The organism is Legionella sp. km535, from assembly GCF_003990085.1.
Taxonomy (GTDB): domain Bacteria; phylum Pseudomonadota; class Gammaproteobacteria; order Legionellales; family Legionellaceae; genus Legionella; species Legionella moravica.
Map to the genome: position 1 here is coordinate 115,344 of NZ_RZGU01000006.1, position 49,558 is coordinate 164,901.

Sequence of the window (49,558 nt, forward strand, 5' to 3'; positions counted from 1 at the left end):
AATAAAATGGTACCGTTCTACACTCGCGAGGAAATCAACAAGGGCGCGATTAAGGACACCGCAAAAGTGTTGCTTTGGATTCAAAGTCCTATCGACCGATTATTCCTGGAAATTCAAGGTTCAGGGATAGTAGAGCTTGAAGACGGATCACGAGTTTTTGTTGGCTATGATGGGCAAAATGGCGCTCCTTATACTGCCATTGCTGGTGTTTTAATTAAAAAAGGCATCATGACAAAACATAATGCGTCGATGCAGGCAATCAAACGCTATTTGGAAGCCCATCCCAAAGAGATGGATAAGATCCTCAATAAAAATAAATCCTTTGTATTTTTTCGTAAGTTATCTTTGGACGGTGCCTTAGGCTCTCAGGGTGTTGCACTGACCCCGGGATATTCGCTTGCTATCGATAGAGAATGGATACCTATGGGAGCTCCTCTTTGGCTCAGTACTACAAGGCCTGACAGCAAGGATCCTAATGTGAATAAGCCCATGCAGCGATTAATGATTGCTCAGGATACCGGGGGCGCTATTCGTGGTAAGGTTCGAGGTGATGTATTTTGGGGGGGCGGTGAGAAAGCGACTTTAATTGCCGGTCACATGAAAAATGAAGGTCATTATTGGTTGCTCTTGCCACGTCATGCAGTTTCTCGAATAGAAAAACTGGCCTGAGTATTCCATACTTTTTACCCTCTTCCAAATTGAAACCGCGCCAAAGGCGCGGCCTTGAAAATTTATGGGGAATGATACTCAGACCCGTTTATTGTGATTTAGTCTCTTCATTGTTTTCCGTCTCAGCGGCAGGAGTAGCTGTTGGCTCATCATTAATCACTGGAGCAGTATTGCCTTTTAAAGCTTCTGCCAGTGTAATAAATTTATAACCATTACTTCGATACATTTCTATTATGTCTGCCAGGCACAAACTATTCAGCAAGTTCGCATGAATAAGTAGAATATGTTTTATCGGTTGGCCTTCTACTTTTTTTGCTTTCTTGTCCGCTCTTAACGTTTGGCTCCAGATAAAAGCCAGATATCGTTTTTTGAACGAATTGAGGCTTTGTGGTCTTTTTCTGTAAGGTATTCTATAGAATTGTGCATTAAATTCATAATCCTTGCTGTCTACAGTCACCGGAGCTATGGTGTATTGATGCTCAGCCAGCCACTCCTGAACTTTTTGTTTCTTTTCACCGGCTCCTTCAGCAAGGTAGGGGTAACGGAAGTATTTAGGCTCTGTCATAACCTGTGCAAGCTTGGTGTCTGCTCGTTCAATGTCTGCTATATATTTTTCTGCAGACATACCATTTAAACTTTTATGAGTATAGGTATGATTGCCTATGGTTAAGCCTTGATTACGAAACGTTTCTAATAATTCCCATTCATTTTTGGCCACAGCGCCGCCTATGGCAAAACCTGTAGCGGGTACCTGATTTTCCACCAATGTATTAACAATGGCCATAAATCGTTCTTGTGTTCTTTTTAAGTTTGCAGGGGTACTGGTGCCAGAGCCTACGAAGGGCAAATCATCAATTGTTATCGCAATTTCATGTTCTTCAGCAAAACATGAAGTATTGAGCAAAATAAAAAATGAAGCTATCCCTAGCCAGCGCATGTACATGGTTCCCCCCACTCGGAATTTCATATTCCATTGTTATTTTTTTAAGTTATTTTAACTATAGCTCAGGTTTTTGATTTGATCCTCTAATTAGAAAAAATAGTGTCTATTCAATGAACTTTAAGTAAAATGAGCACCGGTTCCTGATTAGGGAAATGAAACGAAGCAGGGGTTCTAAAATAAAGGAGTAAGATATGACTCAGGAAAAATACGAGCAAGAACTGTCGGATAGTAATTTACAGGGCAACAATCAATTAGGCGCTGATGTGTATGAAAGTGCCCGAAAACTGAATGTTCAGCTTGCTACCAGGGGGCCGGCTATTCTTTATGCGCTGGGTAAAGCAACTGATCATTTAACCAATAATAATATTGTGACCGCTGTAGGTGGAATGGTTGTTGGAGCTATAGGATTTTTTAGCAATCGATACTATAGAAATAAAGGGGATGATTCAGCTTATTCCTATATGGGACAGATAGTGGGAGGAGTACAGTTTACTGTCGGTTTCTTGCTACTGGCCGCAGAGGCATACGAAACCTACGCCAGCAGTGGTGATGCGAGTCCCTTTTTGGATGTTATTAAAATGTCCGGGGTCGCTTTGTCTTTAACTGAGGGTGCTTTGGTTCTGGTTAATTCTTATCTTTATGGGGATAGTGTCCCTAAAACTGCAGTGAACAAGCCAAAGTTGGGTTAGAGCATATTCAATAAATAAAAATTTCCAGGACTAACTGAATAAGGGATTGATCATGGCATATGTTTTACCCAAACCAGCATCGAATGTGTTTTTAGGTTCCGCGGTGCTTTATCTTATATTGGTATCATTCATTGGGTTTCCTCTTAATACGTTATTAAAACCGATTCCTATCGCGTGTTTAATCGTTGCTGTGTTACAACGTGACATGGTGTCATGGACCAAAATGGTGTTAATCGCTGCACTTGGGTTCTCGATGGCGGGTGATATTATATTGACCGTTCCTGTTGCAGTGCAGTTAGAGTTGGGTATTGGTTGTTTTTTATTGGCACATTGCTGTTATATCGCTCTGTTTTTAAAGTCTTTTAAATTCAATGCAGTGCATTTGGCGTACTTTGTTCCAGTTTTGTTGATTATGGGGATTATCGCCTGTTTGATGATTCCCTACCTGGGGGCCTTGTTAATTCCAGTGATGATTTATTTTTGTGTGTTAATGTGCATGGCTTTTAGTGCTTTTCAAGTCCAGAGCGATTGTTTAATCATAGGAAGCGGGGCATTATTTTTTTTGATGTCCGATTTAAGTCTTGCCCTTAATTTGTTTCTTTATCCGCAGGCAGATACACGGATATTTGTGATGTTTACCTATTACGTTGCTCAATTTTTGTTGACCTGGGGGATTGTAAGCAGTTACAGGCGAATATAGAGTTGCTTCAGTTGCCCCTCTTGCGTCAATCAAGCTACACTTGTTGTACCAGGGATAATAGGAATCGGATGGAATCATGGGAAAATTGAAAGGTGGTCAGCTTGTTGTGAAGTGTTTGGAAGCACAGGGCGTTGAATTTGTATTTGGTATTCCCGGGGCGAAAATTGATACCGTTTTTGATGCGCTTGAAGATTCTTCCATTCAATTGGTTTTGTGCCGACACGAGCAAAATGCAGCTTTTATGGCGCAGGCATATGGCCGTTTGACCGGAAAACCCGGAGTGGTTCTTGTTACTTCCGGCCCCGGTGTTTCTAACCTGGCTACTGGATTATTGACTGCTACTACTGAAGGCGATCCTATAGTTGCTATTGGAGGTAATGTTCCGCGCAGCATGGCTTTAAAAGAATCCCATCAAAATACGAATAACGTTGCGTTAATGGCTCCCGTCACTAAAACCAGCGTTGAGGTTTTAGTGCCACAAATGATTCCTGAGGTTTTTGCTAATGCATTTCGTTGTGCTACTGCACCCAAAAGAGGCGCCTGTTTTATCAGTTTACCCCAGGATGTATTAACCGAAATGGTTAATGTACCAGTAATTAAACCCTTGGCGGATATTCGTTATGGCATTGCGCATCAGCAGTCTTTACAAGCCGTAGCCGATACAGTAAATGCAGCACTATTCCCGGTTTTATTATTAGGACAAGAGGCAAGCCGACCAGAAAATACCCGAGCTATCCGTGCTTTATTAGAGAAGACCCATCTACCCACAGTGGGAACTTTTCAGGCTGCTGGTGTGGTTTCAAGGAGTTTGGTTTCCTGTTTTGCTGGAAGGGTCGGTCTGTTTTGCAATCAACCCGGTGATCAACTCTTGAATAAGGCTGATGTTGTCATTACTGTTGGGTTAAATATGGCAGAGTATGACCCTGAAACCTGGAATGTGGGAAAACAAAGAACCATCATTCATATTGATTATTTACCAGCAAAAATTCATGAAACCTATCAGCCGAAATATGAATTACTGGGTGATGTTGATGCGAATATTGCTGCTTTAACTGAGTTACTCAATGCATCTATGGTTCCTCAGAATGACAAACATGTGAAACCTTACCATGATATGCATCAAAAAATTATTCAAAGCGGTGAGCATTTATCTAAAGGGAATTTATTGCATCCCTTGCATTTTATTCACGAATTAAGAAATGCAATTGATGATGATGCCTATGTTGTTTGTGATATTGGTTCTGTTTACATATGGATGGCTCGTTACTTTTTGTCTTATGAACCGCATCATTTATTGTTTAGTAATGGCCAACAAACCCTGGGAGTGGGCTTGCCTTGGGCAATGGCTGTGAATTTCGTTCATCCGGATAAACAAATCGTTTCATTGTCTGGTGATGGGGGATTTTTATTTTCAGCTATGGAATTGGAAAATGCAGTACGGCACAAACAAAATTTTGTTCATTTTATCTGGCGTGATAATTGTTACAATATGGTGAAAGAACAGGAATTGATGAAATACAAACGTGGATCTGGTGTTGATTTTGGTACTGTAGATATAATTAATTTTGCCAAGGCGTTTGGAGCAACCGGTTATGAGTTAAAACATCCTTCTGATTTTAAATCATTGCTCCACGAAGCACTGGCACAAAAAGGACCGGTAATCGTCGATATTCCAATAGATTACTCGGATAATCCCAAGTTATTTGAAGCAGTAAGTAGTGGTGCTGGAAATTAGGTAGATTTTTAAAGAGACGTTATAAAAACAGGCTATGACCGCGGGATCCATGATGGCGGCATTGAAGTATAAGATCTCGCCGTCTTCGCCGCGGGATTTCGGCTGGGATTTATTCAACTAGAGCAACCGCTTGATGATGAGACATAGTTGATCCAATTTTTTAGCGCTGGTATCCTGGATTAACTATGTCTTGGTAAGAGGATGGTTATTTCTGTTTTTCAATCGCTTGCGTTGCACTGTGTAACTCTTCTGCACCAAGGGTTAATTGGCTAAACGCTTCGGATTCGATTAATGCGAGTTCAAAATTTTTAATCATGCATACTTTAATTGTTGCTGATTTAAATTTAAACCGAAATACATGGCCTCCTTTCATTTCGTCAGGATTTAAAAAATGCATGTGATGTCCCGGTATGTTTAATGTTGAGAAATATTCAGGAAAGCGAAATCCAGCAAAGATGCCTTTGATATGGTGGTATTTGAAATTGACTTGAATAGCGGGTAATGTATCCACTAATGGTTGATAAGGTTTGGGTTGACACGCCTCTGACCGGCAATCGATTTCATCCAACATGCACTCAAAGCGATAGGCATATATATAATTCAGAGAGGGGATCTTTTTATCAAATTCCTCGGAAAAATGATCGAAGCTTTCAATGTTGTTTAACTCAAAATGATCCGTTTCTTCAAAATCAACGACCCAGGCAAAGGGAGTTTTTTGATGTGGATCTACTGGTCGTGCTATCCCGTCTTCGACTATTCGATAAAATTGACCATCAAACCCGATTAATTCACCGTGCACTGCATCAAAAGTTCCAATTCCAAAATTTCCTTTTTCGGTCAATGACTTAAGAGTGCAGTCCCCATCATAAACTTTATCAATGAAGCCGCATAATGCACCAGTTTGAAACAGTTTATTATTGGAACACGCCATCGCCGATATCCTTTCAGAGCATATGAGGTCATTTCGTAATTATAGCCCACTAGAGTAAAACTTGATTTTAATAAAAATTAAAGAGAATTTTGTTAATTTGATCGTTACACTATCGCGACTAGAGGTCACCGCGAATTGATAGTGATATGTTTTTACTAAACTGCATCAAATCGAATTACTTGCTCTTAAGCGTCGCTTTGCTATTAACTGCCTTATATAACGGGGCGTTTTATCATCATATTAACGAAGTTTATCCTGCATTTGCGGGTAATTCAGGTTTTCTTATTTCAACATTTTTTTTAATTTTTGCAGCTAATACACTGATATTCAGTTTCCTGTGTATTCGAAGATTGACCAAGCCTGTTTTAGTTGTTTTTGTGCTGTTTGCGGCAATTGCTGCATATTATATGGATACTTTTGACGTCATCATTGACAGGATCATGATACAGAACATAGTCATGACTGATGCCAAAGAAGCTAGTGATTTGATTACCCTTAAGCTGGGTTTGTATGTGTCCTTTTTGGGGCTTGTTCCTGTCTTGTTGATTTATCGATACAAGAGAACAGCAATACCATGGCGTAGAGCCATTGGGGAGCGCCTGGTCTTTATTTTTTTGTTGCTTCTTGTGGCAATCAGTCAATTGATTCTGTTTTCTAAATATTATGCTTCCTTCTCTCGCGAGCATAAAATCGTACGTTATTATATAAATCCATTAAGTCTCATTAATGCGATGTGGGGTTATGCCTCCTCAAAACTTCAGGACCAAGCTCCCAAAATCATTACTTCTTTGGGCAGTGATGCGCATGTTGTCAGATCAGGTAATGAGCGGCGTTTAATTATTCTTGTGGTCGGTGAGACTGCTCGTTGGGATCATTTTTCGTTAAATGGTTACAGTAAACAGACTAACCCATTACTGTCTCAAGAACAGAGTGTGAGTTTTAAACGAGTCACTTCCTGCGGCACCAGCACCGGAGTGGCGGTACCCTGTATGTTTTCCCCCTTTGAGCGAGCAGCTTATTCTGAAAAAAAATTCAATGCTTCTGAAAATTTGCTGGATGTGCTCGCTCACGCAGGAGTTACTGTTTTGTGGCGTGAGAATAATTCAGATTCTAAAGGTGTTGCAGTACGACCTCACCATGTTGTGTATCAGGACTATAAAGATCCCTCCAGAAATACTGTGTGTGATACGGAGTGCCGGGATGAAGGCATGTTGATTGGTTTACAAGAATTTATTGATCAGCATACGACAGGTGATATTGCCATTATCTTACATCAAATGGGCAGTCATGGCCCAGCGTACTACAAGCGTTATCCTTCGAGATTTGAGCAATTCAAACCTGCTTGCAAAAAGAACCTGTTGGAACAGTGCAGTCTTGAAGAAATCGCCAACGCTTATGATAATACGATCTTGTATACCGATTATTTTTTGTCCAAAGCGATTGGTCTGCTCAAAGAAAACACAAAGCATTTTGAAACGGCTCTGTTCTATATCAGCGATCATGGTGAATCTTTGGGGGAGTTTGGTGTCTACTTGCACGGCATGCCGTATCTTATTGCTCCTGAAGCACAAACCCATGTCGGTGCTATTCTCTGGCTGTCAGATAATTTTTCTCAAGGCAGAATGAAGGAACTGAAAGCCTATGCTGATCATGCATTTTCTCAGGATAATTTATTTCACACCATTTTGGGTATGTTTCAGATACGCACCAAAGAATACAAGGCTGAATTGGATATTTTGAACGTCAGTGATCTAAAGGAGTTTTATTGGGAGAGTAAGTTATAAAATATTGATTAAAGACATGCTTGTTGAATGTGTGCCCCTTGATAGCGGGATGTTGAATTCGGAACTCCCAATAGTTCACAGCGCTGTATCACTTATTTTTTGTGGCATCAAGATCCCTTGAATATAACACGTCTTGAATATTAAGTAATTATTAACAACCCTCTTGGTCTGTGGCTTTTGAACCCTTCTTTCTTAAGAATTGCTTAAGTATTCTATGTTATCCTTGCGCGGTAAAATTAACCTTACAGGAGCCCAATGAGATGGCTGAGATTATAAAACCGATATTAACTGGTAGACCTTTTGATTCAACAGCACATCGTTTTATTACAATGTTTCGACCTATTCAAGAGACCCCAACCAAACACTCCGACTTTGTTGCTTTTGTTGCAACTCCAGTTCTCGATTTTTTTGTATTAGATACAATTTTTGCTCTTGATGCATCCATTCGTATACTGAATGCTACAGCTTCTTTATTAAAAGCGGTTTATAACTGGACTTTGCATCAACAAGAAAGCAGTAAGTTAATTGATAGAGCTACTGACAAGGAACTCGACGATTTGAGCAGAAATATCGATGGGATTATCAGCGCATTTGTCGCACAGATTTTTAATATGATTTTTAGTTTAGCAAGCCTTATAACTCGACCGATTGCCAGCATCATTGAAGCCTTGGATGGAGATGTAATCGAAGAGAGCGAATTGGCACACCGTTTTTAGAAACAGTTAAAATGTTCCCTGCAATGTCTTGGTTTGCAGGGACATTTTGTTATCCTTTAAAATAAATTTAAACTTTATGTTTTGTTCACCCATTTTGAAATAATTGGGTTTCAGCTTGTTGTCATTTAACCTGTCGCCGATATCGCGTAATTTGTCTCCTAAGAGTTTCTCGTTTAATTATAATGTCAAAGCACTCGCTTTATGTATAAAGTCGTTACAGATCCAATTTCCTCGGCTTGTGCTGATTTTTCGCTAATTTCTAACTTCGTTCAACGAGTCAAATGGTATTTGAGGGAATAAATTTGTTGCACTATTTAATAGAAGGTTTTACTCTGATTTTTATATGAATTTTATTGATTGCCCAAGTATCCCTTTAAACTGAGATATTATCTCGATTAAATACACGGAACGTTATGTGGATTGTACGGATTGCACTGACACGACCTTACACTTTTATTGTACTTGCTCTGTTATTACTTATAATTGGGCCTTTGTCCATGATGCGGACCCCCACAGATATTTTTCCTGACATCAACATCCCTGTAATCAGTGTTATCTGGAGTTATGCAGAGTTGCCTCCAGATGATATGGGTAATCGTATTACCAGCGTATTCGAACGGTCATTACCTACTACAGTTAACGATATTGAGCACATTGAATCTGAATCGTTGATAGGGGTCGGCGTAGTTAAGATTTTCTTTCAACCGGGGGTGAATATCGAGTTGGCCCTGAGCCAGGTGACCTCCATAGCACAAACGATATTGCGCTCCTTGCCTCCGGGAACTCTGCCTCCTTTGATTTTGAATTATAAGGCGTCAACGGTCCCGGTGTTGCAATTGGTTTTATCCAGTGACACCATACCGGAACAAGAATTGAATGATTTGGGTAATAATTTCATTCGTCCTCAATTAGCTCCTGTGGCAGGGGCTTCTTTGCCCTATCCTTATGGAGGAAAGGTACGCCAGGTACAAGTGGATTTGGATCTGCAAGCCATGCAGACTTATGGGGTGTCGCCATCTGAAGTTAATGCGGCTATTGAAGCGCAAAATCTGATTATTCCATCGGGAACGCAAAAAATTGGTGATTATGAATACATTGTCAAGCTCAATAACAGTCCTCTCAAGGTAAACGATTTAAATGAAATGCCTGTTAAATCGACCCCTGGCCGTGTGGTGTATCTTCGTGATGTTGCCCATGTTCGGGACGGTTTTGCCCCGCAAACCAACATAGTAAGGGTTGATGGCAAACGTGCCGTTATGATGTCCGTTCAAAAAACAGGAGATGCTTCTACTTTAGGAATTATCAAGCAGATAAAAGCCTTATTGCCCAAGATTAAAGAGATTATGCCTGCAGGTTTAAATCTTGGTCAGTTTGCAGATCAATCGATATTTGTTACCGCCGCAATCCAGGGGGTTATTACAGAAGGAATTATTGCCGCATCTTTGACCGCTCTGATGATCCTGATTTTTCTTGGAAGCGTTCGCAGTACCTTAATCATCAGCATATCCATCCCTCTGTCTATTATTGGTTCTTTGACCATTCTTTCCGCATTGGGCGAAACGATTAACATTATGACTTTGGGTGGTCTGGCACTGGCGGTGGGTATTTTGGTTGATGATGCTACCGTTGCTATCGAAAACATAAACTGGAATTTGGAACAAGGTAAAGAAGTAGAAGAGGCTATTTTAGATGGGGCGCACCAAATTGCCATTCCCGCATTAGTATCTACTCTCTGCATTAGTATTGTGTTTGTGCCCATGTTCTATTTAGGGGGAGTCGCTCAATATTTATTTGTGCCTTTGGCCGAAGCGGTTATTTTTGCGATGTTGATATCTTATCTTTTATCACGAACGCTCATACCTACATTGGCAAAATATTTATTACACAAGCATGATGCTAAAAAGAAAGAACAAGCTCAAAATTTTTTCGCGCGATTTCATTATCGATTTGAAAAGAAATTTGAGATTTTTCGTGAACATTACAGTAACTTATTGAGTAAGGCATTAAACAATGCCACTTTTTTTGTAGGGTCGTTTTTAGCATTTATCATTGCCTCGGTTGTTCTTTTATGGCCTTGGTTGGGTAGTAATTTCTTTCCTAACGTGGATGCTGGTCAGCTTAAGCTTCATATACGTGCTCCGACTGGAACTCGCGTTGAGGTGACGGCTCGTTATGTTGATAACATCGATAAGGTAATTCGAACTGTTATTCCTCCTCAGGAGCTGGATACTATCGTGGATAATATAGGTTTGCCTGTGAGTGGAATTAATTTATCCTACAGTAACTCCGCTCCTGTTGGTCCTGAGGATGCGGATATTTTGATTTCTTTAAAAGCACAACATAAGTCGATTTTTGATTATCAGCGTCAATTAAGAACAGTGCTTAATGAACAATTCCCTGATGTATCCTTTGCTTTTTTACCTGCTGATATAGTGAATCAGACCATTAATTTCGGGCTTCCATCCCCCATCGATATTCAAATCATTGGCTTGAAGCAAGATGAAAATCGAGTGTACGCAAAAAAGCTGATGCAACGATTAAAAAAAGTTCCTGGACTTGTGGATATAAGGGAACATCAGGCGATGAATTATCCTGAATTATTTGTTGATATTGACAGAAGTAAGGCAAAGGAACTGGGAATAACGCAACGAAATATTGCTATGAACTTGTTGATCACCTTAGCGGGCAGTTTTCAAACGACGCCTACATTTTGGTTAAGTCCTCAAAATAATGTGTCTTATCCTATAGTAGTCCAGGCACCGCAGTATGTGATGAATTCATTGCAAGCTTTACGAAATATTATGATTGATGGAAACCCGGTCAGTGTGAACTCCCCAACGCAACACCAGATTCTGGGGGCATTGGGTACCATTACACGAAAATGGACCTCTGTCGTTGAATCTCATTACAATGTCTCGCCGGTCATTGATATTTTTGCAGCCACGCAGGATAGAGATTTAGGTTCTATCACAACGGACATTAACCGTATTCTTGCCGAGATGAGCAATGAAGTGCCATTAGGTTCAACTATATCAGTACGAGGCCAGATTGATACTCAGCAACATGCGTTTGAAGGATTGTATTGGGGAATCGTTTTTTCAATTGTGTTAATTTATTTTCTGATCGTGATTAACTTTCAATCATGGATTGATCCCTTCATCATTATAACCGCTTTGCCTGCTGCAATTGCAGGTATAGCCTGGTTGTTATTTATTACCTGCACTACTTTGAGCGTTCCGGCGTTAACAGGAGCCATTATGTGTATGGGCGTTGCCACATCAAACAGTATTTTGATTATCAGTTTTGCCCGTCAACATCTATTAGAAACACATGATCCTTTAAAGGCTGCTTTGGAAGCAGGTCGGAATCGTATTCGTCCTGTTTTGATGACCGCTTCAGCAATGATCATCGGAATGATGCCCATGGCTCTGGGATTAGGAGATGGTGGAGAGCAAAATGCGCCATTAGGTCGGGCGGTCATCGGAGGGCTGTCTTTTGCAACAGTGGCAACGCTCTTTTTTGTACCCACGGTCTTTTATATGATTCATAATCATCAATTGAAAGTGAAGCAAAGGAAAAATAATGCTAAAAGGAATTAAAGTTCAATCACCCATTAATAAAAGAAATCCACTCTTTGTGTTTTTGGTTTTATTTTTAATTCTCTTTTTTACCGTTATTGTTTACCGAGTGTATTCGGCGGTTATTTTACGCCAACAAACCCGGGCCGATGAGGTGAATTATGTAAAAGTCCTCACCGCTACTCCTCTGAGCGGGACGGAGCAGATTATTTTACCGGGTAATGTTCAGGCCTGGCATGATGCTACAATTTACGCACGAACTAACGGGTACATTAAAAATTGGTACGTTGATATCGGCAGTCATGTTAAAAAAGGGGATTTACTGGCGGTGATTGAAACACCTGAGCTGGATGCTCAACTTCGTCAAGCAGAAGCGGATTTGAATACGGCGATAGCGAATAATAAAATTGCCCAATCTACAGCGAAACGCTGGATGAATCTGGTAAAATCCAATTCAGTATCCAAGCAGGAACGTGATGAAAAAGTAAGTGATGCTGCATCGAAGTATGCCCTTGAAGTGGCAGCACGTGCGAATGTAGATCGACTCAAAGATCTGGTCAGTTTTGAAAGAGTTATTGCCCCTTTTGATGGTGTTATTACTTCCAGAACTACGGACATAGGTTCACTTATCAATGCAGGTAGCAGTGATACGGGCTTACCTTTATTTCAAATTGCTCAAACCAATCCATTAAGAGTGTATGTAAAAATTCCACAGAATTACTCCTCGCGAATTACCCCTGATATGAAGGTCACTATGACTTTTGCTGAGCACCCTGGGCAAACGTTTCCTGCACAGTTAATTAAAACGGCACAGGCTATTGATCCTTCAACTCGAACTTTACTGGCTCAATTTAAAGCGGAAAATAACAATGAAGAACTGCTTGCCGGCAGTTATACAGAAGTTACTTTTACATTCACCATTCCTAAAAATACATTCCGTCTACCAGTAAACACCCTCTTGTTTCAAGCGCAAGGATTACAAATTGCTGTTGTTGATAAAAAAAATCAGGTCGAATTAAAACCGATCACCATCAGTCGTGATTTTGGAGACGTGGTGGAGATTGATGAAGGAATTAAGGCGGGAGAACGCATCATAATCAATCCTTCTGATTCCATTATCAATGGTGAGCAAGTTAAGGTTATTTCATGAGCAAGATCATTGTTTTGGGAATCGTCATCTTTAGCCTGGCCGGTTGCTCTTTTGCACCAAAAAATGAGCGTCCATTTATGCCAGTTCCTGCTCATTTCAAAGAAACAGGAACATGGGTTCCGGCCAAAACAGTGATGCCTTCTCCCAAGATTATGCCTTGGTGGGAGGTATATAATGATCCTGTCTTGAATCAATTAGAACGTTCAATTGACGTTTCGAATCAGGAGTTGAAAAAGATTTATTTTCGCTATCAAGAGGCTGTTGCACTAGGGCAAGTAGCTCGATCGGGATTGTTTCCCAGCATCAATGGAACCATTAATGCTAACAGACAACAGACTTCCATCACTATGGCGGATCCATCGGTAGTTCCTTTGTATAATAATTACATCATCGGTTCTCAGGTTAATTACGAACTCGATGTATGGGGGCGTATACGTAATGCAGTTGCTGCACAGAACAATACAATAAATGCAACAGAAGCTGAATTGGCAGCTGTTTCTTTAAGTTTACATGCTGAACTGGCCAGTGATTATTTTTCTCTAAGAGGTTGTGATGAATCACAACGGATTTTAGATGCTACTGTTGCAGCGTATCAAAAAGCACTGTATTTAAATAAAAAGCGATATGACGGTGGCGCCTCTCCAATCGAGGATGTCGATAATGCAGAAACTCAACTTGAAAATGCAAAGACCGCTGCTGCAGACATGCGTTTGAAACGAGCCCAGTTTGAACATGCCATAGCCATACTCATTGGTCGATTTCCAGCTGATTTTTCATTGGCTCCGGCTCAACTATCCCGCAAAATTGTTCAAGTCACTCCTGATCTTCCTTCCACTTTATTGGAACGAAGACCGGATATTGCTGCCGCTGAATTTCGCGTCTACGCTGCTAATGCCAAAATTGGTGTTGCACGAGCGGCATTTTTCCCTGTGCTGGATCTGACCGGGATCATTGGTTTTCAAAGTCAGAGCTTATCCAATCTTATTTCAAAGCCCAGTTTGATCTGGTCTTTAGGGCCAGTCAGCACGCTGGCTTTGGCTCAACCTCTTGTGGCCCAATCACTTTTTGAGGGAGGTAAGCTAGTAGGGTTGTTACAACATGCCAAGGCCAGTTATTTTGAAACGGTAGCCGATTATAGACAAACTGTATTAACGGCATTTCAGGAAGTAGAAGACAATCTGGTTGCCGTTAAACAGCTGGATCAGGAAATTCGGAGCCAAAAAGCGGCTGCTCAGGCAGCGAAACGTGCATTAGTACAAGCAAACAATCGCTATTATGGCGGAATTACGACGTTTCTGGATGTAGTGGTAGTGGAAAATACTGCCTTACAAACTGAACTCGCTGCCGTTAACGTGCTGACCCGGCGCCATATTGCCAGTGTTCAATTGATCAAGGCATTAGGCGGCGGGTGGGTGCATTTGAATAAAGCGAATTAGAAGCTGTCTCTTCTCCATTGTTGAGGCCGCTCTTCTGTATTATTGGTCTCATCGATGGTGTGTTCTGAAGTAGACGCAGAGGCTATTGCAAAAAATGTCGGGCTTTTGGGGATTGCAGAAGGAGGTAAGTGAGGTTTTGGGATCGACTCTTTGAGTTCATCTTGCCCCGCCTCTATTTGCTCAAATTCAAGCATCACCTGTTCCCAGCGGAGTAGCGCATCGGCAGGAACTATTCGTATATCGGGATTAAATTTAGTTAAGTCATCAAAAATCCTGGTTATTTTATCTTTTAGTGATGGATTGAGTGGTGTCTTTTCGAATAAATGAGTCCATGTTCGGGTTAAATGAAACTTATAGAGGTCAGCAAAATTTGTAGAGGGGGTAGTAACTAAATCGAATAAATATCCCCATATTTGCGCAATGGTAAGCCCTAGTGCAAAGGAGTCTGCTTTAATTGATCGGAAGTTCTCACGCAGGATTTCGGGAGCAAGGTATTCCAAAGAGCCGTGAACATCATCATCCTCTTTGGGCTGATCCATATGTTCTGCGAAAGAGAAATCAATTATGGTTGCATTCATCGTTTTAAGATTGATAATAATGTTTTCAGGTTTCAAGTCAGTGTGAATAATGTCCAAATCATGGATTTGCTTTTTAACCGCTTTTATAATCGCATAAGTTAAATGTAACTTGTGCTTGACGATCAGTGTTATCGTTCCTGCATCTAAGGCTTCTAACAGATCAAACAGATCCATCTCTCCAGCATTTTTCATTACCAGGTACCCCTGTTGGCTGTCCAAAACAGGCGTTTTGCAGCGCAGAACCGGATTCATTTTGGTATAAGATCCTTCTTGTAAAATCAGTTCAGGAGTAAAGAGTTGTGTAATGGGTATGATTTTACATATTCTGGCTTTCTCGTTTTTTCTTCTTTTAAATGAATAATGATCTTCTGGAGCCAGTACACCTAAACATTTATAAAGATAACTAAATCCTCCTTTGATAGGGCTCATGTTTTTCAGAACCTCAATACGAGACTCTGCATGATTGTTTTCTCGATGACGAAGCAATAATGAGTGGGTTAGATAGATTGAAACGGGTTTTTCGTTTAGTGTTACCTCATAGTAGCCACGAGGGAAGAATGGCGAATCAGATGGTTTTATTAAATTAGCAAGCAACTGTTCTGAAACGGGATCAGAATCTGTGGCGTTTAATAAAGTAGGATTAATCGTATAAGCGGGCATTAACAACTCCTTTTGTTTTATAAATCAAGGGGGGAATTCTTTTTAGCGCCCCCGCATCCTGGATTGGATCCTTTCGGCTCTCTCTTGTTTTTTGCGTTATAATGCTCAATTGTCTACAGACCCTGATAAAATCACTTTGTACATGACTAAAAACCTGTCTTGCCCGCACAGGCGGGCAACCATTCATCAAAATAAGCCGATGCCAAAGAGCCAGTGGGGATTATTGTTTTCCACATTTAAACCCACTTTCAACTCGCTGACACACTCCATATCACCTTCTTTCGGTGTTCGAGATGATATGATTTTTAGTGTATGACAATGAGTTATCTCAACTTACCGCAGTGCCAATTGCCTAATGGTTGCCCGCTTGCGCGGGCAAGACAGGTTTTTTGTCATGTACAGAGATAAAATCAATTTTTTTTAGTTATTTTTTGGTGTCCTTTCAGGGTGAACAAGTTAACAACGCATCGTGAACCGTGCTATCTTTCTGCTCTTTAAAAAATAACAAATCAGGATTTTTTTCAAGTGGTAGTGATGGAATAAACGTATTTATAGCTCCAAAATATTGTTCAGGGACATCCGACTCCATTGAATGATCTGATTGTTCAAAAATGATTAGTTTGGAGTTGGGTATTCCTTCAGCCATTTGTTTTGAATAGACTGGAGAGGTAATCCAATCTTCTTCACCTACCAAAACAAGCGTTGGGCATTGGACTGTGGACAATTGATCTTGAAAATCAAATCTCCAAACCTGAGTACGAAATCCTTGATTAAGCGCATCAAAACTATAAGGATATAATGGGGCAGGGCGATCTACTGGTTCATTGTGTCTTATTTTCCAGGAATAAAAAGGCTTCATGACCGAAAAATAATGGTCAACTTCTTCCTGATTTTTAAAAGATCCACTCCATAAGGTCTCGCATACCTTAATTTGTTCTTCTGTGCCTTTTTCTAATACAATTGATTTACCTGTTTCCAGAAAAGCATGGCTTGGTGCACCCGCTGCTAAAATTAAACGGCTTACTTGATCAGGGTAGCGTATGGTAAAACCAAGGGCATGCATTGCTCCACAGGATTTACCTAATACTATGACTTGATCCAGGTTTAATTCCCGAATGATGTGGTGGATGTCGTCAATATTATTATCCATGGTGTAGGTCGAGGGATCACCCTTGGCACTTAAACCACATCCGCGAGGATCGTAGTAAATGATATTGGCTTTCTCTTGCAGGCAATCGTAATCACTGTAGTTTGAGTGATTGGCTCCAGGACCGCCTGGAATCATCAATAAATACGGTTTTGTTTTTAGTGATTCTTCGCTTTCATAGGTAATGTGGGTGTAAATCGTTGTTTCAGGGACTGTACCTCGACTGGGTACCTTAATGTGGGCTATTTTTTTCACAGCAAACTCCTTGTTAAAACCTTTTTCCAATTGCCTGATGCTCAAGCGTTTGAATTGAGTAAGCCATGAGGACTAATTTCAATGTAATGATTCTTCAAACAACTTCAGCTCATTTTTTGACATTCTTAAACCTGCTAACCTCGATTAGAGCAGTTCGTTAGTTGCCATAGGTGAGGCATAGGCAAAATGATTTTACAGATTTAAGAAGTGTTTTATAACGTGATTCTGAAAATCTATCAAGCCATTATCATGGGCGAACTTCATATATAGTTGTCGTATATGGGAAGCAATTCCAATTGGTGAGTTGACTTTTGATGTTGATACTAATCTCGGGCATTTGCTCCAATAATCCGGGCGGAGCGGTGTTGAGAATACATCATTTATTCACGCCACCCGGGTATTTCAGTTTTTGTCATCCCATTCTATCTGCTTATCCTGAGATAATCGGAACTGATGCTTCTTGTGCAAGGTCTTGTTCTATTGTCTCAGGTTGTACCTTTTGTTGTAATCGATCAAAAAAGCCTATTCTCAGATTTTGGTTGTAATTGGTGTATGCCAGGTTAATGTAACCGGCGAGAAGATCGAGTCTAATGGTCAATTTTTTCATGATGTCGTTTTGACTTTGGCTTAATTTGTAGCGTAATGAATCAATATGAAGAGCACACCTCGCTTTGTATGAATCAAATAGCACTTTGGAACAGGGTCCCTCCTGGAGTAATTGTTCAAGTGCTGTTGTTTCTGTTGCAAGTGCAAGATATACGAAAGTGAGTAAATCTGCGACATCAGGGTTTTGTGATTCAGCAACAGTATTGATTTTTCTTTTTAGCCCGGTTAAATGTTCATGAATGGCGATTAGACTTTTAGGGGCTTGTTTTGGTATTTCCTTTGCTGTTTCTTCTGGTACACTACTTGATGCTGCGCTTGCTGGTCCATGCGATGAGCGGCGAGATATCATCTGATTAAATTCCTTCAAAGCATCAGTAACGACCATGCGATCACTGGGTTTTAAAGCAGACATTTTGGTAAGCGTTGTTCTGATTTGAGTCTTTTCTGCTTCAGTCAGACCCGGAAGGGTACCATTATGGAATAATCTGGAATAAGTGAAATAACCCGAATGTAATTTAAAAAACGCGTTTACCTCGCGCTCATTGCCAGGGGCGCAATAATGTCCTACATAATCACCCCAGATTAATGCCAAAACACGAGCAAGTGAATACACATCGCTGGCAGTTGATGCTTCCTGACAATCAAATATCTCAGGAGCAGTATACGCTGCTGTGCCGCAGTCCATGCCATCATAAACGCCTATTGGTTTGGCATAACCGTAATCAATAAAATATGCTCTCGGTGGGTGAGTCATTGAGATGATAATATTTTCCGGTTTAATGTCTCTATGAACCCAACCCGGTTTTAACACTTGATCGACATATGCCTCTAGAACGGCATAACTGTAGCCAAATCGTTGCTCTAAAGTCAGGATGGTCTTTTTACTGGCATCACCCTCAATAGAATAGTACAATTCCTTGCCGGGTACTTGGCGCATGGTTGTGTAGGCGTAGGGTGATTTCATAACCAACGGTTTTCCGCTCAGGTGTGGAAGAGTTTCCAGTACGATGGCTTCTTGTTCGATGAATGCAGACGCCCGATTTGACGATTTAGACATGAGAATAAAATCTTGAATTTTGACCAGGCGCTTTTTGCCGGGCTGTTTGATTTTTAGTTCTGTTTGATGATTAATATCAACGGCCAGGGTCGCATAAGAGGGATAAATTTGTGTCGACCGACTTTTTACAAGGGCCGTGTTGTCCAAAATCTCATAGCGATATCCCGTTCTTCTGATTCCCGAACTCTCTTTTTTGCGGTCTCTTTGTATGATGTGGTGGGTTAGATTAAGAGAATAATTTAGTCCCAGATCGTGTTCTGTCTCTCTTTCCCATACCTGTTTTTGGGGAAAACGCTGAAGCAAAGCAATAAAAACATCCATTTGTTCGGGCGACAATAGAGTTGGATTCACAGTCAAAATTGGCATAATAGCTTACCATCTGGTTAAAATGGCTTATATCATAACACAAAATTGTCGCTTATGACTCAAAAGTGGCCACTTGGTTTTTTTATGAGTCTTTTTTGGTGAAGGTTGTTGAAGTTGTGATTGAGGTATGCTCTTTATTAGACGGTATCTCTTTGGACATTATGTTGTAATCATCGTTCTACTTTAACGAAGGGGCAGTGGCTTGCTGAGATAAACCACCTGGGTTTCATCACGTCCATTTTCTGAAAATCTATCCAGCCACTATCATGGGCGAACTTCATGTATTGTAGTGATGTATGGGAAGCAGTTCCAATTGGTGAGTTGACCTTTGATGTTGATACTAATCTCGGACATTTGCTCCAATAAGCCAGGAGGGGCTGTATTCAAAAAGCATAACTTGTTGATGCCATCCATCGTAATAAACAAGTTTTTGCCATTTGGGCTTGCTGCAAGATTGAGAGGCCAATAGTAGATATTATTTTTGTATTCTAATGGTAGTGGTTGGCCTCTGATGACAAGCGTTGCAGCGAGCGCATTAAGATGCAGGCACATAAAAATAAGAAATAGAGTCTTTTTCATCATCATAGATCCAAATAATGGAGACATCTGTTCAGGAACCTGGTTAAAATCTGTCTGATTTTCGTTATTCTTATCATTTATGATAGACCATTATCAGCCATTATATTTTCGTGATCTATGAGCTCAGGAAGGTAATGGGGCTTCAAAATCAATTAATCTGTTCTTAAACGAGTTCCACAAATATAAAAAAACAACAAATATCAGTGAAATAAATGCATTGAAATCGATCCAAAACAACTCTTTTTGACATTAATGCAAATTTACTGTCTATAATTTAATCATGCATTGATTAAACTGAAAGGCATTATGGTCAGAAAAAAATTGATGATTCAGGAAAAAGCGGTGATCGCCACTATGAATCGAGACAATCCTGTTGGAGAAGCACTTACTGCCAATGATCCCATACCCGCTGCGCCAATGCCCGATAATGAACGCAAAAATATGGTTGAACGGTTAGAACGGAGTATTCATGAATTAATGGATGATGCTGAAGGCTCATATCAAGATAACTGCCGTATTTTGGGAACTTCAGATGTAGATCCTGATTATGTGATGCGTCTTAGTACTAATGAATTCTTTTTTTATACGAAAGAACCTCTGACTTTAACTGAATTCGAAGCTTTGCAAAATAAAATAAGTGACAAAGCAAAAACACTTTCACCAGGTGTACAGTTGATACTGGCTTCTTTTGCTGTCAAAACAGATGACGGCAAAGTGATGAACGTCACCCCTCATATTACTTGTGGCAATACACCAAATGTTCAGTTAATTGTCAAAAGTAATACTTCAACTCTGGATGTTCGGTATAAAATTCCGGATGGACGTGGTGACACAAATACACTTCCGGTACTGGATAAAAATCAACCCAATGTTACTATGCCTCAAATTATGATTAATGGTGTGGCAACGGAATTCAGTTTTAATAATATAGTACGCTGCAAAACTCCAGGTGGTTCCCCATTTCTAACAGCAGTTGATGTTTGTCTGGATCATCTTCGTGGAGTTGCGAGGAGCAATTACTTTGATTTGGTAAAGAAAAATCCTGAACTTACAAAGCAGCCTGTCTCACACGTTGTTGTGTCTAATTGTGTTCGCATTAATGCCAAACAAAGTATTGGGCCCAACATGATGCATGTTGATCCGCGTTGTTCACCAGTAGAATGTAAAAAAAATGTGTCACAGCAAGCAGGCTCATTTCGGTTGCTTCCCTTTGGAAATGATTCTTGCAAAGTGTTTGATGTAGCACGCACACCCCTTGAATACCTTCTGGATTTTGTAAAGAACCGCTATGCCTACAAAACTACAGATCCCTCAAGCGGACGAGATCATCAATCCTATACAGTCTCTCTGGATAAGGTTAAGTTTCAAAAATCTAATACCAGTATGGAGTATGAAAACTTTAAATCCAAATATAAGGCTTATAAGGGAGATCATTTAAAAACACAAATTTTAGAAGATCTGAAAATTCGAATTCAGGAGGCATCTACGAAAGAAGAATTAAACGATTTAAAAAAGGAGTTAAAAACATCCTTTGAGGCCGATGTGCTCAATACAGCCCAAGGTTGGTTTACTCAAAATTTTGGACTAAAAACATCCTCAATAAAAGCTTTAGAAAGCATGATTGAGCAACAAGAAACATATTTGGATGCTAGTGATGCCAAGCCATCAACGTAAACTGGCGACACATAAATGTATAGGCTATGCTGGGGTCTGTTGACCATTGATCTGGGTAAAGCTCGGGAAGTAGGAACAAACAGATGAAATGTCAACAGACCCTGGTATTATGATGAGAATTATTGAATGAGTTTAACAAGATTGGAGGGGTTATGAGGCCAGAGATATTAAAAAAAATTACTGGAACTACACAGCACACTAAAGTGAATCTGGCAAATTTAGACATTAATGATGATGAAATTTTAGAAGTACTCAATACTCTAAAACAGCTCAATCCTGATGTTTCTGTAGTTGATTTGGATAATAATAATCTTGGCGACAAAGGTGCTCAAATTTTGTATGAGCAGTTGCGCCAATTCAATAATATCAAGGAGATCGGCGTTCAATTTAATGAGATTGGCAAGGAAGGTGCTCTTGAGTTATTTCGGTTAAAACAGATATTCTCTTCACTTGATATTTTGTTCCACGGAAATAAAATTACAGATGTGGGTGAAATGGATGACATTGAACGATTAGCTATGAACGAATCTCCACGGCCATAATCGGTTGTATACGGATGTGTTGGGTTATTTGAGGCTTTATTCAGTATCATTGGGACTAAGTCACTAGATTTGATTTCCAGTGGCAAGCTTAATAAGAGAATATCAATTAACTATGCCCCATCTTATTTTTAGAATACGTACTCCCGAACATAAGACGCCCCTTATCATTAGCCAACAGAGCGGGGAAATTCCTCCCATACAGAATAGCCCCGTGCATTGCGTTGTAATAATTTTTCTACTTCATCAGGAGGGAGCGGTTTGCTAAAATAAAAGCCTTGGGATTCATCACAACCATGTACTTTTAAAAATTCAAATTCTTCTTTGGTTTCTACTCCTTCAGCTATGGTTTTTATGTTTAATGTACGCGCCATTTGAAGAATGGCTTTGCAAATAGCCGCTTTTCTTTTATTTTTATTAACGTCCTTAATAAATGAGATGTCCAGTTTAAGATTGGATATATTGAATTTATTTAAATAAGTAAATGAGGAGTAGCCAGTACCAAAATCATCAATGGACACCCAAACCCCCATCTCGGTAAGGATTTTATTAAATCGAAGCATCACATCAGTTTGTTGCATTAGTACGGTTTCAGTAATTTCAAAAATAAGACTGCCTTCTGGCAGTTCCAATTGCTTCAGTATTTTTTTGGTAAATTCTAATAATCGATCACTTAATTGATGCACTGAAATATTAATATCCATACTTTGCAAACCGTATTTTTGCCACTCTTTAAATTGCTTACTGGCTGTTTCTAAAACCCACTCCCCCATTGTAACGATTAGATCAGATCGTTCCGCTATGGGAATAAACTCTTCCGGGTTAATAATTTCCCCTTTATCATTTTTCCAGCGAATTAACGCTTCCATTCCATTAATTGCCAGAGTTTGGGTATCGACGATGGGTTGATAGTACAGAATAAATTGATTATTGTGGATTCCATGGTGCATTTCTGCTTCCATTTCACCTTTTTTCTTCTCTAAATCTCTTAATTCTTGAAGGGCAAATTGAATGTTGTTTCTGCCCATATTTTTGGCTTGATACATGGCAAAATCAGCTTGCTCAACTAACATGTTAACCTCTTGACCATCAAAGGGATAAAGACTGATGCCAATACTAGCTGTAAGATAAAATTCTTTTTTATCTATGCTAAATGGTTTTGTAATCGCCTTTTTAATGTGTTCTGTGGTAGCTGTAACCTCATGTTTCGTTTGAATGAATGGGATGATAATATAAAATTCATTTGCGCCAAATCGTGCTACAAGGTCAATATTATTGCGCGTTACTTTTAGAAGCCGCTTGCCTACTTCTTTTATCAATAGATTGGCTTTTAAATGGCCTATGGTGTTATTGATGCGTTTAAAATTGTCCAGGTCAAGATCAATCACCGCAACAATCGTGTTTGTTTTTTCCGCATGTTCAATGGCATTATTTAAGAAAATTTTAGCTAAGACTCCGTTTGGAAGATTCGTTAGTGAATCATGTCGAGCAATATATACATTCGCTCGATTTGATTTCTCCAGTTTGTTGCGGATCTGTTCTTGTTCAATGGTTCTGTCGTTCAGTTTATGTGCCATTTCATTAAACGAATTAATCAGTTGGCCCATTTCATCATTTCGATGAGCATTGATTTTAAAGTCCAAATCACCTTCTCCAATACTCTTGATTCCTTCGTTAAGCATTAAAAGAGGGGTATAGATTTTTCTCTTTAATGACAATAAAACTAAAAAGCAGAGCACAACCAGAGTTAATACGGAGCACATTACAATCAAATCAACCAGTTCCAAGGTTTTTTTGATGTTCTTTTGGTTGATTTCATTTAATCGATAAGCATCTGCCATGATTGATTCACTAAGTCTCAATAGTTGAGATTTAAATTTATTGAGCACTATCTGGCTGTTAGCATTACCTGTTACTTCTTTTGTATTGTTCTGTACGAAAATAAATAACTCAGTCAGGATTTTATTTTTAGCTACATTATCTTCACGCATACTCGCAAGAATCTCTTGTTCTTCTTGTGTGTCAAATGCATCTGACTGGAGCAGTTTGGCTGTTATCTCGTACATGAGCTGCCACAGGATGATATTTTCGGTCTGATGGCTATTAATGTAATTACTGATAATTTTTTCCCGTTGGCTGATCACCTTGACGATTTCGTTTGCTAGACTCCCTTTTATTATCATTCGATCCAGGTTGTTTTTTTGAACAATTATTAAACTAATCAGGCTAGTAGATATCAATACCGACACTAAAAAAAATAGATGTAACATCGTTTTGATTTTCATTCTTTTACCTGGTATTTTGGGTACGGTATAAAAGTATGGTTTTTTATCATCTTGAATATAGTGGGCTTATTAGTCGCTCCACTTGGATTGATTGTAATGGTTCCACTGACACCTTGATAATTGCTGATTTGGTGCAAATAGTTTGCCATGCAATCCCGGTCATTATTACAGGCCAGATAACTGTCGACTGAAAGTAGTACATCATCATAAACATTAGTAACTAACTCGTTAGGTTCCGCACCAAATTTTCGAATATAGCGCCTTTTAAAATCTTTCATTATTGGAGTTTTTTCATTCAGTTCTGAAGAGGAGAACATCACTCCTTCGGCCGCATCACCAGCATAATTGATTACGGTTGGATCCTCTGTTTCGTAGTTTCCTAAAATGGGGGCCTTGATTTTGGCTTGTCTCACTTCTTTAATAAACATCGCTAGAGGCAGTCCAAAGTGAGCGGTGATAATGATGTCTGGTTTTAATAATTTAATTTGGCTGATTATCGACTTAAATTGCTTGCCATCAGGGGCATTAGGAAAACTTCCAACTACATCACCTCCGCAATGGTTAAAATCATAAGTAAAATATTTATCATAATCATGTCCAAATGGAGTATCCAGGAACATTGTAACTGCTCGTTTGGCTCCTAACTGGTTGCATGCGAACTGGGAAAGTCGTTGGGCTTCATCCTTGACCTCAACATTTGTAGAAAAAGCGTATTTTAGGTTTAAAGCCTCGTCAGGATTGGCGGCTGTATTGAACGTAATGATTTTATTCCCTTCGGTTATGGGCAGAATAGGCAGATGCCCAAAGAGGCAAAATGATGCGGCAATAATCGGGACATTGTCATGGGAGAACTTTTGAACCGCAGGAATAGATTCTTTGGCAAAGCACCCGTTTTGATAATCAAAATCGAGATTCACTTGTCCTTTGTATTTGGCATCGATGAATTCTTTTGCCAGTTCCATGCCTCGTATCATCATTTTGCGATTTTCAGCCAAATCACCATTTGAAGCTGGCAACAGGGCACCTATTTTAATTGTTATAACTGAGGGTTGCCTGGCATAGTAGCTCCATATCCATAGAACTCCCGCACAAGCGGCAGAACATATTAAAATGACAGCCATCTTTCTTGATGCTGGCATATTTTGTCTCCAAAAAATGCATCCTATCCGACACATTATCGCTGTATTTGGCCATCACCAATAGTACTTAACTTTGAAACAGCAGTTCATGATGGGTATTATTTTCTAAGTATAGTAAATGGTTTCAATATTTACTGAATTACCTGAATTAAATCATGAGATTTATTTATGGCAGTCACAATAAAGGAGCTCCTTACACAGCTTAAGGTGCTTTGAATAAATAAGTACTATACTGACTAAGTAAGGAGCAGATTAACTGAAGGATCTAAAATGCCATGCGAAAAATGTGACTCATTGCGTAGTTTTGAACTATCTGGACAATACAAGTTGATCATTGCTTCGCCCAGAGGACATAGTTCAACCAAGCTTCTCAATCAGTTGGCAGACAATAATTATAATATCCATAAAGATGATAATGTAATTACTTTATTTTTTTATGCCAAAGAGGCCTTTCAACTGGGCCAAATTATCAACAGCTGTTTTTCTCAAGTGGAGCTAGACGATTCGAAAGCATTGCTAATACCTGCTTTAGAGGCAAATTTCGGAGCAGAAATCATCTTGAACCACAGTTATTCGCTGGCAAAATTGGTTGGTTTATTTGTGTCGCAGTGGTTAGTCGATCTTATAAAAAATGGTTCTTTGACCACCTTCTGTCAGCCTATTGTTCAAAAAGACACATTGGAGCCCTATGGATTCGAATGTTTATTGAGAGGAAGCATCGACAACAGAATCATTCCTCACTCAGCCTGTATTTCGCACTTTATGCGATATTGTTTCTGATCATTCAGGAATCCACGGACCATTTAGAGATTATAAATACTGGGACTTTACTAGGTTCCGTGAACAACATTTAATTATTGCATAAAAAACCGTCATTGCGAGTGTTAGCGAAGCAATCCAGATCGATACTTCGCTAACACGCTGTAATGGATTGCTTCACTTCATTCGCAATGACAACTTATTTGCAATATATTAAAAATTTGTTCACAGAGCCTAATACAATGGAAGCCTGGATCTAACGGCTTAATGGATTCAGAAGATGTTGATAGGCTCTTGATTAGGACATTGGCAAATGAAATTCGCAATGGATTTCAAGAGACTTGACAAAATTGATGTCGTGACTGACCAGAATCATGGAGCCTTGATACTGTTTTAAGGCGTTGATGAGTAATTCCTTAGATGCCAGATCAAGATGGTTATCCGGTTCATCAAGAAGAAGCAGGGAAGGGGAGTTGCGGCCGCTGAATAATACAGCAAGGGCCAGTTTTAGAGTTTCTCCTCCACTCAGGGTTGATACAGGTTGCAGTGCTGATTCTCTTCGTAAGCGTAATTGTGCCAGTAGCGTTCTGTATTCTGCTTCACTTAAACCAGGAGATAAACGTGAAAAATTATTCAATACACTGTCTTCCTGATCGAGAAAGGTAAAGTGCTGATCGAGAAATGCTGTATCTTTGGGGCGCATGACCGAGCCTGATTTGGACTGGACAGTACCCTGTATGATTTTTAATAAAGTAGATTTTCCAGATCCGTTATCGCCAGATAACCATAAATGTTCGCCGCAAGCCAGTTGAAAACTAATGGGTTTGTTATAGCCATGAGGCAAAATAAGCTCATCCAGAATTAGATGTTGTTTGCTGTGTGACTCAACTGGGGAGACTCTGAACGCTTGAGGTTTTAGCTCAATTAACTCCTGTTTTGCAGCGGCATAGGCTTTACTCGCATCGTTAACCCGTTTTTCATTCAAACCCGCAATTCTTGCGCCAGTAGCCTCACTTGTTGCTTTCTTTTTGTCTAAAATCAATTTAGCCTGATTGGTATTATGCCTGTCCTTATGAGCCTTGTTTTGTTTGGCTTGCAGGGTTTCCTGATTTTTTTGTTTTGCCTTTAAACTCTCTACCATAACGTGCTGAGTCTGAGCCACTTTTCTTTCTAATTCCAGCTCCATTTGTTTTTTGGACGCGAGATAATCGTCCCAGCCTCCTTGATAACGGTGCAAGCCTTTAGCATTCAACTCCAGAATGATGTCGCTCTGTTTTAATAAGGTTAAATCATGGCTGATAATTAGGCAGAAAGGGTGTGCTTTTATCCATTGCAATAACCAGTCTCTGCTTGCTCTGTCGAGATGATTGGATGGTTCGTCAAGGATATAAAAATCACAACGCTGCCGTTCCAGATGCAACAGGTTAAGACGAGTGCGCATACCGCCACTTAACGATACATAAGGCTCGTTGATGATAGTTTCAGGCAAGCCATAAGCATTAAGTTGCTTTTCAAGAACGGACTTGATATCCCAATTGTGTTCCAGAATTTCATAATCTTCTTCAGTCAGGTTTCCTTCTTCACAACGCTGCAAGGCACGCAGAATAGAGTCTATATTCAACTTTTCAGCAACTGTGCCTGAAAAAGGATTTAACTCTTGATTCAAATAACCCACGATACCAAAATGAGTTACTTGTGTTGATTGTTGCGCCAGTGTTTTCGCCAAGGTAGATTTGCCGCAGCCGTTTTCACCCACCAGAAAGTGGGTAGCATCCGTTAAGAAAACGTCCAAATCCGTATAGAGCGGATTGGGTTTATGTGCTGGATGAAAACCAAGTCCTTTTGCTTCTATCATTAATTTCGACATTTATGCGGCCTTTAAAGTGTGCACAGGTGATCTAATGCTATAACTGGCTTTAACGTATTCAATAAATTTAACCTGAAACATGATAAATAATACAGTTATCGTTTGGCTGGCGTGGAATCGGGAATTCCTTGCGTTTCATTCTAAAGCTGATATCGAACTTAAAGGCCATCTAATCACAAGCCAAATAGGAGTAGTATCTCGGTAAGAACCAGCCTAGTTTTTGGAGCAAAGCCTGTATTGTTTGGGATGGAAATTGATTGGTGTCAATTGAGAACATTAATTCGTGCTGATCCGTTTCCGGGAGAAAGAGGAGCTTGATTTGGGGATCCTTAATACCAAAATGGTGCATTATGGCTTCAAGCAATTTTATTGAGGCAGAGGGCAGGATCTGTTCCGGCACGTTGCTGAGGTGAATGTCAGTGCCTTGGGGAATCATAGTGGCATGAGGTTTATCCGTTTTGAAGGGATGCTTCTCTGGTTCAGCAAACGTTCGGTAAAGATGAAAACCCAGGACGTCGCCATAGCTGAGATCAATCGCTTGATTTGGCTTACGTGCCTCAATGCTTATTCCAACTCCTTCGTTAATTAAAAAGCTATCGATGAGCTCAGGAATGGTATAGCAGTGCTTACTACTGAGGTCCTCAGAGATGTTTTCGCTAAACTCAAGATTATAGTAGGTGAGGCCTGCACGATTGAAGATTATTTCCGGTTCTCCACTAATAAAAATAGCGTGAGGCAGGCATGTTATAAGGCGACTATACCAGGCAGCTTGTCTGTTGTTTTTGTCGATTTCAAAAAGAGCTTTTAGTTCTTGGGTAGCTGAAATAGCAGCAGACTTGCTTTTGAGTGCATCCATAAGTTCAATATTCTTTTAAAAAAATGCATTGTATCAAAATAATACAACAAATAAAATTCACCGTCGCTAAAATTCTTAATCCTGACAATGGCTGATTCAATACACTGAAATGATCTCTAATCTTTTAGGTCTGTGATTACGTTTTTTTCTTGTCCTCTTGATGTTCTATCGTAAAGAGAATGATATTATTGAATAAAATCAAGTGTTTGCAGCAACTGTCTCTTGAGCACCTCTTTGCCTACGTCTCGCAGCTTTGATTGCGGAACGGCAGTGCTAAAATATTGGATCAACCATGTTTAGGCATTAGGAAGCTGCCGTTAAATAAATCTTAGCCGAATTCCCGGGGCGAAGACCGGGGGATCTAATAGTTGAATGCCACCATCATGGATCCCTCGGTCACAGCCGCGGGAATTCGTTTGAGATGCGAGTATATGCTGCATTTCGAATTTCCGCGGCAGTGACCGCGGAATCCGAAGAGTAGAACTGGACTGGATTTTCGAATATTTGTAGACGATTCAGTTTCAAGCAACCAGACTGCTTTTGCTAAATTGCCGCAGAAAAACTGGATGATGAACTGGCAGTATTTTGTTGTGACGCCTGTTCTTGTAACGTAGCATATGCTTTATCACGTGTTGAAAACATTAAGATATCAGGAGCTCGTAAATTTAGACCGGGGTTGTTTTCAATCAGACTCAGGCGAGCATCATGATATCGTTCGGCCATCAGAGAACCCAGTTCTGAATTCACTCTCGTTAATAAAGCGACATCAGTCAGTTCGCTTGGCTGAATTCCTTCTCCAACACCTTCCACAATGAAATTAATCGTAGAACTATGACCCTGTCGCTTCAATTCAGTGTCAAAAGCACGTTGTACCTGTCGCGCCATTCGTCCAGAATAAGGTTGCTCAGCGATGATCATAAAACGATAAATACCCTCTATATCCGAACTCAGCTCTGCATTGATTATCTTTTTCACCATAATTGCGGCGATATCTTTTGCTGCCTGAGCCGTCGTTGCGCGCCAGTGGCCTTCTTGTACACCGCTGTCAAGTATGGCAATTGGTTTTCCTGAGCACATTTTCTCCAAAAGGCAATTAACCATCATTGTTTCAGTAATACCTTCAAGAAAGGTTCTTCGTGCAGCTCCGCTGCCTTTTTCAACAAATTCAGCACTTTTTCCGGCGGCTTCCGCGACGGTCAGCATGACTTCCTCGCTATCCAGGCCTTTGGATAATTCTCTATTGCCGCTAAGGGCCCAAACCGGCCCGCAGTCTATTGACAATCGGTTAAAATATTCAATTCGTGGTATGACTCGCACGGAGGCGGCCCCCATAATCGCTGTGCCACAATAAGAAGTTTTCATAGGAGGCAGGGGAGTAACAACCCCCATTTTGGTCACTAAATCACAGAACATGTCTGTATGCTGCTCAAGCCAGCTCCTGGCTTGTAGCTGGTCTCTTTCTACGCCAAAATTCCTGTCAAAAGCTGTTTGTTGCAGAAATACTATCAAATCAATAATATCCTCAACCTTAAAGCGGGGATCATTACAAAAATATTCAAAAAAAACGTCTGTATCAAAATCGCCATTAGCTCGTGCACGTAAACAAGCTTTATTCAACTGGCTTACTAGCTCGTCACTTGAACAGCCAAACGACTTGGCGGCCGCCAGGTAGTCTATGGCTTTTTTCAATAGTTCCGAACTTAAATAACCAGCTAGTTCCAAACAAGTAAAAAGTGCTGCAGCATGTTCTTTGGGCTCAATCTTGCCAATAACATTTCCTTGGGCATCTCTTAGGGAGATTGTGTTGATGTTGAGATAGTGTAAAGCTCTCGCGAGATTTGGATGCATGATGTAATCCTGTTGTAAAATGCTGGTAAATTGTATTGTATGTATATTTTATTTTCAATAGTGGCTTGCTTTTTCTAAATACAATTTTTTGAAAGAAGGGCAGACACTGGTGAGTAAGTTTCTGCATACCCCAATCAAGATTTAATAATTACCTCGGGAAAACTCCAAGGTAACTTTTACGGTTTGGATCGAATTTATCATTCGTCAAACCAAAATCATTATCATTTACGACGAAGAAATAGTCATCCGTAACAACAAGTCCTTCGAGTTTATCAGCAAAACCAAAACCTGATTTTGTCAGATCCAGCTCAAGTTTTTTCTGAAGCAGTCGAGCATTACCTAATTTGAAACTGAAAATTTTATGGAAACTGTTTGGTCCAGTAAGACTGTTTTGTTCAATGACATAAAATGTTCCGTCTCGTGTGACTGATAAATCCCCAATTTTATCCGCTTCTGGAGCATCTAACGGATAAAGGAATTCACGGGTTACTTGTTCAGTTGCCGGATCAAACTCGACGAGACGAACGAGTTTTTTTTCATTCGAGAGTGGGCTTTGCAATATGGCATAAACTTTGTCGCCATAGCAGGACAGTCCTTCAAACCCACGATTGAGTTTTCTTTGGGCGAAAATTTCAGGCAAGCCTTTGCCTGGCGAATAGCGCTTAAGGAGTATTCCTTCAGTAGTAAATTTTGCAATAGATGGCCTGTATTCCTCTCCGATCCAGACTATTGTAGATGTTTTGCACATCGATTCAGGATCCATTCCATTGGGATCAAACTTTAGAACCGTTCCTTGGGCGTTAACAGGAACTTCATCTCCCTTCTGATTTGGCAGCCCCGTTACGCTAGTTGAGATGTTCTTCAGTACTTTTACTTTTTTCGATTTCAGGTTTACTGAAAACTGAGTCCAATAAGGGTGGAAGGCAGGATTGAGAAAGGGTCTCATAATTTCATTTTTTGAAGAAAGAAACTCTGTTGCGTTCGGTCCACGATCCGTCAGCGACCAGAAGGTAAAATCATTGCCTTGATTGGATTCAAGTACCAAGCCGGAATTGCCCATAAACTGTGGAAGTTCGATGAATGTCGCATTTGGTTGTTCTTTATCAGGAATGGAACAGGAAGCCAGAAGCAACAGAATTAAAAGGAATTTCATCGATCATTCTCCATGAGATAATAAATCAACAGATTTGTAAGTAAATGATGGTATGTTTGATTATGGATATCAATTGCAGTTAATCATACTCAAACAATTGAGGTTACTTATTAGTTTAGAATAAATATTTTAAAGTGAGATCATTGAGTAAGGTCATGTGCAAATGAAGGTTGCCATTGTCTATGAATTTGTTCTTCATTGACCTTGACTTGCTTATTATTGATCACCATGATTGATGTTGATACAATGTCGACCTGTTTACAAAGAGGAATTAAATAATGAGTGCATCACAGTCCGATCTCAAAGACAAACTTATCGAAGATCGCATCCTGGAACTGGTCAGAAAGGGTTTAAGAGATAGTTTCATTTTTGATATTACTGCAAATCCTCCTGTTACGAGCGACCAATGGTTCATAAGAAAAAGCAGCATGCCTTACCATGTGACTCTGGGTATTCAGCAGGATGGAAAGCCTTTATGGGTACGGGTCACTGAGCAAGAGCTGAATAACCTATTGGATGGCAGCTCGAAATGGTTAAAAAATAATCAAGGGATACTTGAACTATCCAAACTTATCTTCCCTCCAGAGGCAAACAATTTAATGTTCCCCGAGAATAAAACTAAACCTGCCTCTGCAGAGCCTTATGATGAAAGTTTTACAGTTGATGAAAAAGACCTACTCAAAGTGATTAGAGAGGAGTACACCAGTTTTCTCATATTTGAATGCGATGCCAATCCTATCATTAACTCTGAACAATGGTTTTTGCGCAAGAGCAAGAATTTGGAGCATATTACTTTGGGTTTGCAAACGAATGGAGAGATTAACATGATTGAACTTACAACGTCACAACTGGACGAACTTTTGGCAGGTACTACATTACCAGAAGTTGGTTACAAACTGGAATTGTCCAAAATGGTTGTTCCTAAAGAGGCAAAAGATTGCATCTATCAATTGCAAAGATCTTGTCCACGCTTTTTTGCATTCGTAGGGGCTAATGACAACAAACACCCGGCATTTCAAAGTTTTGTGCTCAGATAAGCCTATCGACGAAACCGCTTAAATTTTAACTATCATTTTGAAGGGCAGCACCCAACCGGTTTTTTTTCATTTTGAATTTAATCAGAACGCAACTGGCCACCTGGTTGCAAGAAAAAAGCTAGGAATACTGCGCAATTTGCGCAGTATTTTAATTTTTTTATTTCAATTCTTAGAGCGATAGAAATCAAATAAAGAAGTGCATGTATCTATTAATTAAATAGAAACTCCTCTTGGACGAGTTTGGTAAACATCTTCCCAATGTTTGTTCGGTGAAGCCCTTTCGCGGTTAAAGAAGCTTGGGAGGATTTTTTCAGAGTATAATGTTGAGGTTTTTTCTCTCTTATGACCTCTCGGTGAAGGGGGTTCAGAGGTAGAATGAGCCCTAACAATATCTTCAGAGTCGTCTTCACTTTTATAGTTCTTACGGATTTTATTGTAGGTTTTTTCTAAATGTTCTGGCAACGTGACTACAGGTTGAGACTTTTCGTTTGCAATAGATACTAAAACAACCATTTTAGCACTCTCAAAGGTTTTTATTGCTTTATCAGCTCTTTTTATGATGCGCTTACATCGTGTAAGTTTAGCTTGTTTTTCTGCCAGGAGTGTTTTTAACGATTCAGAATCTTTGTCGTTCTCTAGTTTGCTCGTTAATCTGCAAATCGAACGATTTAGAATTTTAACTTGTCTGGCAAAACGCTCTTTTTTGTCTTGAGTTTGCTCTATGTTTTCGTTAAACGTATTGATGTCCCTAAAACGTAATAGCAAAGGAGTGAAGCTCTTTGCATGCTGTTGATCTTGGATGTGGTGGCGTAATGCGGCGGTGTTTTGATTAGGCGTATTAAGTTGACACATGCGGTTGTATTCTCTACGTACTGCCAGAGGTAATCCATGCTCTAGTTGGGGAGTAGCCAGGGCCTGCAGGTTAGTAAAGACAAGTTGAAATCCTTCATAGGAACCGTTTTGAAGCAACTGGCTAGACACACTTACCCAGCGTCTGAATGCACTCAATTGTGCGTCAGGCAATCCTTTATGCTGATTAATATCCTGTTTGACGAAGAAGGACAGGTGGGCATGCACTTCATAATATTCCTTTACTGCCGCATTAGCTTTAGCAGGATTTCCAAAACCAGAAGCAGTTCTAAAATCGTTCATAGGAATGTTCAAAAAAGCCATGCGGAGTTTATTGTCTACCAACTGTGCATAATCTTCCACTATATTCTTTTCAATAATTCCATATGTTTTATGGATTTTTTTGGAACCAGCTATTTCTCGTTGGATATCACGGTTAGCAATGGCCAGATCCAATTTTTTTGATGCCATAGGTTGTTCCCAAAGGTTGGGTTTGGTAGTTAATAACGCAGTGAACGCATTTTTACTCATTAGTTCTCTCACTTAGAATTTAATACAATTCTGGTTTTCATTCATAGGCTTAATGTACTATTTTGGGGCAGAATCATCCAGGGATTATTTGCAAATAATGCATCAAAATGTCCTCAATTGGCTGCAGTATGTCTTATAATAGCTTGTCTACAGAAAGCGGTGTTTTAAATTTAGATCATAAAAATTCCGCCTACTGACGTGCGCTGCTCTATTATAGGACCACCACAGAATATGCACCAGTCTACCGCAATTTAACTCATGGAACCAATTAGTTGGAAATGCTGCCATTGAAGGAAGTACAATTGCTGGGCTACAAGCCCATTGTTGCTCTACCTCCTGTACTTTTTATAAAGTCCTATTCCATTAGGATTTTAATTGGTTGTTATTGTATTTTTAAATTTAATCCTACTATAACGGGATTAATAAATACCTAAATCGATTGTTACTCAGACTCTTGAAAAAGCCTGTCAGCGCCTATCAAAGGAATAATTCGATACAACACCTCTTCCAATACTAGAGGTTCGGCTTCAATAATGAACTTTGCTTTGCTATCCTTCCAAGAGAGCGTCTGGATTAAACTGGCAGCGACAACAGAAGGTTCATCGAGATTATCGATTGGAACTTCGGTGGTACCTCCACGAATACTGGTGCTTATTGGACAACTTATAATCAGTCCTGTTGCCCGATTGTATTCTTTAGAAGACAAGACCAAAGCAGGGCTATATTTACCAATTTCCTTACCTTTTGTTGGTTCAAAATCCAGCCAAATAATGTCGTTTCGTTCAGGTATGTATGATTTAGACATTATTGCCCAATCTCGTTAGGTGCAAGCGTGGCAAGTAAATCTGCATGGGCAGTCTGAGCTGATAAACCTTTTAGCAGATCTGATTCTTTGAAGGGAAAGTTTTTTCTCTTCTTGGATTTGGTAACTGTAAAACCTGTTTCAGTGACTTCAATTTCCACCTCAGTTCCTTCTTTAAGATGGGGTATCTCACGCATGGCACCGCTTATGCGCAGGGCCAAACCGTTACCCCATTTTTGAATTTTTGCATGTAATGTCATATTGGTACCTAATGTATTTACATTGTATCTATATGATAGTATCTACCATGTATCAACATTTATCCAAGCAATTTGAGGCATCAGGCAAGCCAAAATATCTGAGTTTGTCTTTCTAGCTCCCAGTAAACTGGCTATATAGTGGAGCCAAGAAAAGCTATGTTAAAAGTGGCTGAATTATCTGGAGTAACCTTAACTGTTCATGATTTAAGAAGAATCTTTGCTACTACTGCAGAGAGTCTTGATTTAACAGCTTATGCCTTAAAGCGTTTACTCAATCATAAAATGACGCATGATGTAACCGCAGGATACATCATGCGTGATGTGGAACGATTGAGAAAACCTATGCAGCGGATTTCGGATTATTTAAATCGACAGATGGTTGGCGCTATAAAGGTCGTTGAGGGTGTTGATTAAAAGTGAAATGGAACGTGCTACTGAATTTGAGGGGAGTACTGCAAAAATTCTTGGGCTATGTTAACGTATTTTTGTATTGAGATTGTCTTTGATTGTTTGATATATGTACATTCCTTGGTAAAAGGAATGTACATTAAATGAAATTATGAATTAATTTTGAGCTTCACAAGTGATTTTGGTACAATCACGACAATTTTCTGCTGCAAAAGAGTATGCCTTAGTTGCAGAGAGAGGGGTCGTTGACATTTGCTTGTCTGCAGCAATATCAGATGCAATTTCACTGGTGCTTGCATTGGTAGTGCAAATCCATTTGGCATCCATATCTGTTTTACTCACTGCAAAACTGTTTGCAGTCACTAAAATTAAACTTCCGCCAATTAAAGATAAGATTATATTTTTCATGATTTATTCCTTTAAATTAATGTTGATTTACCGATGTGTATCGGTACTTCAGTTTTAAATAAAACATAGAAATAACTATCAGTTATGTTTTGATTTATCCTGAAATCCCTTTACCATTTTTTCAGCTTCTTCTTTAGAATAGCCATAATGCTGTTGTAGCTTGCCGTAAATTTCTTGATGAGCTCCTTCAATTTGTTTAAAATCGTCATCAGTTAATTTACCCCAAGTTTGTTTCATTTTTCCTTTCACTTCTTCCCACTTACCTTCGAAAATATCCTTATTCATTTAAAATCCCCTTAATTAGAAAGTTAATTTCCTTCATAATAAACTGAGAATGACGGTCTCCATTTGGAATATCAATTAAGTATTCCAAATAGTGAAACCTTCATTTTATGAATTAAAGTATCATAAATTAGAATCAGCTAGCTTTTTTATGCTTAAGATAAAATTGGTCAATTGATGTTGCTATATTAGGAGAAGTGAAGTTTGGCCAATGGTCTTTGTCAAATCCAGGAGCATCTTTTAATCGCTCTTTATCCAGATTCAAAATAAAACAATCCTCCTCTTCATTATAAGTGAACATTTTCCAAGGAATTGCAAAGAATTTGTTACCAAATCCTAAAATTCCGCCAAAATTCAGTACAAGGTAACTCACATTACCGTGAGCTTTATCAATTACTACTTCATTGATATTACCTAGACTTTCACCAGTTAAGTTCTTAACATTAACGCCAGTCACTTCACTGGATTTTACTACCTTTCTAAAAGTCATGATAATTCCTTTTAAAATTGATAAATAATTTATTTATCTAATTAATTATAGGCTAAATTATCCAAAAATGTACCAATTTAATAAAATAAATAACAAAGCAATATTTATTCGTTCAGAATTAATTGTCATCTCGCGGTTAAATCTTCGAATCATAGATAAATTCAGCATTTTTTAACAAAACATCTTTACAGCTGAAACAGGCGATACTAATTAGGTAAATCGTAGACCACATCTTAATTTTTTAAAAATAGCATCCGATTTAAAATATAAGTTACTGGCAACAAAATAACGACTATTAATAGTGGAGCAAATGTTACTGAAAATCCCAGCCTTACTATAAGTTCTAATGAAGCCGCACCTGCCAGGTATTGCAATAAGTAGATTAAAGGAAATTCAAAAAAATTTTGAAATGATATGGATTTTTTAAACACAAAAGTATTCATAAAATTAAGAGCAATGATTGAAATACTGTAAGATATTAAATAAGCATATTGATAGTTTATCAATTTATGTAAAATGACGTACATAACGAACATTATCAAGGTACTTATCAAGCCTGACCCAGCAAATCCGAACATTTGTAGCTTTACAGCTTTCTTGATAAAAGGCATTTTGTTTATTCCGTCCAGATTTCCAGTTGCAACAATTATAACTTCCCGGCCTCTATGTTGTTAGTCTTTGGCTGAACCTTCCAAGCTTAAAATATTTTTTGGCATAATATTTTGGGGGCCAGTCTCGCATATGTGTGTATTTTAATTAGTATGCGCTATAGTTAAATATGGCCTCATCAATCGATGCAAAAATTACCTGGACTTGCATTTGCAAGGAATCAAAATGGATACCTTACACTGGCTAACAAAACTTATTAGCTTCAATACCGTTTCAAGCAATTCGAATATGCAATTAATAGAAGCAATTGATGTATGGTTTAAACAAAACGACATTAATACTCAGATTATCCCTGGTCACTCCCACGGATTGAAAGCAAATTTATTGGCAACAATTCCAGCCAGAAATGGTCAGACTCAGGGAGGAATTCTATTGTCTGGCCATACCGATGTAGTACCTGTTGCTGGACAAAAATGGAATACGGACCCATTTGTAGCAACGGAGAAAGATGGCAAAATTTATGGTCGAGGTTCTTGTGACATGAAAGGATTTATTGCCGTATTACTTGCACTTGTACCTGAGTTTAAAAAATTACATTTGTTAAAACCCATTCATTTTTCATTTACTTACGATGAAGAAATTGGTTGTATTGGTGTGGATTATTTACTAGAGCATTTAAAAAAAATAGGAATTCAGCCAGAGGGGTGCATCGTGGGTGAACCATCTAATATGCAGCCGATAACTGGAGAAAAAAACAGACATGTATATCATTGTCAGGTGCAAGGATTAGCTTCTCATGCATCTCTTCCTAATCGGGGTTGTAATGCCATTGAATATGCAAGTGAATTAATCTGGTATATACATAATCTTGCTGATCATCTAAAAGAGGATGGTCCATTTGATAAAGATTTTGATGTGCCATTTACAACAATTACATCGAATATTGTGAGCGGGGGAACTGCAACCAATATTATCCCCGGTCTTTGTGAATTTATATTTGAAGTCAGACTGTTGCCTACATTTCCAGTTGAATATATTCGCAACCAAATTGAACATTATATTCATAAAGAGATGTTACCGAAAATGAGAAAATCATACTTCAAGGCAGAAATTTATTTAGATAAAACTTCAGATGTTCGGGGTTTTCAAGCCTTGGAAAGCTCACAAATCACACAAATAGTGCGCCAGGTTACTGGTATCAAGGATTGTTTAAAAGTTTCTTATTCGTCTGAAGCGGGAATATTCCAAGATGCAGACATTCCTACAATTATCTGTGGTCCGGGTACCATTGAACAAGCACATCGAACAAATGAATTTATAAGCATTGAGCAACTTAAAATGTGTGAAAATATGCTGCGCAAAATGATTTATTTTTTCTGCGTGGATGTAAATTCGATTCATAAGACATGAATAATTGCAACGAGATAAGTAGCTGCTTATCTAATTTTAATTCTGTAAAATCGGCATTCCATGTTTAAATAATTACTGTCTTTATAATGCTGCATGCCACATTTTTCCATAACATGAAAAGAAGCGGTGTTATTTTTGTCAGCAAAAGCAACAATATAATCTGTATCCATATGCTTTTTTGCCCAATCTAGTAAGGCGTTTAATACCTCAGTTGCATAGCCTTTATTCCAATGTTTTTTATGAAAAAGATAGCCTATTTTCATTTCTCCAGTATCAAGCTGACCAAAGTAAGCTTCTCCAACAAATTCGCCAGAGTTCAGTTTAAAAATGACAAAGCAAGGCAGGTTTTTCTCCTCACATGAGGTTAGGCTCGTAGCGATGAACTCGTTGATTTCCTTAACACTTAGGGTTCCTTCTGGAAAAAATTCTTTTACAACCGGATCATTATCCAGATTTTTTAAATGTTCAACATCTTCTTTTCTAATAAATCGTAAACCAAGATGTTTTGTTTTAATAAGATATTTTTGCATTTAATTCTCTTAGGCACAATGAACTCCAGTTTAGCCATTAGCTTGATTACTAGCTTAACTGTTGACAATAACGATTTGATCTTAATTAAATGATCTTAATTAACAAAAGCTGTCTTATATTAACTGGCAGCTTTTTGAATCTCTCGACCGCCTTTTGAAACATCTTGTCCAAACCCTTTAACTGTGCTGCATCCACTGATAAAACCAATCGAGACACTTAAAAAACCAACCAGTATCAAAGTAATCATTTTTGTCATTATTTTCACTCTCTGAATGTTCGATTTTAAGTATAGCTCAAAATTTTATTTTTTAATTATTAAAATAACTGGCGCATTTCCAGTAGACTTTGTTCATTATTTATTTGTATTTAAAAGATCAGTTAGATCATCCGCATGCTCTTCAAATTCTCCTATTACCAATAACTGGATATTTGTTGTGTCTAGTGAAGATTTAATTTCGGGAAAATAGAGAATACCAATCCAACCCATAGCAACATAATGAAGCGCTCTAGCCCATTTCGGTACGTGAGTTCACATAGTCGTCATGACCATTCCAATTATTGCAACTAGCCATAAGATGGATAAAAGCTGCAATCCATACGCGTTCTTTAACTTAAGTAAACAAATGGGCGTTGCTGTTCCTGCGATTAAAACAAAAATAGCTGCATGATCAAAGCGTCTCAATAATAGATATTTTTGCCGACTCCACATACGAGTGTGATAAAGGGCGCTCACACCATACTGCCCAATAAGGCTTATACTATATAAATTACACTGGCATAAATGGCCCAAGCCCCATTGCTGTAGATGATTAGTATAGTGCATGCACAAAGAGTGATAAAAAACAAAGAGTGATAAAAAATGCTGCTAGATGTACATATCCACGTGCAAGAGGTTTCATACTGAATAGTCTACAACTTATTTAAATTCTTAAGCAAAGGTTTGCAGGATGGAAATTACTCAAATTTGGGGAGCATCAGGTGGCCGGTGTCCTTAATGGGATCTTTGTCCTATCTTATTTTCCTGTACAGCAACAAGAAGGGAAATACTATTAATGCTGGAATAACCCCCACGAGAAACCAAAAAATCGGACTGTATTGATATATATTTAAGGAAGGAACTATTTTATCAACTAAACGATATAGACTAAAAAATAAAGGTCTTTGAATTCCAGTTACCTTTATTGATGGCTCAAGAATCTTTGCGGCTCGTCGTCCTGACTCAGCAGCACTTTCCATTTCAAACATATCAGTGTCTGTTTTAGTATAAGCGGTTGCAAAATACATATTTTTTAAATGAGTTTTATTTTCAGGACGCAAATAAAATGTACCCTGATTCGTACTGAATTTAGGCTCATAAGTATCTAGTTTTTTTCCATTATAAACATATGTATCCCAGACGTTGTAATCAATTATTTGCACCACATCTAAATGCAAATATTGATTAAATTCTGATTGTAGTATTTGATACCAAACTTCCTGTTTAATTTCCTCATGAGAACATTCTACAAAAGGCTTTTTAATTAAAAGTCCCGGATGAACTGAGTCACACAAGCCAATTGACCATAAATCAGCTATTCCATTGTAATTTTTTTGCCAAATCGATCCTTGCGGCTCAATGACTAATTGCCAGGGACTATCAGGTATATACATCGCTGTGTTTTGATAAGGAAGATTAATTTTTTTATCAAAATATAATTGGATACTCATCATAAGTTGGAAGGAACGCTTAGCTAACTCACTTATTCCAGGAATTTTTAATGATTCGAGTCCTGTTACACTTTCTACTGGTAGCGAACAGAAATATACATCACCAGATATTTTGGTATTATCAGCCAAAAGAATATGCTTTATCTCATCCTCCTCAACATGAATTGCTGTTATTTCAGAGTTTAGATGAAAAATTACGCCTTTACTCTCAAGGTAGATTTTCCAATGTTCAAACCACGCCTCATTCGTTGGTCCATTCATCACACTAATGGGGCGATTTAATATTTTAAAAGACTCCAGAGTTTTAGCAACAGAGGGTACATTAACTTTTTCAGCATCAGCACCTAGATATGGTCCCATAATATCGATGATGTATTTTTTCATGTCATGACAAAGCGAATTATCCGGATTAATGTAATTAGCCCAGGACAATTTATCAAGAGCATTTAATCGCTTGGTCGAAATCAAAAAACAGTAGAGTATTTTATTTAAAACCTGAACCTTTTGTTTTAATGGAATTTTTTTAAAAACATTTCGCAAATCAAATAAAGTGCCAGGCCGATTGTTCATATGTACTACCGTTTGTTGATCGGCTATCAAATAATTGGAAATATCAACTAGATTATCATGTACTGTTTTGCTTGCATCATGCTGTAAGGGGATTTGCTTCAGAATATGCCGTAAATTAGTATAATTAGGCCCATAAATACGCCAACAATATTCTGTTGGCAACATGGTGCCACATCTGTTTTTCAGACCACTTCTGGCCATGCCACCAATTATGTCATGTCGCTCATAAAGATGAATTTCATAATTTGAATCTATGGAGCTAACAAACTCGTGAGCAACCGTCAATCCACCGATACCACAGCCCATTATAATAATTTTTGGCATAATTCTATAACCTGTCAAACACTGCTAATCAATCAGTAAAGCAAAGTTTTGGTTAGTTGTAAAATGCAACTTATTAATATTTCCCATCAATGTGAGCAAATATTTGACATAAAGAGTTGTTTGAACTATAGTTAAATTGTAGGTACCATGGAAGTATTTATGCAGAAATGGTCCAACAACATAAAGCCACTCTTGAGTGGTTTTATGCTATTTACTGCCACAGGTACTTTAACCCCGAGATTTAGCTCACTCCAAAAAGTGTAAATGGTCATTTTTTACAAATTCTGCATAGGCGCTTTGTGTAACCTTAATTAGCCTCCCATGTTAAGTTGCAACTCAAACTTAGTGGCGTGTTATATGATAAACTCATTTCAAAAATGACCTAGTTGCCTCACTCAAGAAAAGCATAATCTTCAAAATGTACTATAATTTATATGTAGTCTAACTCGACAAGGAAGAAATCATGCTAGGAACAATCATATTAGTTTTATTAATCCTTTTTCTCCTTGGTGGCTTACCACACTGGGGTTATAGTCGAGAATGGGGTTATGGGCCAAGCGGTCTTATCGGGCTTATATTGGTGATTTATCTGGTACTTGTTTTAATTGGCAGGATACCTGTAGGGTTTTAGATACAAGTCTATCAATCAATAAGTTAATGATAACTATGAGCAGCAGATGATTTTTATTAATATTTTGCTGCTTTCAACCCACTTAAAAATATATTCCTTTAAAGTTTTTATAAATCTGTATCCAATTTAGGCTGATTGACACAGGTATTTTAAATTTTACTCTTGCAGTATATGTTGCCATGCCTCGATAATCATAACCATCGCCAATGTATCTAATTCACAGTATCTCAGTAAAATGACAAAGCATTTTTCATATATAGCTTTGCTAAAAGCAAGCAAGATAATGTTAATGAGAAGGAGCTGAAAGCATTAAATAAATTGGCTAAGGTTTATCTTGGATTAACAGATAAAGAAATTATTGATGCACTTCGCGCCGGTAATTTGATTAAGGTGGATACCAAATGAAGAAATCAATTTTAGATGCGGTACAAGGCTCTGCCAGGGGTCTTTATGATGCAGATATTGTCGATGCAACTACAATGCACGAATTTGATGCTTTGTGCCTGCCCCCAATTAAAGTATTTACTTCACAAGAAATAAAAACATTGCGATTAAAAGAGCATGTTAGTCAGGTTGTGTTTGCAAAATATTTAAATACTTCCCCATCAACTATTCGTTATCAGCCTGGTTTGAAATGTTACCAATCAAACCGGTTGCACAATCACATTCGTGGGGATACCTCAGGTCAAGACCCGACTTGATTATTGTTTAAATTAGAAAGAACCACGCAAAGAAGTAGGGTGTTTTAATTGTGATTTTTTGGATTGTGATCCACTATAGTTCCGCAATGGAATTTAAGGGTAAGGATGATGAAGGGGTAGGTTTTGGCAACACCATGATCTTTCAAGAGAAATCATGGTGGCCAGAGGCGGAATCGAACCACCGACACGAGGATTTTCAATCCTCTGCTCTACCGACTGAGCTATCTGGCCCCAATGGGGTGGTATTAAACTCCGATAAGCGTTTGGAGTCAAGCATTGTTTACATTTTTTTTGAAAATAATTTTTCTTGATAGGCTACAGCGATGTGGGCGCCTAATAATGCGTTGCTTTTAATTAGCTCAATATTGGCTTGTAAACTTTTGCCGGCAGTTAATTCAGCAATCCGTTTTAATAGGAATGGGGTGACTGCTTGTCCTTTAATGTGCTTTGCTTCTTGGTGAGCTTGTTGAATAAAAGGGGTCATCTCTTCGTCTGATATTTCGGCCTCTGCAGGAATGGGATTGGCAATAACAATGCCGTTATTCATACTCAAATGACGTTGAAACATCATCAGTTGTGCTACTTCCTCGGCGCTGTCCAAGCGATGAAGAACGGGTATGCCGCTGGATCTGCTGTAAAAGGCTGGGAATTCATTGGTCCCAAAGCCGATAACGGCTACTCCATGCGTTTCGAGCACTTCAAGGGTTTTGGGCAGATCAAGAATGGATTTTGCGCCAGAACAAATTACGGTGACTGGTGTAGAAGATAATTCGATAAGATCAGCAGAGATATCAAAACTGTTTCCTGCCTCCTGATGAACGCCTCCTATACCTCCGGTAACAAATAAGGGTAATCGTGCCAAATGCGCGCAGAACATAGTCGCAGCAACCGTGGTACTGGCGGATATTTTTTTGCTTAGAACATAAGCGATGTCCCTACGGGAGGCTTTCATTACATCTGTAGATTCAGCCAGATGTTCCATGATCTTTTTGGTCAAACCAATGTGAATTTTACCCTGGTAGAGAGCAATAGTTGCTGGAATCGCACCATGATTACGAATAATGTCCTCAACTTCATAAGCTGTATCTAAATTTTCCGGGTGAGGCATGCCATGAGAGATAATCGTCGATTCAAGAGCAACTACTGGTTTGCGATGTTCTATTGCTTCTAAAACTTCTTCATTAATTTCGAGCAGATCATGGAACATAAGAGAATCCTTTATTCTTTAGCTACATAGCCAGAAGGCTTTTCCGAACCTTCACCAAAAAAATACTTTTGCATTTCTTCTTTCAAAAACTCACGGGATTTGGCTTCAATCAGGTTTAAACGGTATTCATTGATTAACATGGTTTGATGTGAGAGCCACATAGTCCATGCTTGCTTTGACACTTCATTAAAAATCCGCTCGCCGAGCACGCCGGGGAATGGTGCTTTTTCTAATCCCTCCGCTTCCTGTTGTAATTTACAACAAAAAATTATTCTACTCATCTTGTGCCTCTTTAGTTCATTAGGAAGGCACATTATGCGTGAATCTTTCATATAGTCCAAGTACTATCCCTTAGCTAAGAATACAGGAGTCAAACAGACTGACTTTTAACCTGAGCTTGCAGGATGTGTTGCGAGAGCAACTGTTCCTGTTCAACCGTTAATTGGGTAAAGGAAACAGCAGTACGGTAGTGCGCTTCATTTTGAAACTGACTATAAACGACTACTGCGTCCACAATAACCGGCACCATTTGGGGTTTGGTGTAGATAACGATTTTTAGATGGGTTTTTTCTTTAATCAACTCACTTGTTTTGAATGCCATGCCACCCAAACTGATGTTCACTTTTTTCATCTGCAGTTTTCCTGTCATCAGGATGTGGCGGGACAGATAATCGATTTTGGCATTGAGCAGGTTTAAATAATGAGCCATGGCGGGTTCTCTTACGGCTAATGTCTGCGTTAATTCCGCCAGTTCATAATCAATATTTTGAAAATATTGAGTGGCTTCCATATATTTTTGTCCGTTTTCACCCAGCAGCTGATTGGATATGGATAAATCGGAACAAAATTCACCGGGTGAAATAATTCGATAATCAAAATAGATGTGATCATCGATGCGAAAATGTTGGCGTCTTTCATGTACTGGCATAATTGCTCCATCAAGTCCACTTTATGTTGCATTAATTTCAATCTATCTAATAACTAGATTCGAACCGTCACCTCATGCGCTCTATCATCAACCACCCCGTGAACTGTTTCTGGCACAGGTACAGGGATTAGTGGTTGCGCCGTTATAAGTTCAAACTCAGCTTCCAAGTCATCTTCAAGAGCTGCTAATGGATTTATCTGTGCCAATCCATCCTCTGCAGGCCCATGCGATGCTAATTGGATGTGAATGGGTGCTGCGGGCAATTGTAAATGGTCGATCACGCGTTGTGCATCCAGAGATAAAGCCTGGCTTTCCCTTACGGCATCAGAATGATTTGTTGCCAGAGCTTCCTTCTGGATGCAGGCGGTAAGAAATCCCGTAAATTGTGGATCAGTGAGTTTATTGTTTGCTATTGCTTCTCGGACAACAGCGTTGAATTCAGATACTCTATCCAGCTTTAATGCAGCCGAAAATGCTTCATTAAGTTGTGCTGGCAATAGTAAGGGATTTATCAGTTTTTGCAGCTGTTGTTGCGCGTCAAAGTAGAATTTCTTTAATACATGCATGCCCAGACCTTTGTCCTTGGCTGTCCTTATCCATTCTTTTAAATTGGCTTCAGTGCTCATTATCGAGTCGAGCTTGTCAGCAGGGTTACGTTCGGCATCATTCATTACAGTTTTATAGGCTGTTATCTCATCAATAATTTGGGCTCTGTTCCCTTTACCATAAGCTTCTTTAATTGAGGCTAAATCCGCATTTGCCAGATAATCGGTATCTGGATCCAAAGCCACGTTGAGTTCCGGATGCAACATTCCTTCCTGAAGCGCATTGAGATGGGCTGTACTGATGGTAAGCACTTTGGGGGAAACAAGGGTCAATGAATCACCGCCACCATGGCGTTTAATGAATTGAATCATCTCTGGTGCAATTTTGGAGTTAAAATTAATCTGTACGCTGCCATTAGCCAAATCGTTAATGGATTCGATATTATTGCTTTGTCGAGTAGTCCAGGGATTTTTATAGGGTCGCCCATCGTCGCTAAAGAGTACAGGATTATGAATCAGTTTTTCCAGGATCAGCGCTTGTCGAACTTCATCCGAACCAACATGGCCTGTTGTTTTGGGTAGTACCTCATCTATATTTTTTATACGACTTTCAATTTTTGTTTTAATGGTGAGGGCATCATTCTCAAGTGCCACAACCTCTTTTAATTCATCAGTCAATTTATCCCGTGTTGGTTTATCCAATGCACCTCTTAATTGTTCTCTTAGAAAATCGGCTTGATTGCGATGCTGCCAGGCAACATGATTAGCATATTGAATTATTTTTCCACCTAATTCTTTTAGATGCATGATGCTTGCAAATTTCGTAGTCATGGATGAATCTTCAATAAGTGTCCGATTGCGTCCCTGTCCATGGCGTGTGTGCTTCATGATGAATTGATCGGGTTGCAGGCTCAAACGGGAATCAAGAATGAATTTGTCGCTGTCCATCACTACCTGATCAAATATGAATAAGCTTCTGCTGTCTCTCAGAGCTTTGTTCTGGCAATATCCTCCTACTGCATCAGTATCACTACACAAATAGAAAAGAGCCAATGAATTGCCAAAATCGTCAACAAATTGATCGGCCTGCATTCCTTCCCCTACGGGTTTAATTGTTGAGTAATGGGTGTAGGTTTGACCGCTGATACCTAGTCCGGCAGTAAAGGTTTTTCCAGATGAAAATTCACTGAGTAAACGAATGTTATCAAAAGGAACAAACAGGGCTGGATGTCCATTATGTGCAATGGTTGTAGACGAGCTAGTGTCCAATCCCATCAGCCGGGAAATATTAAGAGCCATTGCTTCGCGTTGCACTTCTTTTATATTGCCATGTTTTGGCAGTTTTATTATGGCTTCTGTGCTTAATTTGAATTGTGCTCTGTCATCATTATAGCTGTCGACCGTTAAATCCTCCCTTGCATTGAGATGGCCTAACTGGGCTTTGACACTGGCTAGTGAAATCAGGGAAATTTTTTCTGTAACGCCGCCAGCAGCCTCAGCCAGAGTGCAATAAATTGAAGTGGCACCATTGTCCAGTGGAATGTTGATTCGCTCCAGTTGATTAATTTTATTTAAATCCAACAGAATATTCAGTCTTTTTTGTAGAATGGCTTTTTGAGGATTCGCGTTATCCAGAGGTGTTATTTGCTCGTTTAGTGCTTTGATTCGTGAACTGACCTGCTCACTATTTGCTGGGTCAAACACGGTCGCGCCAGGGAAGGTTTGAGTCAAAGCATAAAGCTTTGCTCTGCTGTTTTCGATGCCGTCTGTTAATTCTGCATCGGCTACTATTGGGGTAGTTGTAGGGCGAGCGTAATAGTTGTCTTTGGGTAATGCACTGATATCTCTGGCGTTTCGCCAGTACTGTAAACCAAATTCAGCACGATGCTCACTGACACTGGAAAGCGCTGGAGGTGTGCCCGGAGTCAAGACAGTAGAATAATTAAGAATATTGGTGAATTTTTTCCATTGAATGGCATCTTCTTCCAGAGCGGGGAAATCAAATAAGCCCTGATTGTTGAGGTCGATATGATCCAGTAATGCATCCAGGGCAGCATAAGGAGCGAGCGCATCATCGCTCAGGTTCACATCATGAGGCCGTACGCTTTGTTCCTTAATGTAGCGTTTGATTATTCGTGCTTTTTGTTCTGCGTCCACTGGCTATATCCTTATAGTATCAACTAGACTTATCCTGGACTTACGAAAAAAGCTTAATGTTTTTTGTCTCGAACATGGAGTTTTTCGTAAGTCATGTTATCTACAACTATAGACAATGATTTGATCAATTGGTAAGAAATGGGTGCAAATTTTTATTTTGGAGACGCAATGAAAGAAAAATTACCAGCTAAAGAAAAGGTTGTTTCTTTTTTGACAAACAATGAATTTGATAAGGCTATAAACGTTTTAGAACAATGGAATAATGAGCAGTTAGCAGAATTTCTATCAAGCCATGCTCCATTGTACCCAAAGCTAAAAGAACCTCAGTACAATCAGTTTTGGGAACAACGCAGAAACGATTTGCGTCTACCAGGCTTCCCTGACTTTCGTTTCATGGCTCAACCGGGTATCAAGGATGCAGATTTTGTAATAGGCTATTTCTTGTATTTACTGCGATTAAAATCAAATACTGCTCAGCCTAAGGATGCGCTTACTTTTGTTGGAGTAAAATCTACTGACTATTTATCATTTCATAGTATTCGATCCTATTTACATCAAATCTTTATGAATCTACGAACGGCTACAGAGGATGAGTTGATTAAACTGGCTGAATTTTTATATAACCTTGAATCTTTTGCCAAAAAACATCAATGTCCCGGGTATTTATTGATGGCAAATGGCTATATGCAACTGGCATTGCGTTATCAAAATTTGGAAATGGAAGCACAATGCGGTGCGGCTTACACCTTGTGCTGGAAATATTTGCATTTAGCTGGATTGACGGAGAGTGACTCGAAGGAATCCATTAATAACGCGTATTTTGGTAAAGGTATTGTGTTGAGTAATCCATTTAAATTAGCTTCAATTGCCGACATGAAAAATCATTGCATGCGTGCTGCAGGCGGTTATTTGTCTTCCGAGGAGCGGCTTGGAGCGGAGCGGGCAGGGTTATCCATGTATCAACATACGCCTGTTTTGAGGGAGCCGGATGAGGGCATAAGACCTTCGATATAAATGCAGGGCTGAACTCTTTCGAATCTATAAACGAGTACCCTGCAATCAGGTTATTTTAAAAAAATCCCCGCATTTGCGCACTACTGTCCGGTTTAAGTTTTAGTCTCCAGTAGAAGTGGCACTTCTGGAGACATAGGCTTTTTATCTAAATAGAAGGCATTAACTGGCACCGGTTTTTCTAAATTGCATTTGATCCAAACGAGCATCAAGTAAAGTGGCGTTGTTTGATTGCGGCTATTTTTAAATAAAAATACGAGAAGATATGCAATAATTGCGGTAATTAGTTGGATTTTTACAGCATTTTCAGACTTTCCAAGAAATTTTTTTATTTTTAGTCGCTGCTTTATCCATTTGAAAAATAGCTCAATTTCCCATCTGGATTTGTATAATTGAGCAATCATTTCGGCTGGTTCATCAAGAAGATTAGTCACAAGAATAAGAGGGTCTTTATCCTCACG

General features: G+C 39.1%; 44 protein-coding genes, 1 tRNA gene and 3 pseudogenes (1 of these 48 running past the window's edge). 19 read left to right on the forward strand and 29 right to left on the reverse strand.

The window, feature by feature from the left end:
- On the forward strand, window positions 1-669 hold the 3' portion of the coding sequence (locus ELY21_RS05300; RefSeq protein ID WP_127107536.1) for a murein transglycosylase A. The gene continues 525 nt to the left of window position 1, outside the view; 669 of the gene's 1,194 nt are visible here — the last part of the coding sequence; its start codon lies off the left edge, out of view; its stop codon occupies window positions 667-669.
- A gap of 88 nt (window positions 670-757) precedes the next feature.
- Here the strand turns inward: ELY21_RS05300 and ELY21_RS05305 are convergent, their stop codons facing one another.
- A complete protein-coding gene (locus ELY21_RS05305; RefSeq protein ID WP_127107624.1) occupies window positions 758-1,612 on the reverse strand; it encodes a polysaccharide deacetylase family protein in 855 nt (284 codons plus the stop codon).
- 191 nt (window positions 1,613-1,803) lie between these two features.
- Here ELY21_RS05305 and ELY21_RS05310 point away from each other — a divergent pair, with 191 nt between their 5' ends.
- The 3 genes from ELY21_RS05310 (at window position 1,804) to alsS (ending at window position 4,736) form a co-directional block, all read left to right on the forward strand.
- On the forward strand, window positions 1,804-2,301 hold the full coding sequence (locus ELY21_RS05310; RefSeq protein ID WP_127107538.1) for a hypothetical protein: 498 nt from the start codon (window positions 1,804-1,806) through the stop codon (window positions 2,299-2,301).
- Between the two features lie 52 nt (window positions 2,302-2,353).
- Window positions 2,354-3,001, forward strand: a complete 648-nt coding sequence (locus tag ELY21_RS05315) for a lysoplasmalogenase (RefSeq protein ID WP_127107540.1) — start codon at window positions 2,354-2,356, stop codon at window positions 2,999-3,001.
- Between the two features lie 76 nt (window positions 3,002-3,077).
- A complete protein-coding gene (alsS, locus tag ELY21_RS05320; RefSeq protein WP_127107542.1) occupies window positions 3,078-4,736 on the forward strand; it encodes an acetolactate synthase AlsS in 1,659 nt (552 codons plus the stop codon).
- A gap of 205 nt (window positions 4,737-4,941) precedes the next feature.
- On the opposite strand, the gene budA is transcribed toward alsS, so the two are convergent.
- Entirely contained in the window at window positions 4,942-5,667 is a 726-nt protein-coding gene (budA, locus tag ELY21_RS05325; protein ID WP_127107544.1) for an acetolactate decarboxylase, read from the reverse strand.
- Between the two features lie 146 nt (window positions 5,668-5,813).
- On the opposite strand from budA, the gene ELY21_RS05330 reads away from it, so the two are divergent.
- The 5 genes from ELY21_RS05330 to ELY21_RS05350 all read left to right on the forward strand — a co-directional run bounded on the left by ELY21_RS05330 (window position 5,814) and on the right by ELY21_RS05350 (window position 14,331).
- The gene (locus ELY21_RS05330) at window positions 5,814-7,451 is read left to right on the forward strand and encodes a phosphoethanolamine transferase (RefSeq protein WP_127107546.1); all 1,638 of its coding nucleotides are present in this window, start codon (window positions 5,814-5,816) and stop codon (window positions 7,449-7,451) included.
- A gap of 260 nt (window positions 7,452-7,711) precedes the next feature.
- Window positions 7,712-8,167: a hypothetical protein gene (locus ELY21_RS05335; protein ID WP_127107548.1), complete on the forward strand. Its 456-nt coding sequence runs from the start codon at window positions 7,712-7,714 to the stop codon at window positions 8,165-8,167.
- Window positions 8,168-8,580: 413 nt separating this feature from the next.
- Window positions 8,581-11,766 carry an efflux RND transporter permease subunit gene (locus ELY21_RS05340; protein WP_127107550.1) on the forward strand — a complete coding sequence of 1,062 codons (3,186 nt, stop codon included), beginning with the start codon at window positions 8,581-8,583 and terminating at the stop codon, window positions 11,764-11,766.
- The gene (locus ELY21_RS05345; RefSeq protein ID WP_127107552.1) at window positions 11,750-12,895 is read left to right on the forward strand and encodes an efflux RND transporter periplasmic adaptor subunit; all 1,146 of its coding nucleotides are present in this window, start codon (window positions 11,750-11,752) and stop codon (window positions 12,893-12,895) included. Before ELY21_RS05340 ends, ELY21_RS05345 begins: the two co-directional genes overlap by 17 nt.
- On the forward strand, window positions 12,892-14,331 hold the full coding sequence (locus ELY21_RS05350) for an efflux transporter outer membrane subunit (protein ID WP_127107554.1): 1,440 nt from the start codon (window positions 12,892-12,894) through the stop codon (window positions 14,329-14,331). The genes ELY21_RS05345 and ELY21_RS05350 overlap by 4 nt, the downstream gene beginning before the upstream one ends.
- On the opposite strand, the gene ELY21_RS05355 is transcribed toward ELY21_RS05350, so the two are convergent.
- The 4 genes from ELY21_RS05355 to ELY21_RS05370 all read right to left on the reverse strand — a co-directional run bounded on the left by ELY21_RS05355 (window position 14,328) and on the right by ELY21_RS05370 (window position 19,606).
- A complete protein-coding gene (locus ELY21_RS05355) occupies window positions 14,328-15,569 on the reverse strand; it encodes a protein kinase (protein ID WP_127107556.1) in 1,242 nt (413 codons plus the stop codon). The two genes, ELY21_RS05350 and ELY21_RS05355, sit on opposite strands and share 4 nt — an antisense overlap.
- A 442-nt stretch (window positions 15,570-16,011) precedes the next feature.
- Entirely contained in the window at window positions 16,012-16,971 is a 960-nt protein-coding gene (locus ELY21_RS05360; RefSeq protein WP_127107558.1) for an alpha/beta fold hydrolase, read from the reverse strand.
- Window positions 16,972-17,401: 430 nt separating this feature from the next.
- On the reverse strand, window positions 17,402-19,000 hold the full coding sequence (locus ELY21_RS05365; protein ID WP_127107560.1) for a serine/threonine-protein kinase: 1,599 nt from the start codon (window positions 18,998-19,000) through the stop codon (window positions 17,402-17,404).
- Between the two features lie 264 nt (window positions 19,001-19,264).
- Window positions 19,265-19,606: a hypothetical protein gene (locus ELY21_RS05370; protein ID WP_233588668.1), complete on the reverse strand. Its 342-nt coding sequence runs from the start codon at window positions 19,604-19,606 to the stop codon at window positions 19,265-19,267.
- A gap of 279 nt (window positions 19,607-19,885) precedes the next feature.
- Here ELY21_RS05370 and ELY21_RS05375 point away from each other — a divergent pair, with 279 nt between their 5' ends.
- Complete coding sequence (locus ELY21_RS05375) at window positions 19,886-21,253, forward strand: hypothetical protein (protein ID WP_127107562.1); 1,368 nt, start codon at window positions 19,886-19,888, stop codon at window positions 21,251-21,253.
- Between the two features lie 152 nt (window positions 21,254-21,405).
- Window positions 21,406-21,795 (forward strand): hypothetical protein, encoded by a 390-nt coding sequence (locus ELY21_RS05380; RefSeq protein WP_127107564.1) that lies wholly within the window; start codon window positions 21,406-21,408, stop codon window positions 21,793-21,795.
- A 167-nt stretch (window positions 21,796-21,962) separates the two neighbouring features.
- Here ELY21_RS05380 and ELY21_RS05385 read toward each other — a convergent pair whose 3' ends face one another.
- Together ELY21_RS05385 and ELY21_RS05390 are read right to left on the reverse strand one after the other, a co-directional pair.
- Window positions 21,963-24,077: a bifunctional diguanylate cyclase/phosphodiesterase gene (locus ELY21_RS05385; RefSeq protein ID WP_127107566.1), complete on the reverse strand. Its 2,115-nt coding sequence runs from the start codon at window positions 24,075-24,077 to the stop codon at window positions 21,963-21,965.
- The gene (locus tag ELY21_RS05390; protein ID WP_158618516.1) at window positions 24,074-25,216 is read right to left on the reverse strand and encodes an ABC transporter substrate-binding protein; all 1,143 of its coding nucleotides are present in this window, start codon (window positions 25,214-25,216) and stop codon (window positions 24,074-24,076) included. Before ELY21_RS05390 ends, ELY21_RS05385 begins: the two co-directional genes overlap by 4 nt.
- A gap of 270 nt (window positions 25,217-25,486) precedes the next feature.
- Between ELY21_RS05390 and ELY21_RS05395 the strand changes: the two genes are divergently transcribed.
- Complete coding sequence (locus ELY21_RS05395) at window positions 25,487-25,996, forward strand: hypothetical protein (RefSeq protein WP_127107570.1); 510 nt, start codon at window positions 25,487-25,489, stop codon at window positions 25,994-25,996.
- Window positions 25,997-26,273: 277 nt separating this feature from the next.
- Here the strand turns inward: ELY21_RS05395 and ELY21_RS05400 are convergent, their stop codons facing one another.
- The 4 genes from ELY21_RS05400 to ELY21_RS05415 form a co-directional block, all read right to left on the reverse strand.
- On the reverse strand, window positions 26,274-27,842 hold the full coding sequence (locus ELY21_RS05400; RefSeq protein WP_127107572.1) for an ATP-binding cassette domain-containing protein: 1,569 nt from the start codon (window positions 27,840-27,842) through the stop codon (window positions 26,274-26,276).
- A 169-nt stretch (window positions 27,843-28,011) separates the two neighbouring features.
- Window positions 28,012-28,698, reverse strand: a complete 687-nt coding sequence (locus ELY21_RS05405; protein ID WP_127107574.1) for a hypothetical protein — start codon at window positions 28,696-28,698, stop codon at window positions 28,012-28,014.
- 543 nt (window positions 28,699-29,241) lie between these two features.
- Window positions 29,242-30,546 carry a hypothetical protein gene (locus ELY21_RS05410; protein WP_127107576.1) on the reverse strand — a complete coding sequence of 435 codons (1,305 nt, stop codon included), beginning with the start codon at window positions 30,544-30,546 and terminating at the stop codon, window positions 29,242-29,244.
- A gap of 148 nt (window positions 30,547-30,694) precedes the next feature.
- Entirely contained in the window at window positions 30,695-31,699 is a 1,005-nt protein-coding gene (locus ELY21_RS05415) for an esterase-like activity of phytase family protein (protein WP_127107578.1), read from the reverse strand.
- A gap of 278 nt (window positions 31,700-31,977) precedes the next feature.
- Here ELY21_RS05415 and ELY21_RS05420 point away from each other — a divergent pair, with 278 nt between their 5' ends.
- Window positions 31,978-32,736: a hypothetical protein gene (locus ELY21_RS05420; RefSeq protein ID WP_127107580.1), complete on the forward strand. Its 759-nt coding sequence runs from the start codon at window positions 31,978-31,980 to the stop codon at window positions 32,734-32,736.
- A 213-nt stretch (window positions 32,737-32,949) separates the two neighbouring features.
- On the opposite strand, the gene ELY21_RS05425 is transcribed toward ELY21_RS05420, so the two are convergent.
- The 3 genes from ELY21_RS05425 to ELY21_RS05435 all read right to left on the reverse strand — a co-directional run bounded on the left by ELY21_RS05425 (window position 32,950) and on the right by ELY21_RS05435 (window position 35,178).
- A complete protein-coding gene (locus tag ELY21_RS05425; protein ID WP_127107582.1) occupies window positions 32,950-34,056 on the reverse strand; it encodes a hypothetical protein in 1,107 nt (368 codons plus the stop codon).
- Between the two features lie 502 nt (window positions 34,057-34,558).
- The gene (locus tag ELY21_RS05430; protein ID WP_127107584.1) at window positions 34,559-34,921 is read right to left on the reverse strand and encodes a type II toxin-antitoxin system PemK/MazF family toxin; all 363 of its coding nucleotides are present in this window, start codon (window positions 34,919-34,921) and stop codon (window positions 34,559-34,561) included.
- A complete protein-coding gene (locus ELY21_RS05435; protein ID WP_127107586.1) occupies window positions 34,921-35,178 on the reverse strand; it encodes a transcriptional regulator in 258 nt (85 codons plus the stop codon). The genes ELY21_RS05430 and ELY21_RS05435 overlap by 1 nt, the downstream gene beginning before the upstream one ends.
- Before the next feature lie 82 nt (window positions 35,179-35,260).
- Here ELY21_RS05435 and ELY21_RS05440 point away from each other — a divergent pair.
- Window positions 35,261-35,592 (forward strand): annotated as a pseudogene (locus ELY21_RS05440) (integrase); the annotation flags it as partial.
- A 150-nt stretch (window positions 35,593-35,742) separates the two neighbouring features.
- On the opposite strand, the gene ELY21_RS05445 reads toward ELY21_RS05440, so the two are convergent.
- The 4 genes from ELY21_RS05445 to ELY21_RS16000 all read right to left on the reverse strand — a co-directional run bounded on the left by ELY21_RS05445 (window position 35,743) and on the right by ELY21_RS16000 (window position 37,377).
- Entirely contained in the window at window positions 35,743-35,994 is a 252-nt protein-coding gene (locus ELY21_RS05445; protein WP_127107588.1) for a hypothetical protein, read from the reverse strand.
- 78 nt (window positions 35,995-36,072) lie between these two features.
- Window positions 36,073-36,279, reverse strand: a complete 207-nt coding sequence (locus tag ELY21_RS05450) for a CsbD family protein (RefSeq protein ID WP_127107590.1) — start codon at window positions 36,277-36,279, stop codon at window positions 36,073-36,075.
- A gap of 133 nt (window positions 36,280-36,412) precedes the next feature.
- Window positions 36,413-36,766, reverse strand: coding sequence for a PRC-barrel domain-containing protein (locus tag ELY21_RS05455; protein WP_127107592.1), 354 nt, complete (start codon window positions 36,764-36,766; stop codon window positions 36,413-36,415).
- Window positions 36,767-36,999: 233 nt separating this feature from the next.
- On the reverse strand, window positions 37,000-37,377 hold the full coding sequence (locus tag ELY21_RS16000) for a GtrA family protein (protein WP_370272504.1): 378 nt from the start codon (window positions 37,375-37,377) through the stop codon (window positions 37,000-37,002).
- 223 nt (window positions 37,378-37,600) lie between these two features.
- On the opposite strand from ELY21_RS16000, the gene argE reads away from it, so the two are divergent.
- Window positions 37,601-38,785, forward strand: a complete 1,185-nt coding sequence (argE, locus tag ELY21_RS05460) for an acetylornithine deacetylase (protein ID WP_127107594.1) — start codon at window positions 37,601-37,603, stop codon at window positions 38,783-38,785.
- 26 nt (window positions 38,786-38,811) lie between these two features.
- Here the strand turns inward: argE and ELY21_RS05465 are convergent, their stop codons facing one another.
- The 4 genes and pseudogenes from ELY21_RS05465 to ELY21_RS05480 all read right to left on the reverse strand — a co-directional run bounded on the left by ELY21_RS05465 (window position 38,812) and on the right by ELY21_RS05480 (window position 41,917).
- Complete coding sequence (locus ELY21_RS05465) at window positions 38,812-39,315, reverse strand: GNAT family N-acetyltransferase (RefSeq protein WP_127107596.1); 504 nt, start codon at window positions 39,313-39,315, stop codon at window positions 38,812-38,814.
- A gap of 119 nt (window positions 39,316-39,434) precedes the next feature.
- On the reverse strand, window positions 39,435-39,572 hold the full coding sequence (locus ELY21_RS05470; RefSeq protein ID WP_127107598.1) for an entericidin A/B family lipoprotein: 138 nt from the start codon (window positions 39,570-39,572) through the stop codon (window positions 39,435-39,437).
- 273 nt (window positions 39,573-39,845) lie between these two features.
- Window positions 39,846-40,166, reverse strand: a pseudogene (locus ELY21_RS16005) (hemolysin III family protein); the annotation flags it as partial.
- 158 nt (window positions 40,167-40,324) lie between these two features.
- Window positions 40,325-41,917 carry an FAD-dependent oxidoreductase gene (locus tag ELY21_RS05480; protein WP_127107602.1) on the reverse strand — a complete coding sequence of 531 codons (1,593 nt, stop codon included), beginning with the start codon at window positions 41,915-41,917 and terminating at the stop codon, window positions 40,325-40,327.
- A 463-nt stretch (window positions 41,918-42,380) separates the two neighbouring features.
- Here ELY21_RS05480 and ELY21_RS05485 point away from each other — a divergent pair, with 463 nt between their 5' ends.
- The 3 genes and pseudogenes from ELY21_RS05485 to ELY21_RS05495 all read left to right on the forward strand — a co-directional run bounded on the left by ELY21_RS05485 (window position 42,381) and on the right by ELY21_RS05495 (window position 43,249).
- Window positions 42,381-42,548: a DUF3309 family protein gene (locus ELY21_RS05485; RefSeq protein WP_127107604.1), complete on the forward strand. Its 168-nt coding sequence runs from the start codon at window positions 42,381-42,383 to the stop codon at window positions 42,546-42,548.
- A 249-nt stretch (window positions 42,549-42,797) separates the two neighbouring features.
- A pseudogene (locus ELY21_RS16010) lies at window positions 42,798-42,953 on the forward strand (type II toxin-antitoxin system RelE/ParE family toxin); the annotation flags it as partial.
- Window positions 42,950-43,249: a DNA-binding transcriptional regulator gene (locus tag ELY21_RS05495; RefSeq protein WP_199741642.1), complete on the forward strand. Its 300-nt coding sequence runs from the start codon at window positions 42,950-42,952 to the stop codon at window positions 43,247-43,249. The pseudogene ELY21_RS16010 and the gene ELY21_RS05495, both read left to right, overlap by 4 nt.
- Window positions 43,250-43,404: 155 nt before the next feature.
- On the opposite strand, the gene ELY21_RS05500 is transcribed toward ELY21_RS05495, so the two are convergent.
- The 5 genes from ELY21_RS05500 to ELY21_RS05520 form a co-directional block, all read right to left on the reverse strand.
- A tRNA-Phe gene (locus ELY21_RS05500) sits at window positions 43,405-43,480 on the reverse strand.
- A 49-nt stretch (window positions 43,481-43,529) separates the two neighbouring features.
- A complete protein-coding gene (locus ELY21_RS05505; protein WP_127107606.1) occupies window positions 43,530-44,456 on the reverse strand; it encodes a pseudouridine-5'-phosphate glycosidase in 927 nt (308 codons plus the stop codon).
- 11 nt (window positions 44,457-44,467) lie between these two features.
- Window positions 44,468-44,737 (reverse strand): oxidative damage protection protein, encoded by a 270-nt coding sequence (locus ELY21_RS05510; RefSeq protein WP_028385343.1) that lies wholly within the window; start codon window positions 44,735-44,737, stop codon window positions 44,468-44,470.
- Between the two features lie 89 nt (window positions 44,738-44,826).
- Complete coding sequence (locus tag ELY21_RS05515) at window positions 44,827-45,384, reverse strand: PilZ domain-containing protein (RefSeq protein ID WP_127107608.1); 558 nt, start codon at window positions 45,382-45,384, stop codon at window positions 44,827-44,829.
- 53 nt (window positions 45,385-45,437) lie between these two features.
- Window positions 45,438-48,086: a hypothetical protein gene (locus tag ELY21_RS05520; protein WP_127107610.1), complete on the reverse strand. Its 2,649-nt coding sequence runs from the start codon at window positions 48,084-48,086 to the stop codon at window positions 45,438-45,440.
- A gap of 168 nt (window positions 48,087-48,254) precedes the next feature.
- Between ELY21_RS05520 and ELY21_RS05525 the strand changes: the two genes are divergently transcribed.
- A complete protein-coding gene (locus tag ELY21_RS05525) occupies window positions 48,255-49,100 on the forward strand; it encodes a DUF5630 domain-containing protein (RefSeq protein ID WP_127107612.1) in 846 nt (281 codons plus the stop codon).
- Window positions 49,101-49,192: 92 nt separating this feature from the next.
- On the opposite strand, the gene ELY21_RS16015 is transcribed toward ELY21_RS05525, so the two are convergent.
- A partial coding sequence (locus tag ELY21_RS16015; protein WP_148111684.1) for a transposase occupies window positions 49,193-49,558 on the reverse strand: 366 nt, incomplete at its 5' end.

Bases quoted from the DNA above. Each gene is read 5' to 3' on its own strand.
- ELY21_RS05305 (WP_127107624.1), bottom strand. From the start codon at position 1,612: ATGTACATGCGCTGGCTAGGGATAGCTTCATTTTTTATTTTGCTCAAT.
- ELY21_RS05310 (WP_127107538.1), top strand. From the start codon at position 1,804: ATGACTCAGGAAAAATACGAGCAAGAACTGTCGGATAGTAATTTACAG.
- ELY21_RS05315 (WP_127107540.1), top strand. From the start codon at position 2,354: ATGGCATATGTTTTACCCAAACCAGCATCGAATGTGTTTTTAGGTTCC.
- alsS (WP_127107542.1), top strand. From the start codon at position 3,078: ATGGGAAAATTGAAAGGTGGTCAGCTTGTTGTGAAGTGTTTGGAAGCA.
- budA (WP_127107544.1), bottom strand. From the start codon at position 5,667: ATGGCGTGTTCCAATAATAAACTGTTTCAAACTGGTGCATTATGCGGC.
- ELY21_RS05330 (WP_127107546.1), top strand. From the start codon at position 5,814: ATGTTTTTACTAAACTGCATCAAATCGAATTACTTGCTCTTAAGCGTC.
- ELY21_RS05335 (WP_127107548.1), top strand. From the start codon at position 7,712: ATGGCTGAGATTATAAAACCGATATTAACTGGTAGACCTTTTGATTCA.
- ELY21_RS05340 (WP_127107550.1), top strand. From the start codon at position 8,581: ATGTGGATTGTACGGATTGCACTGACACGACCTTACACTTTTATTGTA.
- ELY21_RS05345 (WP_127107552.1), top strand. From the start codon at position 11,750: ATGCTAAAAGGAATTAAAGTTCAATCACCCATTAATAAAAGAAATCCA.
- ELY21_RS05350 (WP_127107554.1), top strand. From the start codon at position 12,892: ATGAGCAAGATCATTGTTTTGGGAATCGTCATCTTTAGCCTGGCCGGT.
- ELY21_RS05355 (WP_127107556.1), bottom strand. From the start codon at position 15,569: ATGCCCGCTTATACGATTAATCCTACTTTATTAAACGCCACAGATTCT.
- ELY21_RS05365 (WP_127107560.1), bottom strand. From the start codon at position 19,000: ATGCCAATTTTGACTGTGAATCCAACTCTATTGTCGCCCGAACAAATG.
- ELY21_RS05370 (WP_233588668.1), bottom strand. From the start codon at position 19,606: ATGTCTCCATTATTTGGATCTATGATGATGAAAAAGACTCTATTTCTT.
- ELY21_RS05375 (WP_127107562.1), top strand. From the start codon at position 19,886: ATGGTCAGAAAAAAATTGATGATTCAGGAAAAAGCGGTGATCGCCACT.
- ELY21_RS05380 (WP_127107564.1), top strand. From the start codon at position 21,406: ATGAGGCCAGAGATATTAAAAAAAATTACTGGAACTACACAGCACACT.
- ELY21_RS05385 (WP_127107566.1), bottom strand. From the start codon at position 24,077: ATGAAAATCAAAACGATGTTACATCTATTTTTTTTAGTGTCGGTATTG.
- ELY21_RS05390 (WP_158618516.1), bottom strand. From the start codon at position 25,216: ATGCCAGCATCAAGAAAGATGGCTGTCATTTTAATATGTTCTGCCGCT.
- ELY21_RS05395 (WP_127107570.1), top strand. From the start codon at position 25,487: ATGCCATGCGAAAAATGTGACTCATTGCGTAGTTTTGAACTATCTGGA.
- ELY21_RS05400 (WP_127107572.1), bottom strand. From the start codon at position 27,842: ATGTCGAAATTAATGATAGAAGCAAAAGGACTTGGTTTTCATCCAGCA.
- ELY21_RS05405 (WP_127107574.1), bottom strand. From the start codon at position 28,698: ATGGATGCACTCAAAAGCAAGTCTGCTGCTATTTCAGCTACCCAAGAA.
- ELY21_RS05410 (WP_127107576.1), bottom strand. From the start codon at position 30,546: ATGCATCCAAATCTCGCGAGAGCTTTACACTATCTCAACATCAACACA.
- ELY21_RS05415 (WP_127107578.1), bottom strand. From the start codon at position 31,699: ATGAAATTCCTTTTAATTCTGTTGCTTCTGGCTTCCTGTTCCATTCCT.
- ELY21_RS05420 (WP_127107580.1), top strand. From the start codon at position 31,978: ATGAGTGCATCACAGTCCGATCTCAAAGACAAACTTATCGAAGATCGC.
- ELY21_RS05425 (WP_127107582.1), bottom strand. From the start codon at position 34,056: ATGGCATCAAAAAAATTGGATCTGGCCATTGCTAACCGTGATATCCAA.
- ELY21_RS05430 (WP_127107584.1), bottom strand. From the start codon at position 34,921: ATGTCTAAATCATACATACCTGAACGAAACGACATTATTTGGCTGGAT.
- ELY21_RS05435 (WP_127107586.1), bottom strand. From the start codon at position 35,178: ATGACATTACATGCAAAAATTCAAAAATGGGGTAACGGTTTGGCCCTG.
- ELY21_RS05445 (WP_127107588.1), bottom strand. From the start codon at position 35,994: ATGAAAAATATAATCTTATCTTTAATTGGCGGAAGTTTAATTTTAGTG.
- ELY21_RS05450 (WP_127107590.1), bottom strand. From the start codon at position 36,279: ATGAATAAGGATATTTTCGAAGGTAAGTGGGAAGAAGTGAAAGGAAAA.
- ELY21_RS05455 (WP_127107592.1), bottom strand. From the start codon at position 36,766: ATGACTTTTAGAAAGGTAGTAAAATCCAGTGAAGTGACTGGCGTTAAT.
- ELY21_RS16000 (WP_370272504.1), bottom strand. From the start codon at position 37,377: ATGCCTTTTATCAAGAAAGCTGTAAAGCTACAAATGTTCGGATTTGCT.
- argE (WP_127107594.1), top strand. From the start codon at position 37,601: ATGGATACCTTACACTGGCTAACAAAACTTATTAGCTTCAATACCGTT.
- ELY21_RS05465 (WP_127107596.1), bottom strand. From the start codon at position 39,315: ATGCAAAAATATCTTATTAAAACAAAACATCTTGGTTTACGATTTATT.
- ELY21_RS05470 (WP_127107598.1), bottom strand. From the start codon at position 39,572: ATGACAAAAATGATTACTTTGATACTGGTTGGTTTTTTAAGTGTCTCG.
- ELY21_RS05480 (WP_127107602.1), bottom strand. From the start codon at position 41,917: ATGCCAAAAATTATTATAATGGGCTGTGGTATCGGTGGATTGACGGTT.
- ELY21_RS05485 (WP_127107604.1), top strand. From the start codon at position 42,381: ATGCTAGGAACAATCATATTAGTTTTATTAATCCTTTTTCTCCTTGGT.
- ELY21_RS05495 (WP_199741642.1), top strand. From the start codon at position 42,950: ATGAAGAAATCAATTTTAGATGCGGTACAAGGCTCTGCCAGGGGTCTT.
- ELY21_RS05505 (WP_127107606.1), bottom strand. From the start codon at position 44,456: ATGTTCCATGATCTGCTCGAAATTAATGAAGAAGTTTTAGAAGCAATA.
- ELY21_RS05510 (WP_028385343.1), bottom strand. From the start codon at position 44,737: ATGAGTAGAATAATTTTTTGTTGTAAATTACAACAGGAAGCGGAGGGA.
- ELY21_RS05515 (WP_127107608.1), bottom strand. From the start codon at position 45,384: ATGCCAGTACATGAAAGACGCCAACATTTTCGCATCGATGATCACATC.
- ELY21_RS05525 (WP_127107612.1), top strand. From the start codon at position 48,255: ATGAAAGAAAAATTACCAGCTAAAGAAAAGGTTGTTTCTTTTTTGACA.